We start from the raw sequence: 57,671 nt of genomic DNA, 5'->3' as shown, positions 1-57,671 counted from the left end.
CCTCGGCGATCACGGAGACACCGTCGGCGCGGAAGGCCGGCATCGGATCGAGGGCGGGGTCCTGGCGTCCGGCGCGCTCCTTCAGGTCGGCGAGGGGGATGGTAGCCATCCGCTCCTCGAGGTCCTCGAGAACTCCCGCAAGGATGTCGTCAAGAACAGACATCGCGGCCCTGCCTTCCCACCCGTGGACGCCGGCGCACGCTCCCCGACGTGACCGACCTGCCTCACAGCGTATCCAGCCCGGCTTCCACCAGGACACCGCCCCCTCGCCGCGACGCGCGACGGCTCGCCCTCCGGACACCAGGCGCACCGGGAGCCACGGTGCGCACCCGCCGAGGCGTACGGCAGAATGCGGGACTCCCAGCGCCTGATGAAGGAGCACCATGAGCTATCCCCCGCCCGGTGGGCCGACACCACCCGACAACGACCCGCCCCGATACGACCCGTCTCAGGGCGGCTACGGCGATCAGCCCCCCGGCGGGTATGGCAACCAGCCCCCCGGCGGCTACGGCGACCAGCCCCCCGGCGGCTACGGCTACACGCCTCAGGGCGATGGGCCGTACGGCGAGCCGCCCAAGAACTCGCCCAAGGCGATCTGGGCGCTGGTCACGGGCATCCTGGGCCTCTGCTGCGGCCCGCTCGGCATCGTCGGCATCATCCTCGGCCGTAGCGCCAAGGCGGAGATCGACGCCTCGAACGGCCGTCTCACCGGAGGCGGCCTTGCCCAGGCAGGCCTCATCATCGGCATCATCGCCGTCGTCCTCTGGGTCCTCACCGTGCTCGTGCGATTCGTCTTCTCGGCCGGCAACTAGCCGGTCGACGCGAAGCGCCCCTCACCGCACCTGCGGTGAGGGGCGCTTCGTCGCTCCGGGCACTAGGGAGCCAGCGACGAGCCCCACGGGGTGTTGCGGACCACGGTGAAGACGAAGCCGACCACGATCAGCACCACGCCGACACGCGACGTGATCGCGATCATCGGCGCTCGGGCGTCGCGGAGCCGACGAGGGATCCACAGGGCGAACGCGACGGCGAGGGTCGCGACGAGCAGGACTGCCAGGACGTTGCTCGAGAGAGCGGCACCCACATCCAGGTCGGTGAGGGCGTGGACGGCACGCAGCCCACCGCAACCGGGGCAGGCCCAGCCCGTCACGGCCTGGAACGGGCAGAAGCCGTAGCTCCCGGATGTGTTCGGGTCACGGAAGTGCAGCAGTGCCGCGGCGGCGATCCCGCCCGCCCCGACCAGGGCCGGCGTGCGCAGGGCACGCCACCTGGAGACGCGGGGCGGGACCTCCACCGGCATGGTCACGCCTTCACGACCACCGACGACACGATCATGTCGTGCCAGGTCTGCTTCTTCTTGTCCCACAGGGGCCAGAGGAGGTCGAGGAAGCACAGGCTGGACAGCACGCTGTAGAGCAGCCAGCGCAGCACGCCTGTGCCGGCGCCCTGTGGCTGACCGGTCTTCAGGTCGACGACCTTGATGCCGAGAATCTGCTTGCCGATGCTCTGGCCGCCCTTGCCCTGGCGGGTGCCCTGGTTCCAGATCTGGAACGCGAGACCGACGAGGAAACCGAGGATCAGGATGATCACGCCGGCGGTCATGAGGCCGCTGTTGCTGACCTCGCTGGTCGTCGTGCCGAAGGAGTCGGTCTCGGTCTCCGTCGCCGCACCCATCATGACGGCGCCGATGACCACCGGGATGATCATGATGAGCCACGCGATGATCCCGTCGATGAGGAGCGCACCGACCCGTGACCACCAGCCCGCGTACGGCGCCGGAGGCTGGTAGTCCTGGACCTGCCCATAGCCGCTCCCCCCGTACTGGCCGTACTGCGGCGGCTGCTGACGGTAGCCCTGCGGCGGCGGACCGTAGCCCTGCGGCGGCTGGCCGTAGCCCGGGGGCGGCTGCTGGCCATAGCCGGGCGGGGGCTGCTGGCCGAACGGCGGTGGCTGCTGGCCGTACGGCGCGGGCTGCTGCGGCGGGTACGGCGGTTGGTCGGACACGGGATCTCCCTCGGGGTCACCACCGCTCGAGCGGTGGGATGTGCGTACGGCCGAAGTCTGGCGGAATCAGTGCTCCTTCGCGCCGAGACCCGCCGCAGACATCACCTTGCCGACGAGGGCCGAGCCGAGGACGAGCGCGACGCCGATCCAGAACAGCACCCAGGCGGGGCCCATCAGCAGCGCCACACCGCCGACGGTGAAACCGATCAGGCAGATGACGACCGCAGTCCAAGCGGCCGGGGAGGAACCATGCATCGTGCAAACCTCTCTACGACGGGTCGTGCTCGCAGGCGAGCGTCAGGGGGATGCCGCTCAGCCTAGACGGTCGGGTCCTCGCCCCGGTCGAGTGCCTTCCACGGGTCCTCGTCGGTCTGGGCCCGCTGCTGCCCCACGGAGTCGTAGCGGCGCCCCATCGACGGCCAGCCCCGGCCCCAGCGCACGACCGCGAGCCCGGCCAGCGCGGGGAGGACGAGCGCGACGAGGCACGCCCATCGCCAGGCCGTGCCGGTCGCCCGGTCGGCGAGCCGATCCTGCAGCGCGGCGTCACCTGCCATCGCGGGCGAGTCGGCGAGCGACGTGACCAGCGCGTCGTGGACGGCATCACCGCCGGTCGCCACGACCACGATCGCGCCGACGGACGCGAGCGCCACCAGGAGACCCACGCCGGTCCGGACCCGACCGGCGCTCGCGAGCACGGCGACGCTGCCGGCGAGCGCGACGAGGACGAGCCCGCCGACGACCGGGAGTGCGTCGTTCCCGCTCACCGAGACCGCGTCGCGGGCGAGACCCTGGGTCTCCACCGTGACCTTCGACCAAGGCTGCGACGCGGCGAAGAAGGCCGCCGCCGCTCCCACCACGCCGAGCAGGACGGTCAGGCCGTAACCGCGGCGGTTCACCGCTCCGACCCCAGCAGCACGTCGTCGTCGAAGCAGGTCCGTGCCCCGGTGTGGCAGGCGGGACCGGTCTGCGCCACCGTGACGAGAAGGGTGTCGCCGTCACAGTCCAGCCGGACCTCGCGCACCTCCTGGACGTGGCCCGAGGTGGCGCCCTTGACCCAGTACTCCCGCCGACTGCGGCTCCAGAACGTCGAACGCCCCGAGGTCAGCGTGCGACGCAGCGCCTCGTCGTCCATCCACCCGACCATGAGGACCTCGCGCGTGTCCGCCTCCTGGACGACGGCGGGGACGAGACCGTCGGCGTCCCGCTTGAGGCGAGCGGCGATCGCAGGGTCGAGGCGTGCGGAGTCAGTCACGCCAGCCATTGTCCCAGGCAGCACCAGCGGCGTCGTCGAGGCCGTCGGGCGAGGGCGACGCCTCGATGCCCAGGTGGGCCTGGGCCACCCAGGAGGCGTGCAGGCGGGCGTACGTCCCGTGACCGGCGGCGAGCCGGGCGTGCGGTCCGTCCTCCACGAGGCGTCCCGCATCGAAGACGAGCACCCGGTCGGCCGCCTCGGCGGTCGAGAGACGGTGAGCGATCACCACCGACGTCCGGCCCGCCAGCAGGTGCTCCAGCGCCCGTGACGCCCGCATCTCGGTCTGCGGGTCGACCGCGCTCGTCGCCTCGTCGAGAACCAGCAGATCAGGATCGGCGAGGTAGGCGCGGACGAGCGAGACGAGCTGCCGCTCACCCGCCGACATCGACTCGCCACGCTGCCCGACCTGGGTGTCGAGCCCGTCCGGCAGGGACATGAACCAGTCGTCGATCTGCAACGCGGCGAAGGCCTCGCGCATGCGCTCGGGAGACGCGTCGAGGTCCCCGTAGCGGAGGTTCTCGGCGAGCGACGCGTCGAAGAGAAAGCCCTCCTGCGGCACCATCACCACCCGCTTGCGCAGGGTCGCGAAACCGATGTCTCGCAGGTCGACGCCGTCGAGCGTCACCCGGCCGTCCGACGGGTCGGTCAGGCGCGTGAGGAGCTTCGCGAACGTGCTCTTGCCGGAGCCGGTCTCGCCGACGACGGCCACCCTCTGCTCGGCGGGGATGGTGACGTCGAGGTCGTGGAGCACGTCCGGACCACCCGGGTAGGCGAAGCGCACGCCTTCGAACCCGACCTCGAGGGCACCGCCGGGCAGGACCGACCGCCCCTCGCCCGGGTCACGGATGTCAGCGGGCGTGTCGAGGATCTCGATCACCCGGCGCCAGGACGAGATCGCGTTCTGGGCCTCGGTCAGCACCTGGGTCGCGGTCTGGACGGGACCGACGAACAGCGACACGAGGAACGCGAAGGCGATCACGCCGCCCAGGGTCAGGTCTCCAGCCACGCCGAGCAGCACGCCGACGACGATGACGGCCGCGTTGGCGAGGCCTCCCGCGATCCCCGCCGAGGCGAAGGTGCCGGCGACCAGCCGCTGTGCCCGCACGTTGGCCCGCAGGTTGGTGCCGATGGCCTCGTCGATGCGGCGCTGGGTGCGGCGCTCCACGGCGTACGCGCGGACGACGGATGCGCCGACCACCGGCTCGGCGATCACGCCCAGCATCGTGCCGACCGTGGCACGCGCATGGTCGTACGCCCGCGACATCCGACCCTGGAGCAGCACCAACGTGAGGACCAGCGGGACGAAGCAGGCCCAGACGACGAGCGTGAGCTCCCAGCTGTAGAACGCCATGATCACGGTCGCGACGGCGACCTGGCCGACGCTGGTGACGATCATGATCCCGTTGAACTGGAGGAACAGCGACACCTGGTCGATGTCGGACGTGACACGCGAGACCAGCGCGCCCCGGCGCTCGTGGTTCTGGGTGAGGATCGACAGGTCGTGCACGTGGCGGAACGCCTTGATCCGCAGCTCTGAGAGCCCTCGCTCGCTGGCGGAGAAGAGCCGGACCTTCATCGCCCACGCGCACACGGCGGTGAGAAGGACGACGAGGGCGGCCACGGCGCTCCATCGCAGCACCACACCCTCGTCGGGCCCGCCCTCGGTGGCAAGGCCGCGGTCGATCGCGACCTGGACGACGATCGGGACCACGGCGCCGCCGACCGTGCTCAGCGCGGCGAGGAGCAGGGTGAGGGGAAGCCCTTTGGAGAGGGCGGGCGACAGCGCGAACCCTCGGCGGATGACGTCGAGCCCGCGGACCCGGGGCGCTCCGCCACCGCCGACACCGGTCATGGGCGGTGCGGTCGGCGTGGCCGTCGTCTGCGTGCTCACGGCGCCTCCCGGGTCTGGTCGTAGGCCTGGACGATGTCGGCGTACTCCGGCGAGCGCGCGACCAGCTCGGCGTGGGTGCCGCGGTCGACGAGCCTCCCTCCACGCAGGAAGAGCACCTCGTCGGCGAGGGAGATGGTGGCCTTGCGGTAGGCGACGATGAACACCGTCGGTCCGGCGCCGGAAGCGGTGGAGCGGGCGAGCGCGGACAGGATCCGCTGCTCGACGTCGGGGTCGAGGGCACTGGTGGCATCGTCGAGGACGAGCAGCCTGGGGTCGCGGACGAGGGCGCGGGCGAGCGCGAGCCGCTGGCGCTGACCACCGGACAGCGTGGTGCCGCGCTCCCCCAGCTGCGTGTCGAGGCCGTCCGGGAGCGCGTCGACGAACCCGCTCGCCTGGGTCAGCTCCAGCACCTCGCGCAGACGTGCGTCATCGACGTCCGCGCCGAGGGTGATGTTGTCCCGGACGGTGTCGTCGAAGACGAACGTGTGCTGCGGCACCAGCGCGACCGCCTCGGCGAGCGCGTCGTGGGTCAGTGACGCGATGTCGGTGCCGTCCAGCCGGATCGTGCCCTCCTCCGGGTCGACCAGACGGTCGAGGAGGGACGCGAGGGTGCTCTTGCCCGATCCGGTCAGCCCGACGACCGCGGTGACCGTGCCGGGCTCGAGCGTGAAGCTGAGGTCCTGGAGCACCGGGCGGCCCGGGTCGTACCCGTAGGCCACCGCGTCGACGTCGACGCGGAGCGCACCGTCGCCGGGCAGCCCCTCACGGCCGTACGGCATGTCGCCCGTCGCGCGGAGGACAGCCTGGATACGGTCCCATCCGACGACGGTGCGTGGGAGCTCGCCGAGCACCCACCCGAAGGCGCGGACCGGGAAGCCCACGACCGTGAAGAGGTAGGCGACCTGCACCACGGCGCCCGCCTCGATGTCACCGGCGATCACCCGCTCGACGCCGATCACCACGACGAGCAGGACCGCGAGGTTGGGGAGCATCTCGATCAGGGGGTCGAAGACCGAGCGGATCCGGCCCGAGGCCACGTTGGCGTCGCGGAGCTCTCTCGTGACGGCGGCGAAGCGCGCGGTCTCCTCGTCCTCGCGGCCGAGCGTCTTGACGACCAGGGCTCCGTCGAACGACTCGTGCGCGACGGCGCTGACCCGGCCGCGCAGCTCCTGGGCGCGGGTCACCCGCGGTGACAGCAGGCGCTGGTAGCCGACGTTGATGGTGAACAGCAGGGGGAAGACCACGAGACCGACGACGGTGAGCACGATGTCGGCGGTGAGCATCGCCGCCACCGCGGTGACGAGCATCGCCGCGACGCCGACCGCCATCGGCAGCGGCATCATCACCGCCCAGGTGGCCTCGACGTCGGCGTTGGCGTTGGACAGCAGCTGGCCGGTCGGGTGGCGGGCGTGCCACGACATCGGCAGCGCGAGATAGCGGCGGGTGACCTTGCGGCGGTACGAGGCCATGAGCCGGTAGTAGACGATGCCGCCGACCAGACGGCGCACGATCACGCCCCAGGCCCGGAGCAGGGCGACCGAGATGAAGAGCAGGCTCGCGACGACGGCAGCGCCGGTGGCGAGCTCGCCGTCACGGAACGACGGGACCACCACGTGGTCGGTCGCCCACCCGAGCACCCAGGCGTCGGCCACCGTCATCGCGCCGTAGACGAGAGATCCGACGACCGCGAGCGCAAAGCGACGGCGCTCCTCGGCCACACCTCGCCCGATGATGCCGAAGCCGCGCCGGGTGACGCTGCGGGTCGGCCGGCTCGCCGTACGGGGGGAGACCTGCGCGGAGCTCACCGGACGACGTGCCCGGCGTTGCGAAGCGCACTCTTGACGTCGCCGACCGTCAGGGTGCCGAAGTGGAAAACGCTGGCGGCGAGAAGAGCGTCCGCCCCGGCGTCGACCGCCTCGCAGAAGTGCTCCGGCGTGCCGGCGCCCCCGCTCGCGATCAGCGGCACCCCGGTGACGGTGCGGGCGGCCCGGATCATCTCCAGGTCGAACCCGTCGCGGGTGCCGTCGGCGTCCATCGAGTTGAGGAGCACCTCGCCGATGCCGAGCTCGGTCGCGGCGCGCACCCAGGCGATGGCGTCGCGTCCGGCGGACTGCCGCCCGCCGTGGGTGGTGACCTCGAAGCCGGACGGCTGGTCGGCGGCACGGCGCGCATCGACGCTCAGCACGAGCACCTGGTTGCCGAAACGATGGGCGATCTCGGCGATCAGCTCCGGTCGCTGGAGAGCCGCCGTGTTGACCCCGACCTTGTCGGCGCCGGCTCGCAGGAGCCGGTCGACGTCGTCGACGGTGCGTACGCCGCCGCCGACCGTCAGCGGGATGAAAACCTGCTCGGCCGTCTGCGACACGACGTCGAACGTCGTCGCGCGGGCGTCGGAGGACGCGGTGATGTCGAGGAAGGTGAGCTCGTCGGCGCCCTCGGCGTCGTAGACGCGGGCCATCTCCACCGGGTCGCCGGCATCACGGAGGTCGACGAAGTTGACCCCCTTGACGACGCGGCCGGCGTCGACGTCGAGGCAGGGAATGACACGGATCGCCAGCGTCACCGAGCGCTGCCCGGGTCTGCTTCGGAGACGGCCTGGAGCGCCTCGGGGAGGGTGAAGTTGCCGGCGTACAGCGCCGTCCCGACGATCGCGCCCTCGACGCCGATGCCGGCCAGTCCGGCGAGGGCGCGCAGGTCGTCGAGCGTGGTGATGCCGCCCGAGGCGACCACCGGACGGTCGGTGACCGCGCAGACGTCGCGCAGAAGCTGGAGGTTGGGACCCTGGAGCATCCCGTCCTTGTTGACGTCCGTCACGACGTAGCGGGCGCAGCCCTCCGCGTCGAGCCTCGCGAGCACCTCGTAGAGGTCGCCGCCCTCACGGGTCCATCCGCGGGCCGCGAGCGTGCGGCCGCGGACGTCGAGACCCACGGCCACCCGGTCGCCGTACGTCGCGATCGCCTTGGCGCACCAGTCGGGGTCCTCGAGCGCGGCGGTGCCAATGTTGACCCGGCGGCAGCCGGTGGCCATCGCGCGCTCGAGGGAGGCGTCGTCGCGGATACCGCCCGACATCTCGACCTTCATCTCCACGGAGTCGACGATCCGCGCGAGCAGATCGGCGTTGGAGCCACGGCCGAAGGCGGCATCGAGGTCGACGAGGTGCAGCCACTGCGAGCCGCCCCCCTGCCAGCGCAGAGCCGCCTCGAGGGCGTCGCCGAACGCCTTCTCGGAGCCGGCCACCCCCTGGACGAGCTGGACGGCCCGCCCCTCGATGACGTCGACGGCGGGGAGGAGCTCGAGCGTGGTCACGTCCTTGATCGTACTGACCCGGTCGGACAGGGACGCCCGAGGCCAGCACTCGGGACCACCGGTGTCAGGCGACGGCCACCCGGTTCTGGACCACGGCCGAGAAGAAGTATCCGCCGTCGTTGAACGGCACCTGGTCCGGCTGGGTGCGCCCGGTGACGTCGGTCGCGCGGGCCAGCAGCACGTGTTCCCCCGAGGACCGGGGCCGCCACGGGTGCGACCACTGCGTCCAGCCACTGCCGCGGGCACGGTCGGTACGCGCGCGCTGCCACGTCTCGCCACCGTCGGTGCTCACCTCGACGCGGCGGATCGCTCCCGCACCCGACCACGACCGCCCGGTCAGCACCGTGCGGCGGCCGCTCGCCAGCCCGGTCGGCGGCTCGAACACCGACTTCACCGGGAGGACGGTCAGGGGCGGCGAGTCCGCGGGGTAGTCCGGCCCGGTCATCCGGTACCACTTCGTGTTCCAGGGCGAGGTCAGGGTCGTACGCGACACCTCGAGCTCGCCGAGCCACTTGATGCTGGCGATGCCGACCCAGCCCGGCAGGAGCAGGCGTACGGGGAAGCCGTGGTCGGGCAGCAGCGGCCGCCCGTCCATCGCGTAGACGAGCAGGGCGTCCTCGAGGGCCTTGGCGACGGGGAACGGGCGGCGCACACGCCCGTAGTCGACTCCCCCGCTGACGAACGGCTCGTCGAGCCCGGTGGCCTGGATGTCGACCGCGTCGCGACGGATCCCCAGCCGCCGCAGGACGAGTGACAGCGGCACCCCGGTCCAGCGCACCGTCCCCACCGCTCCGAGGCCCCACGCCGTCCCGCTCACCGGCGTCCCCTGCTGGGTCGCGAACAGGGTCCGACCGTTTCCGGTGCACTCCAGGACGGTGGTGACGGTCCGCGCCGGGAGACGACGGAGGTCGCGGTAGGTCAGCACGTGCGCTCGCTCCGGCGTGCGGGGATCCGCGAGCCCGTCACCGTGGATCCTCAGCTCCCAGGTGCGGGCGTCGATGATCGGCGTGCGCGTGTGGTTGCGGACGAAGAGCCGCTCGGGTGCCGTGAGGTAACGGCGCGGGTCCACCGAGTCCCACCGCATCTCCGCGTTGGTCCCGAGCGGCACGAACCACTCCGGGGGCAGCGGCTTGAGGATCGGTCCTTCGGTCAGAGGGACGAGAGACCCTGGGGCGGGTGCCGCTGCGGCCGCCGATCCTCCGACCGCGCGCGCAGCGACGAGGGCGGCGGCCGCGCCGGCACCGAGCCGGAGGACGTCGCGACGGGCGTAGGACGACGAGGCAGGCGGCATGCCCGTGACGCTAGAGGGCGTCGATGCTCGCGGGCAGGGTTTCGCGCGCTCCGATCACAACGCTCGCGCAGGTCGTCTCGCGCACGCGCTCAGGAGAGCGACCGTACCCAGTTGCGCAGCAGCGCCGCGCCCGCGTCGCCGGACTTCTCCGGGTGGAACTGGGTGGCCGAGAGCGGCCCGTTCTCCGCGGCGGCCACGAACCGGTCTCCCCCGTACGACGCCCAAGTGACCCGCGCCGGCATCGCCGCATGGGTGTCGGTCAGCTCCCAGCGGCGTACGCCGTAGGAGTGGACGAAGTAGAACCGCTCGTCGGCGATCCCGTCGAACAGGACCGAGTCGGCGGGTGCCTCGACGGTGTTCCACCCCATGTGCGGCACGATGTCGGCGTCGATCCGCTCCACGGTGCCAGGCCACTCGCCGCACCCCTCGGTGCGCACCCCGTGCTCGATCCCGGTCTCGAAGAGGATCTGCATCCCCACGCAGATCCCGAGCACCGGGCGTCCTCCGGCGAGCCGTCGACCGATCAGCTGGTCGCCGCGGACCGCCCGCAGACCCTGCATGCAGGCGGCGTACGCCCCGACCCCGGGCACGACGAGGCCGTCCGAGCCGAGGGCGGTGGCGAAGTCGGAGGTCAAGGTCACCTTCGCGCCGGCCCGCTCGAGCGCGCGCACCGCCGACCGCAGGTTGCCCGACCCGTAGTCGAGGACGACGACGTCCGGGCTCACAGGGCACCCTTCGTGCTCGGCACCCCGGTCTCGCGCGGATCGCGCTCGACGGCCTGGCGCAGGGCACGGGCGACGGCCTTGAACTGGGCCTCCGCGATGTGGTGCGGGTCGCGACCGGCCACGAGCCGGACATGCATCGTCAACCCCGCGTGGTGGGCGAGCGACTCGAGGACGTGCTGCGTGAGGGAGCCGCTGTACTGACCGCCGATGACGACCGTCACCTGCGACTCGGGCTCACCGCTGTGCACGAAGTAGGGGCGTCCCGACACGTCGACGACAGCCTGGGCGAGCGCCTCGTCCAGGGGCACGAGCGCGTCGCCGTACCGTCGGATGCCGGCCTTGTCGCCCAGCGCGGCCTTGATCGCCTCGCCGATGCAGATCGCGGTGTCCTCGACCGTGTGGTGGGCGTCGATGTGGAGATCACCCTCCGACCGCACCGTGAGGTCGATCAGCGAGTGGCGCGAGAGCGCGGTGAGCATGTGGTCGTAGAAGCCGACGCCCGTGGAGATGTCGTGCGTCCCGGTACCGTCCAGGTCGGCCTCCACCACGACGTGGGACTCGGAGGTCTTGCGCTCTACCCGGGCGCGGCGGGGTCCGGTGGTCTCGATCGTGGTCATGCGTTCTCCTGACGGATCGACGGGGTCTCGAGGGTGGTGACCAGGGCCTCGCGGAAGGCCGTCATCTCCTCGGGCGTGCCGACGCTGACCCGCAGCCACCCCTCGGGACCGGTCTCGCGGATGAGGACGCCCTGGTCGAGCAGGCCCTGCCACACGGCGTGCCGGTCGCCGAACGTGCCGAACAGCACGAAGTTGGCGTCGGAGTCGACGACCTCGAGGCCCTGCTCGCGCAACCAGCGTGCCGTCTCGTCCCGCGTCTCCCGAAGCTCGGCCACCCGTGCCAGCATCTCGTCGGCGTGACGCAGCACGGCGAGCGCCACAGTCTGGGTGACGGCCGACAGGTGGTACGGGAGGCGGACGATGCGGAGCGCGTCGACGATCGCGGGGTCGGCCGCCAGGTAGCCGACCCGGCCTCCGGCGAACGCGAACGCCTTGCTCATCGTGCGTGTGACGACCAGCCGGGGGTGCTCGCCGAGCAGCGACAGCGCGGTCGGGGTCTCCGGCCGGCGGAACTCCGCGTACGCCTCGTCGACGACGACCAGGCCGGGCGCCGCGTCGCAGACCGCGCGCACCGCCTCGAGGGTCAACGACTCCCCTGTCGGGTTGTTGGGCGACGCGAGCAGGACGACGTCCGGCTGCTCCGCGGTGACCAGAGCGAGCGCGGCCTCGACGTCGAAGGTGAAGTCGTCGGCGCGGCGACCGGTGAGCCAGCGCGTGTGGGTGTTGCGGGCGTACTCGGGATACATCGAGTACGTCGGGGTGAACGACGCGGCAGTCCGCCCAGGGCCGCCGAAGGCCTGCAGGATCTGCTGCATGACCTCGTTGGAGCCGTTGGCCGCCCACACCGCGTCGGCGGTGAGACCGTGCCCGAGGTACGACGCCAACGCCGTCCGCAGCGCCCACGCCTCACGGTCGGGGTAGCGGTTGAGGTCCGTGGCGACCACGCGCAGCGACTCGGCGACGTCGTCGGCCGTGGCCTTGGACGGGCCGTACGGGTTCTCGTTGACGTTCAGCTGCACGGGGACGTCGAGCTGCGGCGCGCCGTACGGCTCGAAGCCTCGGAGATCGGCCCGGATGGGCACCCACTCCGGGACGCTCACGAGCCGCTCCTCCCCTCAGGTGCGTCGAGACGCGCCGACACGGCCGCGCCGTGGGACGGGAGGTCCTCTGCCTCGGCGAGGACCACGACCTCGGGGCCGACCTCACGCAGCGCCGGCTCGTCGTAGGTGACGACCTGCATGGTCTTGCAGAACGAGCGCACCGACAGCCCCGAGGAGCGGCACGCGCAGCCTGCGGTGGGGAGCACGTGGTTGGAGCCGGCCGCGTAGTCGCCGAGCGAGACCGGCGACCAGCTCCCGACGAACACCGCGCCGGCGTTCTCGACCTGCGAGGCGACACCGGCGGCGTCGGCGGTCTGGATCTCCAGGTGCTCGGCGGCGTAGGCGTTGACGACCTCGAGGCCCTGCTGCACGTCGCGGACGAGAACGGTCGCCGACTGCGTGGACGTCAGCGCGGTCTGGATGCGCTGGGCGTGCTTGGCCGCGGGCACCTGGCGGGCCAGCTCCTCGTCGACGGCGTCGGCCAGAGCGGGGCTCGGGGTCACCAGCACGGCCGCCGCGAGGGGGTCGTGCTCGGCCTGGCTGATCAGGTCCGCGGCGACGAAGGCCGGTGTCGCCGTGTCGTCGGCCAGGATCGCGATCTCCGTCGGCCCGGCCTCGGAGTCGATCCCCGTCACGCTCTGCACCAGGCGCTTGGCCGCCACCACGTAGATGTTGCCCGGTCCGGTGACCAGGTCGACCGGCTCGCACGGGCCGGCGCCATAGGCGAACATCGCGATCGCCTGGGCGCCGCCGACGGCGTACACCTCGTCGACACCCAGCAGCGCGCAGGCGGCCAGGACCGTCGGGTGCGGAGCGCCGCCGTACTCGCGCTGCGGCGGCGTCGCCAGGGCCAGCGACCGGACGCCCGCGACCTGGGCCGGGACGGCGTTCATGATGACGCTCGAGACCAGCGGGGCGAGCCCGCCCGGGACGTACAGGCCGACGCGTCCGACCGGCACGATGCGCCGCTCGACACGGGCTCCGGGGCCGAGGTCGGTGACGACGTCGCGATCGAGCTCGGCCTCACAGGTCGCGCGGAGCCGGCGGATCGACTCCTCGAGCGCGGCGCGGACGTCGGGCGCCAACGACGCGAGCGCAGCGTCGGCCTCCTCGGCCGGCACCGCGAGGGACGCGCGTTGCACCTGGTCGAACCGCTCGGTCGCGTCCAGCACCGCCGCCTCACCGCGGTGTCGCACGTCGTCGACGACCGGACGGACGACCTCGACGGCCGCCTCGACGTCGAACGGCGCGCGAGGAAGCAGCGCGCGGTACTGCGCGGAAGTCGTGCCCGCGGGGGTCTCCCGCAGGTCGGTGCGACGGATCATGCCTCAAGTCTACGGAGAGTGACGCGTCGGCCCTGCCCGTGTCCGCCGCGCGGCTAGGCTGACGGCGTGGCACGCGCGATCCCGCTGTTCCCCCTCGGAAGCGTCGTCCTCCCGGGACAGACGGTGTCCCTGCACGTCTTCGAGGACCGCTACCGCGAGCTCGTCACCTATCTGCTCGACCTCCCCGAGCCCGAGCGCCGGTTCGGCATCGTGTCGATCCGCGAGGGCTACGAGGTCGGCGAGAGCGGGGTGCAGTCCATCCACCGGGTGGGTGTGGAGGTGGCACTGACCGACGTGACCGGCTACGACGACGGACGGTACGACGTGACCGTGGACGCGATCGGCCGGATCCGGCTCGACGCGGGTGTCACGGGCGAGAGCTTCATGTGGGGCCACGTCGAGGACCTGGAGGAGCCCGTGGGCGAGGGAGCGGTCGTGGCCGCCGACAAGGCGCACGCCGTGTTCGACGTCTACCGCACCGAGCTCAACCGCTTCCGGCTGGACGCGAGCGTCGACGACCTGCCGGGCGACCCGGTCGACCTCTCCTACCTCCTGGCCTCGAGTGCGGTGCTGACGCTCCCCGACCGCCAGGAGCTGCTCGAGGCGGACGACGCGGCCGAGAGGCTGCGCCGCTACCACCACCTGATGATCACCGAGATCGGTGCCATGAGGGCGGTGCCGAGCCTCCCCGCCGTGGACGTGGCCCGTACCGCCTGGTCGCCCAACTAACGCGGCCAGGTGGCGGCTCGTCCCGTCCGCCCGTCCGCCGGCCCCGTCCGCGACGTGAAGGGTTCGGGTCGCTTTTCAGACGCAGAAACGACCCGAACTCGACACGTCGCGGACGACGGCCTCAGGCGGGCTCGACCAGGCCCGAGGGCTTCGCGGGATCCCAGCGCAGCACCGCACCGACCCCGTCGGTGAGGAGGTCGTCCTCGCCGTAGACGATCGTGATGCCGGCATCCTGCTGCGCCGCGGCCGTGCCGAGCGCGATGTCGCCGCGTCGCGCTCGGGCATCTCCGGACGAGAGCTGACGGATCTCGTCGCGGTGCATGGACAGCTCGAGCGGCTTGTCACCCACCCAGACCATGACATCGGCAAGCGTGCTGACCGGTCCTGCGACCTCGTCGGTGATGAGAAGCTCCTCCACCTGCGCCTTACGCAGGGCGTCGATGACCCGGTCGATGCCCGTCACGGCCATGGCGTTGCGGCCGAGCTCCTGACGGAAGCGGTCGACCGAGGCTGCCCGGCGCCGGACCCGGAACGCCTCGAGCACCTCGTCCACCTTCGCCTCGAACGCACCGTTGATCCCGTTGTGACGAGCGCCGCCCGGCACGTGCTCGGTGAGGTCCTTGGCGGCCGCGCCGAGCGCACCGTGAACCAGCGCGACGGCCCGGACGTCTCCGGTGATGACGAGGAGGTCAGGACGACGCTCGCTCACGATCCGGTCGAGATCCGCGGCGACGGTCTCGGCGTTGCGCTCCCACGAGTCCTCGACGCGGCTCTCGATCCGCTTGTGCGAGAGTCCTCCCCCGCGAATCTTGTTGAGCACGTCGTGGTCGCCGTCCACGCTCTCACGGACCGGTGAACCGCCGACGGCGCCGGAGGTGGAGTCGTACAGGGTGACGTCAGCGCCGGTTCGGTCGATCGCCGCCAGGAGATATCTGACGGTGTCGTCGGCCTCCCGCGCCAGGGCGAAGACGTCCGGCCCCGTGGAGAGGACGGCCTCGTCCTTGCGGGGCGGGAAGAGGAGCAGGCGGTCCATGAGGATGCCTTCGTCCGAGGCGACGATGAGACGCCCGTGCGGACCTGTGGCCCTGGTCGGCTGCAGCACCTGCTCTTCCAGCACCGCTGACATCTCCGGCGTGATCCCTTGCCCGTCGAGCGAGCGGCGGAGCTCGGACCATCGTGCCGCGACGGTCCGGTCCCCGCTCTCGGTGTCGCGACTTGCGTCCATGACCACGGTCGCCAGCATCTCGTCGGACGGAAGCTGCTCAGTCAGCCACTGGAAGTGCATGCGTGCCCCTCTCTGCGGTGGGATCCCGGTCCTGCCTGCAGGGTCACGCACTGAGCGCCCCTGGGCAGGTCATCGGCTTGCCTCCACCCTGCCCCAGCCCGACGTTGCGGACAACCGTGATGCGCCCGCGGCTCGGGGCCCCGGCTGGCCGTCAGACGCCGACGGGAGGCAGCGGCGCGTCGTCGCGGTGCGTGCCGGCGGCCGGCTCCCGCGGGAGGGTCAACCACGCGACGAGGAGCAGCCCGAGGAGCGCGGCGACCGGCCAGACGAAGAGCATCCCGTACGCGTCGAGGGCGACCTGCCCGGAGACCGTGGCACCCGCCGGCCGCGAGCCGACAGTCGGCTCAGGGGGCCCGGCCAGCACGCCTGTCCCCCATGCCACCAGCGCACCGACGACGGCGCCCAGAGCAGTCCGGACGATCACGGCGTTGCCGCCGGCGCGTCCCCAGAGCCAGGTGGCGACGGAGCCCCACAGCGCCGCGATCACCGCGCCGATCCAGGCATAGGTGACTTCGACGCCGAACTGCGCCGTCGACGCCGCCTCGTCTGCGCTCAGCCCGGACTGGTCGCCGATCCGGACGACGGTGTACTGGATGGGGTCGCTGAGCAGGGCCCAGAGGACCCCGGCGACGGCACCGGCAACGACGAAGCCGACCACCGTCGCGAAGCCACCCTTGCGTGTCCTGCGCACACGTTCCTCCTGTGCCCTGCGCCCGCGACGGGCGCGGTGTCCATCCTCCCCCACGGGGTACGGACGCGTCGGCGCGGTCACGAGACGAGGCAGCCGGGACCGAGCAGTGCCTTGAGGTCGGCGATCAACGACGACGACGGGGACACGCGAAGGCGCGGGTCCAGGCGCATGAGCTTGGTGCTCTTGGTCCCCACCAGACGCAGGTGGACCTCGGTGGCGCCGGGGTGGCTCGCGAGGACGTCGCGGAGCTGGTCGAGGGTTGGCGGAGTGCAGCGCGCGGTCGGGATGGAGAGGACGACGGGACCGTCGTCACCCACGCTCAGATCCGCGGCCGTGAGCTCGGTCGCCGCGATCTCGGGCGTGTCCTCCTTGCGCTTGAGGCGTCCCTTGACCACCACCACCGCGTCCTCGACGAGAAGGTGCCCCGACAAGGTGTAGACCGACGGGAAGAGCATCACGTTGACGGCACCCTCGAGGTCCTCGACGGTCACGATGGCCCAGGGATCGCCCTTCTTGGTCAGCTTGCGCTGGATCGAGGTCACCAGGCCGGCCACCGCGATCTGCGCCCCGTCGGGTCGCTCCTCGTCGGCGATCACATCGCCGATCGTGCAGTCGCTGGCCGCACGGAGGACGTGCTCCAGACCGAACAGCGGATGGTCGGAGACGTACAGGCCGAGCATCTCGCGCTCGTGGGCGAGCAGCGTCGTCTTGTCCCACTCGTCGAGGTCGGGGACGACGACGGCCGAACCGGCGAACCCGGCATCGGCGTCGTCCAGGCCGGCGAAGAGCGAGTCCTGCCCGATCGCCTCGTTGCGCTTGATGTCGACGTACTGGTCGACGGCATCCTCGTGGACGGTCACCAGGGCGCGGCGGTGGTGCTTGAGCGAGTCGAAGGATCCGGACTTGATCAGCGACTCGATCACGCGCTTGTTGCAGACGACCGGCGGGACCTTCTCCATGAAGTCGGCGAAGTCGGTGAACGGGGACTTCTCCGTCCGCGCCTCGACGATGGCGTCCACGACGTTGTGCCCCACGTTGCGCACGGCGGACAGACCGAACCGGATGTCGCGGTCGACGGCCGTGAAGTTGGCCTCGGAGTCGTTGACGTCGGGCGGAAGCACCTTGATGCCCATCCGGCGGCACTCGTTGAGGTAGATCGCCGACTTGTCCTTGTCTCCGCGCACGCTGGTGAGGAGGGCGGCCATGTATTCGGCCGGGTAGTGCGCCTTGAGGTAGGCGGTCCAGAACGACACGACTCCGTACGCCGCCGAGTGCGCCTTGTTGAAGGCGTAGTCGGAGAACGGCAGCAGGATGTCCCACAGCGTCTTGACCGCCGCCGCCGAGAAGCCGCGCGCGTTCATGCCGGCGGAGAAGTTCTCGAACTGCTTGTCCAGCTCGGACTTCTTCTTCTTGCCCATCGCGCGGCGGAGCAGGTCGGCCTGTCCGAGCGAGTAGCCCGCCAGCTGCTGCGCGATGGCCATGACCTGCTCTTGGTACACGATCAGGCCGTACGTCTCGCCCAGGATGTCCTCGAGGGCGTCAGCGAGCTCGGGGTGGATCGGCTCGACCTTCTCGCGCCCGTTCTTGCGGCGGGCGTACTTGTTGTGCGAGTCGGCGCCCATCGGGCCGGGACGATAGAGCGCACCGACGGCGGAGATGTCCTCGAAGCTGTCGGGGCGCATGCTCCGCAGCAGGGCTCGCATCGGGCCGCCGTCGAGCTGGAAGACGCCGAGGGTGTCGCCGCGCGACAGCAGCGCGAAGGTCTCCTCGTCGCTCAGCTCGAGGTCCTCGAGGACGACCTCCTCGCCACGGTTGGCGCGGATGTTGTCGAGGGCGTCGTCGAGGACCGTGAGGTTGCGCAACCCCAGGAAGTCCATCTTGATCAGTCCGAGCGCCTCGCACGTCGGGTAGTCGAACTGGGTGATGATCGCGCCGTCCTGCTCGCGCTTCATCACCGGGATGATGTCGAGCAACGGCTCGCTCGACATGATGACGCCGGCGGCGTGGACGCCCCACTGACGCTTGAGGCCCTCGAGGCCGACCGCCGTGTCGACCACGCGCTTGGCGTCGGGGTCGGTGTCATAGAGCGACCGGAACTCGCCGCCCTCGTTGTAGCGGGCGTGCCCGGCGTTGAAGATCTCCTTGAGCGGGACGTCCTTGCCCATGATCACCGGCGGCATCGCCTTGGTGATCCGCTCTCCCATGGAGAACGGGTAGCCCAGCACGCGCGACGCGTCCTTGACGGCCTGCTTGGACTTGATCGTGCCGTAGGTGACGATCTGCGAGACGCGGTCGTCGCCGTACTTGTCGGTGACGTAGCGGATGACCTCGCCGCGCCGACGCTCGTCGAAGTCGACGTCGAAGTCGGGCATCGAGACACGGTCGGGGTTGAGGAACCGCTCGAAGATCAGGCCGTGGACGATCGGGTCCAGATCGGTGATGCGCATCGCGTACGCGACCATCGATCCGGCGCCGGAGCCTCGGCCGGGCCCCACCCGGATGCCGTTCTCCTTGGCCCAGTTGATGAAGTCGGCAACGACGAGGAAGTATCCGGCGAAGCCCATCTTGAGGATGACATCGACCTCGAAGTCGGCGCGGGCCCGCACCTCCTCCGTGATGCCCTGGGGGTAGCGATCAGCCAGCCCGCGGTCGACCTCCTTGAGGAGCCACGTCTCCTCCGATTCGCCCTCGGGGACCGGGAACCGCGGCATGAAAGTGCCGTTGCCCTCGGTGAACTCGACCTCGCACCGCTGCGCGATCAGCAGTGTCGTGTCGCACGCCTCGGCCAGACCGGCGTCCTGCTCCCAGATCTGCCGCATCTCCTGCGGCGACTTGATGTAGTAGCCGTTGCCGTCGAACTTGAACCGCGTCGGGTCGGCCAGCGTCTTGCCGGACTGCACGCACAGCAGCGCCTCGTGCGCCGTGCTGTCCTCCGGGTTGGTGTAGTGCGAGTCGTTGGTGGCGACGAGGCGGAGGTCGAGGTCCTTGGCGAGGCGCAGGAGGTCGTCCCGGACCCGCGTCTCGATCGAGAGGCCGTGGTCCATGAGCTCGACGAAGAAGTTGTCACGGCCGAAGATGTCCATGAACTCAGCGGCGGACTGGCGAGCCCTCGCGTAGTCGCCGATGCGGAGCCACGTCTGCACCTCGCCGGACGGGCACCCGGTCGTCGCGATGAGCCCCTCGGCGTACTCGGCGAGAAGCTCGCGGTCGGCACGGGGCTTGTAGAAGAAGCCCTCGAGCGAGGACCGCGACGACAGCCGGAACAGGTTGTGCATCCCGGTGGTGCTCTCGGCGAGCAGCGTCATGTGCGTGAACGCACCGCCGCCCGAGACGTCGTCACCGCCGCCCTTGTTCCACTGGACGCGCTTGCGCTCCGAGCGGTGGGTGTCGGGGGTGAGGTAGGCCTCCATGCCGATGATCGGCTTGACCCCGGCCGCCTTCGCCTTGGCGTAGAAGTCGTACGCCCCGAACACGTTGCCGTGGTCGGTCATCGCGATGGCGTCCATCCCGAGCTCGGCCGTCCGCGCGAACATCTCGGTCAGCCGGGCCGCCCCGTCGAGCATGGAGTACTCGGTGTGGACGTGCAGGTGCACGAACGAGTCGGCGCTCGACATCGGGGTGGGGCCTCCTGGAAGAACGGGCCGGCGAGGGGGTCGATGACAGCCTACGACCACCGACCGACACCCGGGACGAGGCTCGCGGGGTGGTCTCGATCGGTGGTCGGCAGGTGTCAGTCGGCGTTGCGGATGACCTCGAGCGCACGCTCCAGGTCGTCGGGGTACGGCGAGGTGAACGTCACCCAGTCACGGGTCCGAGGATGCTCGAAGCCGAGCCTGTGGGCGTGCAGCCACTGGCGTTCGAGCCCCACCCGCTTGGTCAACGTCGGGTCCGAGCCGTAGAGCGGATCGCCGACGCACGGATGCTTCAGCGCGGCCATGTGGACTCGGATCTGGTGCGTACGACCGGTCTCGAGCTTGATCTCGAGGAGGCTCGCGAAGCGGTGCGCCTCGAGCGTCTCGTAGTGCGTCACGCTGGCCCGTCCGTCGGCCATCACGGCGAACTTCCAGTCGTGCTTCGGGTGGCGGGCGATCGGGGCGTCGACCGTGCCCTCGAGCGGGTCCGGGTGCCCCTGCACCATCGCGTGGTAGGTCTTGTCGACCTCGCGCTCGCGGAAGGCGCGCTTGAGGACGGTGTAGGCGTGCTCCGACTTCGCGACGACCATCAGCCCGCTGGTCCCGACGTCGAGCCGCTGGACGATGCCCTGTCGCTCCGGGGCACCCGAGGTGCTGATCCGGAAGCCGGCGCCGGCCAGGTGACCCACGACGGTCGGCCCGGTCCACCCGACGCTGGGGTGGGCGGCGACCCCCGCCGGCTTGTCGACGACGACGATCTCGTCGTCGTCGTGGACGATGCGGAGGTCGTCGACGATCTCGGGGACAACCTCGGCGACGTCGCGCTGCCGCGGGATCTCGACCTCAAGGAACGCCCCGGCCTCAACGCGGTCCGACTTGGACGCCGGCTTGTGGTCCACCGTGACCAGGCCGTCGGCGACGAGCTCGGCGACACGGCTGCGCGAGAGGCCCAGGAGGCGGGCCAGCGCGGCGTCGAGCCGCTCGCCCGCGAGCCCGTCCGGGACGAAGTAGGCACGCTGCTCCGCGGCTGCGGCGGGGCCGGTCATGGCGCTTCCGGCTCGGAGCCGGCCTTCTTGGCTGCCCGGGTGCCGTCGAGACCGACACCGCGGACGGTCTGCAGGACGATGATGACCGCCGCGATGTTGATCATCACGTCGGCGATGTTGAAGACCGGCCAGTTGGGTGGCCAGTCGGGGAACTGCAGGAAGTCGACGACGTGGCCCTCGAGCGGCGAGGGCTCTCGGAAGATCCGGTCGGTCAGGTTGCCCAGGGCGCCTGCCAGGAGGAGACCCAGTCCGACGGCCCACAAGGGGTCGCGCAGCTGTCGGGCCATCCGGATCACGACCACGCACACCGTGATGGCGATGAGCGTGAGCACGATCGTGAACCCGGTCGCCATCCCGAAGGCGGCGCCCGGGTTGCGCAGGAAGGTGAGGTGGAGCACGTGCGGCACGAGGACGACGGGGTCGGCGTCCTCGAGGCGTGCGACGGCGATGATCTTGGTGATGAGGTCGGTGAGGTAGCCGACCAGCGCGACTACCGCGAACAGCACGATCCGTCGGGACCGTGCTGGGGGGTGGTCGGCGTCGTGATCGGGGGTCAGCGACGTTCCTCGCGTTGCTTGCATGTCATGCACAGTGTGGCACGGGGGAACGCCATCAGCCGCATCTTCCCGATCGGCTGACCGCAGATCTCGCAGTTGCCGTAGGTGCCGGCCTCGATCCGGGCGAGGGCCTTCTCCACCTGGAGGAGAAGCTCGCGGTGGTTCGCGGCGAGCGACATCTCCGCGTCGCGCTCGAGGGACGTGGAGCCCACGTCGGCCTGGTCGTTGCCCGCCCCGTCTACTCCCCCGCTGAGGAGGTCGGCGAGTCCACGCTCGGCCACCTGGATCTCGTCCAGGAGTCGGGTCCGGTCGGCCTCCAGCGCGGCGCGGACCTCCGAAATCTCGTCGGCGGACCAGGGAGCCTCGTCGGCCTTGACAGCCAAGGAGCCGGTCGTCGTCGGGTTCGTCACAGTTCTCGGTGCTCCTGTCGTACGGGGTCGCTTCGCGGCGCCCTTGGCTGGTGTCTTCTTCGCGGTCGCCTTCTTGGCCGGCGCCGCCTTCTTCGCGGTCGCCTTCTTGGCCGGCGCCGTCTTCTTGGCCGGCGCCGCCTTCTTCGCGGTCGCCTTCTTGACCGGTGCCGCCTTCGTGGCGGTCGCCTTCTTGACCGGCGCCGCCTTCGTGGCGGTCGCCTTCTTGACCGGCGCCGCCTTCTTCGCGGTCGCCTTCTTAGCCGCCGGCGACTTCTTGGCGGTCGCCTTCTTGGCCGCCGGCGCCTTCTTCAGGGTCGCCTTCTTGGCCGGCGCCGCCTTCGTGGCGGTCGTCGTCGTGGCCGGCGCCTTCTTCGAGGGCGTCGCCTTGCTCGCCACCTTGCGTGCGGCACCCTTCACGGCTGCCACGCCGCGCGACGCGGCACTGCGCTTGCTGGTCTTGGTCGTGCTCGCCATCTCTGGCCCCCTCGATGTGCACGAAATGCCACACATCGAGGCCATCCGCTCGGGATCGCCTCGATGTGACGTGGTGCCCGAACAATAGGCGGGCGTTCGGCCGTTCACAAGCCGATTTGCCTGTGTCGCCCGCTCTGCCCGACTCCTGGCGCGCTGCACTAGACTGGTGTCCGCCGCAGGCATCGACGAGGACGCGCGGCGTACGTCTCCTGAGCACGAGCGATCCGGGGTTGGTGCGAGCCCGGAGCCCAGCCGTACGCCGTATCACCCCGGAGCCGCCGGAAGAACGGCGCACACCGTGCGCTCACTAGACCCGCGCAGCGGCAGACCAGAGAGGGTGGGCGGATCGTCGTCCACCAAGGAGGGTGGTACCGCGGGGCCGAGCGCCTCGTCCCTTCGCCGAGCCGAAGCTTTCGTGACTTGTCGGAGGAAGACCGTGACCGCCGCGTACCCCGCTGTTCCCGCCCACGTGGACCTACCCGCCATGGAGCGCGACATGATCGCGCTCTGGGAGCGGGAAGGCACCTTCGAGACCTCGCTCGAACAGCGCGACGGCGCCCCGCGCTGGACGTTCTACGAGGGGCCTCCGACCGCCAACGGCACGCCGGGCGTTCACCACGTCGAGGCACGGGTCTTCAAGGACGTGTTCCCGCGGTTCCGCACGATGCAGGGCTACCTGGTCGAGCGCAAGGGCGGCTGGGACTGCCACGGCCTCCCCGTCGAGATCGCCGTCGAGAAGGAGCTCGGCTTCAACGGCAAGCCCGACATCGAAGCCTTCGGTGTCGCCGAGTTCAACGCGAAGTGCCGCGAGGCGGTGCTGCGCAACGTCGGCCTGTTCGAGCAGATGACCGAGCGGATGGGCTACTGGGTCGACACCGACAACCCGTACCGCACGATGGACACGCCGTACGTCGAGAGCGTCTGGTGGGCTCTGCAGCAGATCTTCGACAAAGGGCTGCTCGCGGAGGACTACCGCGTGGCGCCGTACTGTCCGCGATGCGGCACCGGCCTGAGCGACCATGAGGTCGCCCAGGGGTACGAGTCGGTCGTCGACCCGTCGGTCTACGTGCGCTTCCCTCTGACCTCTGGTCCCCTGGCCGGCGAGGCCTCGTTGCTGGTCTGGACGACCACGCCGTGGACGTTGGTGTCCAACGCCCTGGTCGCGGCCAAGGCCGACATCACGTACGTGGCGGTCAGCAACGGGCACGAGACGCTCGTCGTCGCGGAGCCCTTGGTCGAGACGGCCCTCGGCGAAGGATGGACCGTCGATGCGCGCTTCGAGGGCGCCGAGCTCGAGGGGTGGACGTACGCGCGTCCGTTCGACCTCGTCGACTGGCCCGACGACAACGCGCACTACGTGGTGACCGAGGACTACGTCACCACCGACGACGGCTCGGGCCTGGTCCACCAGGCGCCAGCGTTCGGCGCGGACGACTTCGCGTCCGGGAAGCGCAACGGCGTGGCGATGGTCAACCCGATCGACCCCACCGGCCACTTCGAGGACGGGCTGGACCTGGTTGGCGGCGCGTTCTTCAAGAAGGCCGACGCGATCCTGGTCGAGGACCTCGAGCGTCGAGGCCTGCTCTTCCGCCACCTCCCCTACGAGCACAGCTACCCGCACTGCTGGCGCTGCCACACGCCTCTGATGTACTACGCCTCCCCCGCCTGGTACGTCCGCACCACGGCAGCCAAGGACGCACTGCTGCGCGAGAACGAGAGCACGAACTGGTTCCCGCAGACGATCAAGTGGGGCCGCTACGGCGACTGGCTGCAGAACAACGTCGACTGGTCCCTGTCGCGCAACCGCTACTGGGGCACCCCGCTGCCGATCTGGCGCAACGACGCCGATCCCGGCCGGCTGGTGTGCGTCGGGTCGCTCGCGGAGCTGTCGGAGCTCACCGGGCGCGACCTGTCCGACCTCGACCCGCACCGCCCGTACATCGACGACGTCACCTTCACGGTCGAGGGCGAGGAGGGCACCTACCGTCGAGTGCCGGAGGTCATCGACGCGTGGTTCGACTCCGGGTCGATGCCGTTCGCGCAGTGGGGCTACCCGCACCTGCCCGGCTCGGTGGAGAAGTTCCGCCAGGCCTTCCCCGCCCAGTACATCTGCGAGGCGATCGACCAGACGCGGGGATGGTTCTACTCGCTGATGGCCGTCTCGACCCTCGTCTTCGACCAGAACTCGTACGAGAACGTCGTCTGCCTGGGGCACATCCTCGCCGAGGACGGCCGCAAGATGTCCAAGCACCTGGGCAACATCCTGCTCCCCGTCCCCTTGATGGACGAGCACGGCGCCGACGCCGTCCGCTGGTTCATGGCCTGCTCCGGCTCGCCGTGGCAGGCCCGCCGTGTGGGGCACTCGGCGCTGCAGGAGATCGTGCGCAAGGTCCTGCTGACCTACTGGAACACCGTCGCCTTCCACGTCCTGTACGCGCGCACCGCCCACTGGTCGCCTGCCGACGGCGCACCGCCCGTCGCGGAGCGCCCGATCCTCGACCGCTGGCTGGTCTCGCGGACACAGGGCCTGGTCTCCGAGGTCACGACCTGCCTGGAGCGGTTCGACACCCAGCGCGCCGGCGCCCTCCTCTCGCAGTTCGTCGACGACCTGTCCAACTGGTACGTCCGCCGCTCCCGGCGCCGGTTCTGGAGCGGTGATCCTGCGGCGCTCGCGACCTTGCACGACACGCTCGACGTGCTCACGCGTCTGATGGCGCCGTTGGTCCCGTTCGTCACCGAGCGGGTCTGGCAGGACCTCGTCCGTGCGTCCGACCCCGATGCGCCGCCGTCGGTGCACCTGGCGTCGTGGCCCGTGGCCGACGAGTCGCTGGCGGTCAAGGGTCTGGACGAGCAGGTCGCGCTCGCGCGGCGGGTCACCGAGCTGGGACGTGCCGCACGCGCCGAGGCCAAGGTCCGGACGCGGCAGCCGCTTCGCCGTGCGCTGGTCCCCTCACGTGCGTGGGAGCAGCTCGGCGACGAGCTTCGGGCGGAGGTGTGCGACGAGCTCAACGTCGGCTCCCTGGAGTCTTTGGCGGCTGCGTCGGGTGACCTCGTGGAGCACTCGGCCAAGGGCAACTTCCGCAGCCTCGGCAAGCGGTTCGGCAAGCAGACGCCGAAGGTGGCCGGCGCTGTCGCAGAGGCCGACGCCGCCGAGCTCGCCGCAGCCGTCGCGGACGGCGGGTCGTACGCCCTGCAGGTGGACGGCGAGACGATCGAGGTGACGGCCGACGACGTCATCGTGTCGGAACGTCCTCGAGAGGGCTGGGCCGTCGTCAACGACCAGGGCGAGACCGTCGCGCTCGACCTGGACCTCGACGAGGACCTCCTCCGGGCCGGCACCGCACGCGAGGTCGTCCGCATGCTCCAGGAGGCGCGCAAGAACGCCGGTCTCGACCTCACCGACCGGATCCGCGTGACGTGGGCGGCCGAGGGAGAAACCGCGGAGGCGGTCCGGGCCCATGAGTCCACGATCGCGGACGAGGTCCTCGCGGTCGAGATCGCGCAAGGTCCGGCAGTCGTGGACGGACACGTGGCGACCGACGAGGACCTGGGGGTGACCGTCTCGCTGCGCAAGGCCTGAGCAGGTCGCCGACGTGCGAAGGCCCCCTCCGACCATCGGGTCGGAGGGGCCTTCGAACGTGCGGTGAAGAGCCGGTGGCTCAGGAGCGCTCGTCGTCGCCGAACAGCGACTTGAGACGGCGCGGCGCGTGCTCCGGGGTGGGGGACCCGTGCACCGCCGCAGGCGTCGGGCTGCTGGTCGGCAGCGACGCCGCGACCGGCTGCTCGCCCTCGAGGTGCGAGAGCTGCGCCTGGAAGTAGCTCTTGAGGCGGCTGCGGTACTCGCGCTCGAAGGTGCGGAGCCGCTCGAGCTCGCGGTTGAGGTCGTCGCGCTCCTTCTCGATGTTGCCGAAGGCCTGCTGGCGGCGCTCGGCGGTCTCGGCGTCGAGCTTCTGGGCGCGCATCCTCGCCTCGCTCTCGAGCCGCTCCGCCTTGCCCCGAGCCTCGTTCTCGACCCGGTCGGCCTTGGTCCGGGCCTCACCCAGGATCCGGTCGGCCTCGTTCTTGGCGGCGTCGACGAGCTCGTCGGCGTTGTGCGTCGCGATCTCGAGGAGGCGGGCAGCGGCGCTGGAGGCGTCACCCACCGACGAGGAGGCCGGCGACTGCGCCTGGACCGGCATCGGAGCCGGCGGCGGCGGAGCCATCGGCGCCGGAGCCGGGGCGGGCGCGCGGAAGCTGTCGAACGACGAGGTCGACGAGCCGGAGCCGGACGAGGCGGAAGCGAGCTTGCTCCTCAGGTCTTCGTTCTCCAGGGTCAGACGCTCGAGCTCGGCCTCAACCTCGTCGAGGAACTGGTCGACCTCGCCCATGTCGTAGCCCTCACGAAGGCGGACCGGGGTAAATCGCTTGTTCCGCACGTCCTCTGGCGTCAACGGCATGGTTTCACCTCGGGGTCATGTTTCATCGGACAGTCCTGACAACGGTACTTGGTCGGGGAAGCCATCCCTGCGGCACCCCGTGGGGAACCACCTTAGTGCGACTCCCCCGCGGGAAAGAAGGCTCATGCTCAGCGGAAGAAGATCTGAGCGTTGATGATCTGGAGAAGGTAGAGGCCGATCAGCAGCACCATCGGCGACAGGTCGAGCGCCATCCCGCCGAAGCGGATCGGCGGGATCACGCGGCGCACCGCCCGCATCGGCGGATCGGTGACCGAGTAGATCGCCTCGCAGAACACGAGCACGATGCCCTTGGGCTGCCACGAGCGTGACAGCACCTGGACCCAGTCGATGACGAAGCGGGCCAGCAGGAGCAGGATGCACGCCCACAGAACGAAGTTGATGACCTCACCGACGACGACCATGAACGACAGTGTGTCCTACGTCAGCTCTGGTTGAAGAACCCGCCCTGCGCGAGGCGCTGGCGATCCTCCGCAGTGACCGTCACATTGGGCGGCGAAAGAAGGAACACCTTGCTCGTGATCCGCTCGATCGACCCGTAGACGGCGAAGATGAGTCCGGCCGCGAAGTCGACGAGACGCTTGGCGTCGTTGTCGTCCATCTCGCTGAGGTTCATGATGACCGGGGTGCCCTCGCGGAAGTGCTCGCCGATGATCCGGGCCTCGTTGTAGGTCCGCGGGTGCAGCGTCGTGATCCTCGTGAACTCTGCCGGCGCGGGCACGACCGTCGGGGTCGACGCCGGTCGGCGCCGGTCGTCGATCCGGGCGACAGGCCGCGGCTCCGCCTCGCGCACGGCCGGGCCCGCCGGTCGGACGGGCCGACGCGCGGCCTCCGGCTCCGACTCGTAGTCGTCGTACTCGTCGTACTCGCCGGACTGCTCGACGAGGCCGAGGTACTCACCCATCTTGCGCATCGCGCCAGCCATCGCCTGACCTCCCTGAAAACCACGCTGCTTGCTCGAACTCATGAAACGGCGGTGTGCTCACCGTCGCCCTCAACCTACCGGAGCGGAGGGCGCTCTCCGAGCACCGAACGCCCGATCCGTACGTGTGTCGCGCCGTGCTTGACAGCCACCTCCAGGTCACCGCTCATGCCCGCGGAGATCGCCGTCGCACGCGGGTACGCCGCCGCGACGCTGGCCGCCACCTCCGCGAGCCGCGCGAACGCGTCGTCGGGGTCGGCGTCGAGGGGGGCCACGGCCATCACGCCTTCGAGCCGCAGCGCCTCTGCCGCGTCGACCTGTGCGGCGAGCCCCAGGACGTCGCCGGGGGCGGCGCCGGCCCTCCCGGCGGGGTCGTCGTCGCGGCCCTCGAGGTTGACCTGGACGAGCACGCCGAGGGTACGGCCCGCCTGACGCGCTCCACGGTCGAGCGCATCGACGAGCCTGGGCCGGTCCACCGAGTGGACGACGTCGGCGTAGCGGGCCACCGCGGCAGCCTTGTTGGTCTGCAGGGCGCCCACGAAGTGCCACCGGAGGGCGGCGGCAGGATCGCCCGCCTCCTCCCGCTTGCGGGCCGCCTCCGGGTGGCGGTTCTCGCCGACGTCGGTGACCCCCAGGTCGGCGAGGAGCGCGACGTCGGAGGCAGGGTAGGTCTTGGTGACCACGATCAGGGTGATCTCGTCCGGTGCGCGACCGGCCGTGGCGGCCGCTGTCTCGATGCGGTCGCGGACCGTACGGAGGCTGCGGGCGAGCTCGTCACGGCGTGCGTCGTTGGTGTCGGTCACGCGCTCAGCCTCGCACGCGGACGAGCGCGGCGAGCCGGCCGGAGCGCTCACCCTGGCGCCGGTAGGAGAAGAAGTCCTTCTCCCCCTCGATCGTGCACATCGGGTGGTGGTCGGCGAGGTCGACGACGTCGACGTCCGCGGCACGGAGCTGGCCGGCGACACCGGCCGCCAGGTCCAGAGCAGGTGTGCCGCTCCGGGTCTGTGCCCACGTGCCGGTGACCTGGCGTGCGACCTCGTCACGCATCGCCTCCGGGACCTCGTAGCAGTGCCCGCACGCACGAGGTCCCAGCCACGCCGTGATCCGCTCGGCGCCCAGGGCACGCATCGCCTCGACCGCGGCACCGGCGACGTCGAGGACGACGCCCTTGCGCCCGGCGTGGACGACAGCGGCGACCGCGTTCTCGTCGTCGACGAGCACGACAGGAAGACAGTCGGCCACCCGGACGACGAGCACCGCGCCCGGCACAGCTGTCACCAGCGCGTCGGCAGCGGCGCGCGGGGCGGTCGGGTCGTCGTCGGCCGTCACGACACGGACACCACGGCCGTGCACCTGGCGTACGAGATGCGTCCGGTCAGGGTCCCCACCGAAGGCCTCGACGGCGTCTCGAAGGTTGCGCGCGACTGTGGCCTCGTCGTCGCCGTTGCTCGCCCCCAGGTTCAGCGAGGCCCAGGGACCCGTGCTGTGACCGTCGTGACGGTCGGTGAACGCGAGGTCGGCGCGCGAGAGGGTCTCGTGGAAGGCGAACACTTACTTCAGGAAGTCGGGGATGTCGAGGTCGTCCTCGAAGGGATCGACAGCCTGACGCTTCGGGGTCGACGGCCGAGCCCCGTTGCCTGAGCCGGTCGCCGGACCCGTGACAGGGGACGGGCCGCGCGAGGCACGGGACTCGGTGGTCGGGGTGGTGCTGTCGCCGGCCTGGCTGCGCACCCCCACGGGGACACGGTCGCCGCGGCTGGCCGTCTCCGCCGGCGCTGCCGGTGCGGCGGGCGGCTCCTTGGTCACGGGCCGGGCCGGCGCTGTGTCGCGGCGCAGGGCAGGACGTGACGCGTCGCGTCGTTTGGGCGTGCCTCCGTCGAAGCCTGCGGCGATGACGGTGACACGCACCTCGTCGCCGAGGGCGTCGTCGATCACGGCACCGAAGATGATGTTGGCCTCGGCGTGAGCTGCCTCGCTGACGAGCGCCGCGGCCTCGTTGATCTCGAAGAGGCCGAGGTCGGACCCGCCGGCGATCGAGAGCAGCACGCCGTGCGCACCGTCGATCGACGCCTCGAGCAGAGGGCTGGAGACGGCCATCTCCGCGGCCGCCACCGCGCGGTCGTCTCCCCGAGCGGACCCTATTCCCATCAACGCTGAGCCGGCATCAGACATCACGGACTTGACGTCGGCGAAGTCGAGGTTGATCAGGCCCGGCGTCGTGATCAGGTCGGTGATGCCCGAGACGCCCTGGAGGAGGACCTGGTCGGCCTGCTTGAACGCGTCGAGCATGGTGACGTTGCGGTCGCTGATCGACAGCAGCCGGTCGTTCGGGATGACGATCAGCGTGTCGACCTCCTCCCGCAGCCCTTCGATGCCGTCATCGGCCTGGTTGGCGCGGCGTCGACCCTCGAAGGAGAACGGGCGGGTGACGACGCCGATCGTGAGGGCGCCCAGCGAGCGGGCGATGCGGGCGACCACCGGCGCACCGCCGGTGCCCGTGCCGCCTCCCTCACCTGCGGTGACGAACACCATGTCGGCGCCCTTGAGCACCTCTTCGATGTCGTCCGCGTGGTCGTCGGCCGCCTGTCGCCCGGTGTCGGGGTTGGCGCCGGCGCCGAGGCCGCGGGTGAGCTCGCGACCGATGTCGAGCTTGACGTCGGCGTCGCTCATCAGCAACGCCTGGGCGTCGGTGTTGATCGCGATGAACTCGACTCCCTTGAGGCCGGCCTCGATCATCCGGTTGACCGCGTTGACGCCACCTCCGCCGATGCCGACGACCTTGATCACGGCCAGGTAGTTCTGAGCTGCCACGATGGTGCCCCTCACGTGCTTGTGTGTCCGAGTCTTCACGAGGCACCGCAGTCCGGTGTCGGCGCCACAGGCTCCGAGCGGTGAGCCCAGAACCCTAACCCTCAAGTTCAGGGTTATAGTTATGTCAACCTCGTGTCTGTGCATGAACCTACGTGCTCGACCGCGCCGCTCTGCGCCGACACGCCGCCGGTCCCGCCGCTCCTCGTCGAGATGTCACCCACAGAGCGTGCTCGGAGGTCGGTCACGGCCGGATGGTCGGCCGTTCAGGTGCACGGACGTCGTACGCGCTGGCCTTCTGGGGCAGCAGCGCCGAGAGGACCTGGGCCTTCAGACCGGCATGGTCGGCGCTCCCCCAGGCGACCTCGGCACCGTCCCGCAGCTCGAGCGTGATCCCGTCCCGACTGCTCACCCGGACCTCACGGACCCTCCGGGCGAGGTCTCGGTCCATCGCGCGGACGGCGTCGGCCGCCTCCTTCAGCGCCTCCGCCCTGGGCCCCGACCCCGAGGCGAGGACGACCCGCGGCAACCGGCGCGGCGTCTTGCCGGCAGGAGGATAGACGACTCCGTCGCGATCGAGCAGGCGTACGTCGTCGCCGGACAGGCGTGCCACAGGAGTCCGCTCGGTGACCTCGACGACGACCGAGCGCGGCCACCGGCGGCTGACGTCGACGGTCGCCACCTGCGGGATCTGCTCGACACGTTCGCGCACGGCCTCCACGTCGAGGCGCGCGAGGGGACGGCCCTCCACGACGTCGGCGCGTGCGCGGACCACGCTCGGCGACACGGTGGTCGCCCCACGGACCTGGACGGAGTGGGCACCCAGGACGGACGTCTCGAGGGTGACCCACGCGCCGGCGCCGATCACGGCGAGCGCGGCCGCCACGAGGAGGTACGGACGCAGCCGCCCGAGCCGCGCCCGCCAGCGCCGCCCTGCGAACCGGTCCGTGACGGTCACGAGCCCACTGCCCTCTCCCGCAGACGCGCGACGAGCCGGGGTCCGACCGTCGTGATGTCACCGGCGCCGAGCAGGAGGACGAGGTCACCCTCCGCCGCGAGGTCGGCCAGCTGGGCGTCCAGCGTCTCGAGGTCGGCGCCCGCGTGGACGTCCTCCGGCGGGAGGGACACCGCGTCCCGAACGAGGGCCGAGGTCACGTCGGGGTCGGCGTCCTCGCGGGCGAGATAGACGTCGGTCACGACGACGACGTCGGCCGCGCTGAGCGCCTCCCCCATCGCCGTGCCGAAGATTCGGGTCCGGCTGACGAGGTGGGGCTGGAACGCCACGACGACCCGCCCGTCACCCGCCAGTGCCCGCGCCGCCTGGAGGTCACCGGCGATCTCGACCGGGTGGTGGGCGTAGGAGTCGTACACCGTCACGCCGGCACCCTCGCCGATCCGCTCCATCCGCCGGCTCGCGCCGGTGTAGGCCGCGAGACCGGCTGCGGCGTCGGCGAACGACGCGCCGCACTCGAGCGCGGCGCCGAGCGCTCCGAGAGCGTCGACGACGTAGTGCTCCCCCGGGACCTGCAACCTGACCCGCCCGAGCGACTCCCCCCGGCGGACCACGGTGAACGAGGTGCCTCCACCCTCCGTCACCAGGTCGGTGCCGCGCAGCTCCGCCGACTCGCCGAGACCGGCGCGCAGGACCCGCAGCCCACGTCCCTCGGCACGGGCCTCCAGCGCCGCAGCACCGGGATCGTCGACGCAGAGCACGAGGAACCCGTCAGGCGAGACGCGGTCGACGAACCGCGCGAAGGCCTGCTCGTACGCCTCCGGCGTACCCCAGACGTCGAGGTGGTCGGCGTCGACGTTGGTGACCACGGCGGCGTACGGCTCGTAGACGAGGAAGGCGCCGTCGCTCTCGTCGGCCTCCGCGACGAACCAGCGACCCGTGCCGGCGTGCGCGTTGGTCCCGAGCGAGGCGACCGGCGCCCCGATCGCGTACGAGGGGTCGAGCCCGGCATGCACCAGCGCGCTCGCCAGCATCGACGTCGTCGTCGTCTTGCCGTGGGTGCCGGCCACCGCCACCACGTCGTGCCCGACCATCACCGACTGCAGACCCGCGGACCGTGGATACAGCCGCAGGCCGCGTGCCAAGGCCGCCACGATCTCCGGGTTGTCGGCGCGGACCGCGGTCGTCGCGATGACAGTGTCGGCCTCACCGAGGTTGTCGGCCGCCTGTCCCACCGTCACTGTCGCCCCGTCCCGCTCGAGCGCCCTGAGAAGGTCCGAGTCGGCCGCATCGCTGCCCTGCACGGTGATGCCCCGCTCGAGCATGATGCGGGCGATCGCCGACAGGCCGGCGCCGCCGATGCCGACGAGGTGGACCACGCCGAGCCGTTCGGCCGCGTCGATCTGCTCCGGGACCTCGATCTTCATCCCTGCGCCGCCTCACCGGCAGCCTCGAGCACGATCCTGGCCAGCACCTCGTCGGCGTCACGGGGCATCAGGTGCGACGCCGCCGTGGACATCCGCGTCAGCCGGTCGGGATCGCGCAGCAGCGACACGACCGCGGTCGCCACCCACTCGGGCGTCAGCGCCGCGTCGTCGACGAGGATGCCGCCGCCGGCGCCGACGACCGGGTGTGCGTTGAGCGCCTGCTCGCCGTTGCCGATCGGCAGCGGGACGAAGATCGCGGGCAGTCCCACGGCTGCCACCTCGGCGACCGTATTGGCCCCCGACCGGCAGACGATCGCGTCAGCAGCGGCGTAGGCCAGGTCGATGCGGTCGATGAACGGGAGGGTGACGTACGGCGGCTCGCCCGGTCCACGCTCGACCTGCGCCTCCTCGACACGGCCTGCGGCGTGCAAGACCTGCACGCCGGCAGCGGCGAGCTCGTCGGCGGCGCCCGACACGGCCTCGTTGATGCGCCGTGCGCCCTGCGATCCGCCCGTCACGAGCAACGTCGGGAGCTCGGGATCGAGCCCGAACGCACGGCGGGCCTCGGCGCGCTCGGCGCCCCGGTCCAGACGCGCGATCTGCTCGCGCATCGGCAGGCCGATGTAGCGCGAGCTCGGCAGGGGCGTCTCGGGGAAGCTGGTGAAGACACGCGAGGTGAACCGCGCTCCGAGCTTGTTGGCGACGCCGGGGAGGGCGTTCTGCTCGTGGACGACGATCGGCACCTTGCGCTTGCGGGCGACGAGGTAGGCAGGGACCGACACGTAGCCGCCGAACCCGACGACGACGTCCGGACGCACCCGGTCGAAGACCTCACCGGTCGCCTTGACGGTCCCGGCGAGCCGGCCGGGAACCCGGAGCAGGTCGGCTCCCACGCTGCGTGGGAGCGGCACCGCCGGGACCAGCTCGAGGGGGTAGCCCGCCTGCGGGACCAGCGTCACCTCCAGCCCTCTGGGGGTCCCCAGTGCCGTGATCTCCGCCTCGGGGGTGAGCCTGCGGACCGCAGCAGCGGTGGCCAGCAGGGGTGAGGTGTGGCCGGCGGTGCCTCCGCCGGCCAGCAGGACGCGTGGCGCCACCGATCATCCTTCCTCGCGGACGATGCGTCCGACAGGTCGTGGGGCAGGTTTGATGGAGTCGTGCAGCGGCACCGTACCGCTCGCGCCGCGCCCCCGGGCACGGCGGCGTCGGTGCGCCCGCAGCGCCGTCTGCGCACCAGGCTCGTTGCGCGCGAAGTTGGCGAGCATCCCGAGCGCGACCACGGTCGGGACGAGTGCGGAACCACCGTAGGAGATGAGCGGCAGAGGGATGCCGATGACCGGCAGCATGCCGAGCACCATCCCGATGTTGACGATCGTCTGGACCATCAGCCAGACGGTGATCCCGGCGGCCGCGAGGCGGCAGAACGGGTCGCGCGCCCGTCGCGCGATGCGGAAGCCGACGTAGGCCAGAAGGCCGAAGAGCAGCAGCACGCTGAGGGCTCCCACCAAGCCGAGCTCCTCGCCGATCACGGCGAACACGAAGTCGGTGTGGGCTCCCGGCAGCGAGCCCCACTTCTGCCGGCTATATCCGAGCCCTACCCCAAACCACTGGCCGGTCGCGAGCCCCATCAGTCCGTGGGCGGCCTGGTAGCCGCTGTTCTGGGCGTCGGCGAAGGGATCGGTGAACGAGGTGATGCGCTGCAGACGCTCTGCGCTGGAGCGCACGAACACCAGGACCACGGCACCGATGCCGAGGAGCGAGACCAGGAAGAGGCGTCCCGGAAGTCCGGCGACGAAGAGCAGGCCCAGAATGATCGCGAAGAGCACGAGCGCCGTACCGAGGTCGCGCTGCAGCACGACGAGCATCGCGACGAACCCCGTCACCGGCAGCATCGGCAGGAGGACGTGCTTCGGCTGGTGCAGCAGGCGCTGCTTGCGGGCGAAGAGGTCGGCCGTCCACAGCACGATCGCGAGCTTCGCGACCTCCGACGGCTGGATGAGGAACGGGCCTCCGAAGTCGAGCCAGTTCTGGTTGCCACGCACCTCCTCGCCCAGCGGGGTGAAGGTCAGGCCGAGCAGCACCAGGGCCAGCAGCAGCAACGGGTAGACGCACCATCGCATCGCGCGCAGCGGCATCTTCCACGCCACCAGGCCCAGCACGAGGGCCGCCACGAGGAAACCTCCCTGGCGGGCGGCGATGGCGTAGGGACTTCCGTTGTTGAGCTGGGAGGTGACCGAGCTGGCGCTGAGCACCATCACCATGCCGAAGCCGATGAGCAGGCCGGCGACCGCCAGCACGAGGTAGTAGGAGGTCAGGGGCTTCTCGAGGGTGTCGCGCAACGTCGCGACCCACGTGTGCCTGCCCGACCTCGCCACCGGTCGCCTCCCGCTCGTGTGCTCGTCGGGCGGCGGCGGTCTCACCGTCGCGTCGCCGCGTGCCTGGCCACGGCTGCGGCGAAGGAGTCGCCTCGCTCCGCGTAGCTCGTGAACTGGTCCAAGGACGCGCACCCCGGGGCGAGCAGCACCGTGTCGCCCGGCCGGGCGAACCGCACTGCCGCGTCCACGACGCGATCCATGAGCACATCCTTGCCCGCATCGACCTCGACGACCGGCACCTCCGGCGCGTGTCGCCGCAACGCGTCCCGGATCACGGCGCGGTCGGCGCCGATCAGCACCGCCGCCCGCAGCCGAGAGCCCGTGCGCTCGACGAGACCGTCGAACGTCGTGCCCTTGGCCTGTCCGCCGGCCACCCAGACGACCGAGGGGTACGCGAGGAGCGACCCGATCGCCGCGTGCGGGTTGGTGGCCTTGGAGTCGTCGACGAACGTGACGCCGTCGACCTCCGCGATCTGCTGGATCCGGTGGGCTCCGGGCTGGTAGGCCCGCAGCCCGTCGCGCACGGCGACGGGCGGCACCCCGTGGGCACGGGCGAGCGCGGCGGCCGCCAGTGCGTTGGCGACCACGTGAGGCGCGGGCGGCTCTCCCGCGGGACCGGCGAGGTCACCCAGCGTGGCAAGCTCTGCGGCGCTGGTCGTGCGCTCGGGGACGAAGGCGCGGTCGGCGAGCACGTCGTCGACCATGCCGACCATCCCGACCGACGGCACGCCGAGGGTGAACCCGATCGCGCGCGCGCCTTCCTGCACGTCGGCGTCGCGCACCAGACGCTCGGTGGCCGGGTCGTCGACGTTGTAGACGCACGCCCGCTCCACGTGCTCGTAGATCCTGCCCTTGTCACGGGCGTAGTCGGCCGGGCCACCGTGCCAGTCGAGGTGGTCGTCGGCGACGTTGAGCACGGCCGACGCCTCGCAGGCCAGGGATCGGGCGAAGTGCAGCTGGAAGCTCGACAGCTCCACGGCCAGCACGTCGTAGCCTGCGGGGTCCATCACCGCCTCGGTCACCGGGACCCCGATGTTGCCCACGGCGGGCGCACGGAGCCCGGCGGCAGCGAGGATCGACTCGAGCATCTGGACGGTGGTGGTCTTGCCGTTGGTGCCGGTGACCGCGAGCCAGGGTGCCGCGCCCGGTTCGCGCAACCGCCACGCGAGCTCGGGCTCCGACCAGACCGCGACGTCGCGGTCCTGCGCCTCGGCGACGATCGGCGTGCGAGGTGGCAGTCCCGGGAACGGAACGAGGAGAGCGGCCCCGGCGGGCAGCGTCGCGGTCGCACCCGGACCCAGCCGCACCTCGGCCCCGAGCACCTCGAGGATGCCCGCCCGCTCGCGCAGGAGGTCGCCCTCGCCGTCGTCGAGGATGGTGACGCGCGCACCGACCTGCACCAGGGCGTCCGCGGCGGCGTAGCCGCTGGCGCCCAGGCCGGCGACGACGGCGTGCACCCCCTCCCACGAGTCGTGCCGTCCGAGGTGGTCCACAGAGGGCTCGGCGGTCACAGTCCGCTGACCCACTCGGAGTAGAAGATGCCCAGGCCGAGCGCTACGAAGAGCCCGCTGATGATCCAGAACCGGACGACGATGGTGATCTCGGCCCACCCCATCAGCTCGAAGTGGTGCTGCAGCGGCGCCATCCTGAACAGCCGCTTGCCCCCCGACATCTTGAACCACCCGACCTGGAGGATCACCGACAGCGTGATGATGACGAACAGGCCGCCGAGGACGAGGAGGAGGACCTCCGTACGGGTCATGATCGCGAAGCCGGCCATCGCGCCGCCCAGCGACAGCGACCCGGTGTCGCCCATGAAGATCTTGGCCGGTGAGGCGTTCCACCACAGGAAACCGAAGCAGGCGCCGGTGAGGGCGGCCGCGACCACGGCGAGGTCGAGCGGGTCTCGGACGTCGTAGCACTTGGGGCCGGGGTTGAAGGCGCACGACTGGTTGCTCTGCCAGAGGTTGATCAGCATGTAGGCGCCGAAGACCATCACGGACGCTCCGGTCGCGAGACCGTCGAGACCGTCGGTGAGGTTGACCGCGTTGCTGGTGCCCCAGATCATCACGAGCACCCAGATGACGATCAGCGCGGCGGGGACGGTCCACCCGGGGATGTCACGGATGAACGAGATGCCCTCGGAGATCGGGGTCCGACCGTTCGCGTCGGGGAAGCTGAGCGCGAGCAGGGCGAAGCTGAGCGCGACGAGCGCCTGCCCCGCCAGCTTTGCCTTGGACCGAAGACCGAGGCTGCGCTGCTTGATCACCTTGATGTAGTCGTCCAGGAACCCGACCAGCCCGAGCCCGACGAAGAGGTAGAGCAGCAGGACCGCTGAGGCCGACGGCACGCTCCCCGTGATCAGCTTGGCCAGCGCGTAGGCCAGGACGACCGAGATGATGATCACCAGGCCGCCCATGGTCGGCGTCCCGCGCTTGGTGTGGTGCGAGGTAGGACCGTCGTCGCGGATCAGCTGCCCGTAGCCCTTGCGGACGAGCAGACGGATCGCCAGCGGCGTGCCGAGCAACGTGCCGATCAGCCCGAAACCGCTGGCGATCAGAATGGCCCTCATCGACCGTCGTTCCCTTCGTCGTCGCGTCCTCCGCCGTCCTCGGGCTCGGTGCCCGCGACTCGTTCGTGCTGCGCCGGTGGCGAGAGCAGCGCGTCAGCCACCCGCTCCAGACCACTCGCGCGAGAGGCCTTCACCAGCACGATGTCACCCGGGCCGGCGTACGTCCGCAGCCACGCGACGGCGTCGTTGACGTCGTCGACGGCGACGGACGGAGCGCCGGCGGCGAGCACCGCCTCGTGGATCGGGCGTGCGCCCGACCCGACGGCGACCACGTGGGTGACACCGAGGTCCGCGGCGAGACTACCAACGTCGGAGTGGGCACGGTGAGACGCATCGCCGAGCTCGAGCATCTCTCCGAGGACGGCCACCACTCTCCCCTCTCCCCGCATCGCTGCCACCGCGCGCAGGGCGGCTGCCGTGGACTCCGGGTTGGCGTTGTAGGCGTCGTTGACGACCACGAGGCCGTCGTCGCGCACGAGGCGCTCCATCCGCCACGCCGAGCGCGTCGTGGCCGCACCGAGGGCGTCGCTCACGGTCGGAAGGTCCATGCCGACCGCGAGTGCCACCGCGGCCGCCGCAGCAGCGTTGGAGGCCTGGTGAGCACCGAGCAGCGGGACGTGGACCCCGACGCTCTCGTCGCCGGCGACCAGCCGGAAGCGAGGCTCGCCGTCGGGTCCGACAGCGAGGTCGCGCACCGCCACGTCGGCGCCGTCGGACATGCCGTAGGTCACCACCCGCGCCCTCGTGCGTGTCGACATCGCCGCGACGGTCGCGTCGTCGGCGTTGAGCACCGCCACACCCTGCGGAGGGAGCGCTTCCACGAGCTCGCCCTTCGTGCGCGCGATCGTCTCCACCGACCCGAACTCACCCAGGTGGGCCGACCCGACGCTGAGGACGGCGCCGACGTCCGGGCGGGCGATCGCACACAGCTCGGCGATGTTGCCCAGCGCTCGCGCCCCCATCTCGACGACGAGGAACCGGGTGTCGGGGTCGGCGCGCAGCACGGTGAGCGGCACCCCCAGCTCGTTGTTGTAGTTGCCTGCGGTGGCCACGGTCGTCCCCGCACGGGTGAGGACCTGGGCCAGCAGGTCCTTCACACTGGTCTTGCCCTGCGACCCGGTCACCCCTACGACCGTGCAGCCGTCCAGCCGGTCGCGCACGTCGGCCGCGAGCGTGCCGAGCGCTCGGGTCACGTCGTCGACGACCACGCAGGGGCCGTCGACCCGGCGCTCGCCGAGGACTGCGGCGGCACCCGCCCGCAGCGCCGCGGGCGCGTATTCATGACCGTCGACGTGCTCGCCCCGGACGGCGACGAAGAGCCCACCGGACGCGACGTCGCGCGAGTCGAGCGTGGCGGGGCCGGTGACGACCACGTCGTCGGAGTCGTAGGCCGTACCGCCGACGAGGTCGGCGACGCGGGCGAGCGAGGTCGCGATCACCCGTCTCTCCTCTCCCGGTCACGCAGCGCCTCGGCGACGACCTCGCGGTCGTCGAACCGGTGCACGACGTCGCCCACGACCTGTCCGCTCTCGTCGCCCTTGCCCGCCACGACGACCGTGTCGCCGGGCCGGGCGTCGGCGACGGCGTGCGCGATGGCCGCCCGTCGGTCGCCGATCTCGACCAGCGTCGCGGTGGCCCCGCGGAGGATGGCGTCCTGCGCCCCGGCCAGGATCGCGGCCCGGACCGCGGCCGGCTCTTCCGTGCGCGGGTTGTCGTCGGTGACCACCACCACGTCGGCGAGCTCAGCAGCGACGGCGCCCATCAGCGGACGCTTGCCGGGGTCGCGGTCGCCGCCGGCACCGACCACGACCAGCAGCCGCCCGGGGCCCAGCCCACGCAGAGACGCCAGCACCGCTCGGAGGGCGTCCGGCTTGTGCGCGTAGTCGACCAGGGCGACGAAGTCCTGACCCACGTCGACGGGCTCCATCCTGCCCGGCACGCCGGTGCAGGCGGCGATCCCGGCCAGCGCGTCGTCGACCGCACGGCCGGTCGCGGTGACGGCTGCAAGGACGGCGAGCGCGTTGGCGACGTTGAAGCGGCCCGGCAGGCCGACGACGAGCGTCCTCTCCTGACCGTCCGGTCCGACGACCTCTGCGGTCGAACCGGAGGGGGTGCTCTCCAACGACGCGACGCGCCAGTCGGCCTCCTCGCGCCCGTCCACCGAGACCGTGGTCACCGGGAGGGCGGTCTCCGCGGCCAGCCGACGGCCGTACGGGTCGTCCACGTCGACGACGGCGTGGCCGGCGTGCTCGGGAGTGAACAAAGACGCCTTGGCCGCGAAGTAGTCCTCGACGTCGGCGTGGAAGTCGAGGTGGTCGCGGCCCAGGTTGAGAAAGACCGCGACGTCGTAGACGACACCGTCGACGCGGTGCAGCGCGAGGGCGTGGCTGGAGACCTCCATCACGACCGCGTCGGCCCCGTGGTCGCGCATCACCGCGAAGAGCGCGTGCAGCGCCGGGGCCTCGGGAGTCGTCAGCGCCGAGCTGACCGGACGGTCCTCCAGGAAGGCGCCGGTCGTGCCGATCACACCCACACGGTCGCCGCACGCCCGCAGCGCAGATGCCATCAGGAAGGCACTGGTCGTCTTGCCCTGCGTGCCGGTGACCCCGATCGTCGTCACACTTTCGGCAGGCCAGCCGTAGACGTGCGCAGCGACGCGACCGAGCACCTCTCGGGGGTCGTCGACGCGGAGGACGGGCACGTCCACGCCGGCCTCGGAGAGAAGGTCGGCACCTGGCCCGTCGGTGAGCACGGCCACGGCGCCGGACGCCACGGCGTCCGCGGCGAAGCGCGCCCCGTGGGTTCGCATGCCCGGGAGCGCGGCGTAGAGGTCGCCGTCCCGCACGTCGCGCGACGACAGGGTGACGCCGGTGACGACGCCTCCCGTACCGCCGACGAGGGTGGCGCCGACAACCTCGGCGAGATCATCGAGAGCGACCGGGACCACCGAGGGCGGTCGCGTGTCGAGAGGGGTGAGAGGCTCAGAAGACATCGCAGCCGAGCGTATCGAGTCTCACCACTTGACCGGCGTCCTGGGCGCACGCGACCCGCTCGGCGCGATGCCGTAGCGCTGCAGGGACTGCTGCATGATGTCTCGGAAGACCGGGCCTGCCGTGCCGCTGCCCGATCCTCCCCCCTGCGGGTTGTCGAGCACGACGTAGGTGAGGAAGCGCGGCTTCTCCGCCGGCGCGAACCCGATGAACGACACGGTGTTCTCGCCGCGCACGTACCGCCCGGTGTCGGGATTCACCCGCCAGGCGGTGCCGGTCTTCCCGGCGACCCGGTAGCCGGGGATCGACACGTTGGGCGCCGACCCCCGCGGCGAGGTGACCGCCTCCATCATCGTCGTGACCATCGACGCGGCCTCGGGCGAGACGACCTCACGGGCCTCGGGTGCCTTCCGCGGGACCGTGGTGCCGTCGGCGCGACGGACCTCGGTGACCAGGGTCGGGCTGGTGTAGCGGCCGCCGTTGGCGATCGCTGCGACCGCGGCGGTCTGCTGCATCGCCGTCACCGAGATCCCCTGGCCGAACGAGATGGTCGCGTGCTGCGCCCTCGACCACCGCTCCGCCGGGGTGAGGATGCCTCGCGACTCCGAGGACAGCCCGACGCCCGTGGGCCGACCGAACCCGAACTTCGTCAGGTAGTCGTGCATCGTCGCGTCGTCCATCTGCTGGGCCAGGGCGATCGTGCCGAGGTTGGACGACTTCGCCACCACACCCGCGGCGGTGAGCCGCAGGCGTCCGTGGTCCCACCAGTCGCTGATCGTGAACCCGTCGAGACGCAGCTCGCTGGGCACCCGGACCTTGGTCTGCGGCGTCACGAGACCGGCGTCGGCGAGCGCGGCCATCGTGACGACCTTCTGCACCGAGCCCGGCTCGTAGACGTTCTGCACGGCGCGGTTGTTCATCGACGCCGGCGTGACGGTCGAGCGGTCCTCGGCGTCGAACGTCGGGAGCTGCGACAGCTGCAGCACCTGCATCGTCTCGAGGTCGACCGTGATCGCGACGCCCCAGTCGGAGTCGCTCGCGCGCACGGCCGCGGCGAGACGCTTGTCGGCGTACCACTGGAGGTCGCGGTCGATCGTGGTCACCACGTCGGCGCCAGGCACCGCCTCCTTCATCGTCTGACGCGCCAGCGGGATGCGTACCCCCTTGGGGGAGGTCTCGTAGGTCGCCTTCCCGTCGCTGCCCGTCAGGTCGTCGTCGAACGCCTTCTCCAGCCCGCTGGTGCCCTCGCCCGTCTCACCCGAGACCAGGCCGATCAGCGTGGCGCCGAGAGTGCCGCCGGGGTACGTCCGGACCGCGTCGCGCTCCGTCGTCACACCGTTGAGGAGGCCGGCGTCGGCGAGCTTGGCCATCGCGCTGCTGGCCTGGTAGGCCGGGACCTTGCGGGCGACGTAGACGAACTGCGTCCCCTCGCGACGCAGCTTCGTCACCGTGTCGAAGTAGTCGACGCCCAGCTCCGCGGCGAGGATGCTCGCAATCTCGGTGGCCGGCTTGGCGGTGAACCTCGGGTTGGCGATGATCGACTGCGCGTCGAGCGAGGTGGCCAGAGGTTCACCGTCGCGGTCGAGGATCCGCCCACGGTCGGCGTGCAGCACCGTCGGCTGCACCGTCTCCTTCAGAGCACGCTCGGCGTACGCGTTCGCGTCGACACCCTGGATCTGGAAGAGGCGGCCGGCGAAGATCACGAGGAGGGTCGCGACGACCACGAAGCAGAAGCGCGCACGGTTGCGGACCGCCGGACTCACTCGCGGGCTCCCACGGCGGCCGGCGACGGCCCTCCGACCCCGGAAGGGCTTTCGCCCCGGGCGGCGGGCTCCGGGTCGCCGACGACCTTCCCGTCGGAGAGTCGCAGGAAGACGGGAGTCGTGTTGGGCACCATGCCGAGCTCTGCGGCTCGCTCCGCGAGTGCCGCCGGGGTCGCACGCTCCTCGACCTCGAGGGACAGCTGGGCGTGCCTGCTCTGCAGCGTCTCCGCCTCCTTCTCCAGCTCGGCGAGCTGGAAGGCGCCGTTCTGCATCGAGGTGTTGAGGAGCAGCAGACCGACGAGCCCACCGGCGAGCAGGGTGACCACGAGGAGCACGAAGGGCGCGCGCGGCGAACGGGGGCGAGCGGCCGGGACGACGCGCAGGGGACTGCGCGTCGGCTGCGGACGACCCGGCGCCCGGCGCGGAGCGCTGTGGACGACACTCATGCTGCCTCCTTCACTCGCTCGACGACGCGAAGCCTGACGGGCTTCGCGCGGGGGTTCTGCTCGATCTCGGCCTCCGACGCCGTCTCGGCGCCGCGGGTGACGAGTCGGAACCGGGGCTCGAGGGCCTCGGGGACGACGGGGAGTCCTGGCGGGACGTCCAGCCGGGTGACCTTCGCGAACGCCTGCTTGACGATCCGGTCCTCGAGGGAGTGGTAGGCCATGGACACGACTCGACCACCGAGGCCGACCGCGTCCAGCGCGGCCGGGACAGCACGCCGGAGCACGCCGAGCTCGTCGTTCACCTCGATGCGCAGTGCCTGGAAGGTCCGCTTGGCGGGGTTTCCGCCGGTGCGCATCGCCGCCGCGGGGAGGGCCTCGCGGACCAGCGCCACCAGTTCGTCGCTCGTGCGCAGGGGTGCTTCGGCCCGCCTCCGTACGATCGCGTCGGCGATCCGCCCCGCGTGCTTCTCCTCGCCGTAGGTCCGCAGGATGCGGGCCAGGTCGTCCCGGCTGTAGGTCTCGAGGACCTCCGCCGCGGTCGTCCCCTCACTCCCCATGCGCATGTCGAGCGGAGCAGGGCGGGAGTACGAGAAGCCGCGCTCGTCGAGGTCGAGCTGCATCGAGGAGACGCCCAGGTCGAACAGGACGGCATCGACGTGGGAGCGCCCGGCCTCGGCGATCGCCTCCTCGAGCTGGTCGTACACGCCCTCGAAGAAGGTCACCCGGTCTCCGAAGGGAGCGAGGCGCTCGCGAGAGCGCCGGAGGGCCTCGGGATCACGGTCGATCCCGATCAGCTGCACGCCGGCGAAGCGCGACAGCACCGCCTCCGCGTGCCCGCCCAGGCCCAGCGTCGCGTCGACCAGGACCGCGTCGCTTCCGGCCAGGGCGGGCGCGAGGAGCTCGACCGTCCGATCCAGCAGCACCGGTACGTGCTTCGTCTCACCCATGCGTCCCGGCCCCGGGACGTCCGACCACCATCTCGACCCCTCGTTCCGTGTGGTTCAGCGTTGTGTGCGCCTCGATCCGCTACCCGTGCGGTCTGATCGCGGGTGGTTCGTCCGGCCAGGTCCCTGGCCGCTTGCCCTGGGAAGTCACCTCTTGGCACCGGGGAAGTGGAGCCAGGAGGTGGAGCAAGCGGCCCAGAGGCCTCGACGGACGAGCCTCAGAGCAGTCCCTCGATCACCTCCTCCGAGAGGGTCGCGAAGCTCTCCTCCTGCTCGTCGGAGTACTCCGCCCAGCGTGCGGCGTCCCAGATCTCGACCCGCTCCATCGCCCCGACGACCACGCAGTCGCGGTCGAGCCGGGCGTAGTCACGCAGAGGTCCCGGGACGGTGATGCGGCCTTGCTTGTCGGGAACCTCGTCCGAGGCGCCCGAGAACAGGACGCGGACGAAGTCGCGAGTGGCCTTGTTGGTGAACGGCGTCTTGCTGATCCGGTCGCTGAACTCCTGGAAGCTCGCCTGCGGCCAGACGTAGATGCAGCGGTCCTGCCCCTTCGTCAGCACGAGACCCTCCGTGAGCCGGTCGCGGAACTTGGCGGGGAGGAACAGGCGACCCTTGTCGTCGAGTCGAGGCGTGTATGTGCCGAAGAACATCGCACCGCACACTCCCTCGTCTCGCGCCGCCGAACCGGACACCCGAGGACCCGAAAGTCGATGACCGGCTGTTGCTCCACTTTGCGCCACCATACTCCACAACGCACCACGAATGCCGATCTTGCACGTCGGCGCGCCCTCCTCACGCCGTCGCGCACGAGAGGGCAGGTCAGGCGTCGATGCCTCGCGATCGCTGGGATCCCAGGCACTCCCCTGGCCGTGGCGCAGAGGATGGGGAAGAGTGGAGGAGAAGTGGAGGACGAGAGCGCGCGCTCCGCGTTCCGAGGTGGCCCGTTGGGACGCGCGGGTAGTCTCGGAACCTCCGGGGGGTGATCGCGTCATCTCCCGACCGAGCCCCGCTGGAGCCCCAGGAGACTGCCGTGACGACGACACCTCGCCGAGAGCCGGCCGCCCCTCCCGGGCCGGACCAGACCGACGAGCTCGTCGTCGCCGCGCAGCGTCTGGTGGACAACGTCGGGACGGTGATCGTCGGCAAGGCCGACGTCGTCCGCACCGCCGTCATCGTGCTCCTCGCCGGCGGACATCTCCTCCTCGAGGACGTCCCCGGAGTCGGCAAGACGATGCTCAGCAAGGCGCTCGCGCGATCGATCGACGGGTCGATGCGGCGGATCCAGTTCACTCCCGACCTGCTCCCCAGCGACGTCACCGGCTCGTCGGTCTGGGATCCGGCGACTCGCACCTTCGAGTTCCGGCAGGGCGCGGTGTTCGGCAACGTGGTCGTCGGAGACGAGATCAACCGCGCGTCCCCCAAGACGCAGTCGGCGCTCCTGGAGTGCATGGAGGAGCGTCAGGTCACCGTCGACGGCACCTCGTACCCGCTCGACGACCCGTTCATGGTCGTCGCCACCCAGAACCCGCTGGAGATGGAGGGCACATACCCGCTGCCCGAGGCGCAGCGTGACCGGTTCATGGCCCGCGTGGCGATGGGCTACCCGTCCGCCGATGCCGAGGCGGCGATGCTGCGCGAGCACGGCAGCACCGACCCTCTCGCCGACCTCGTCCCGGTGACCGACGTCAAGCAGGTGGCCGACCTCGTCGCCACCGTGCGCACCGTCCACGTCGCGCCCGCCATCGAGAAGTACGCCGTCGCGCTCACGACCGCGACCCGCTCCTCGCCCCGCCTGCGGCTCGGCGCCTCCCCGCGCGCCACGCTGCACCTCGTGCGTGCGGCTCGCGCACGCGCTGCGCTGGAGCGGCGTCCGTACGTCCTGCCCGACGACGTCTCGACCCTGGCCGTCCCGGTGCTCGCTCACCGTCTGCTCCTGTCCCCCGACGCCGTCGTCGCGGGTTGGCAGGCTGCCGACGTCGTCCGCGAGGTCCTGTCCGACGTCCGCGTGCCCGACCCTGGGCGATGACGTGCGCTCGACGCTCGGTGCTCTGACGTCGCGCGGCCGCGCGTTCCTGGCCGCGGGGGCCACCGTGGTGCTCGGGGGCATGTTCCTGGGACTCGACCTCCTGGTCCGCATCGGCGCCCTCGCGCTCGCGCTGCCGCTGCTGGCGGTCATCGCGGTCGCTCACAGCCGGAGCACGGTGGGCGCCAGCCGCGAGGTGTCGCCGGCGCGGGTGCCTGCGGGCACGGACGTCGACGTGTCGCTCGACCTTTCCGGCCGTGGTCGAGGCACGTCGGGCACCCTCCTGCTGGAGGACCGGCTGCCCGACGCCCTGGGGGGCGACCGCCGCTTCGCCGTCGACACGGTCGGAGCGCGGTGGCAGTGCCCGGCCCGTTATCGACTGGTTCCTCGGCGGCGCGGCTTCTATTCCCTGGGTCCCCTGTCGGTCCGGGTCGGAGACCCCTTCGGCTTCCTGTCCGTCCGCAAGACCTTCCACACCACGACGCCCCTCGTCGTCACCCCCACCATCCACCCGCTCGGCCGGCTGTGGGCGGGCGGCGTGGGAACCGAGCAGGGAGAGCACCGGGTCCGGCTCGGCTCGAACGGACGCCCCGACGACGCCTCCGTACGCGAGTACCGCATCGGTGACGACCTCCGCCGCATCCACTGGCGCACGACGGCGCGGACCGGCGAGCTGATGGTCCGCCGCGAGGAGGAGGGTCGCCACGCCGACGTCACCGTCTACCTCGACACCCGCCGCCACGTCCACCGCCCTGGCTCGGACGGCTCCTTCGAGTGGGCGGTGTCGGCAGCCGCCTCGGTCGTCGCCCACTTCGCCGGCAACGGGTGGGACGTCCGTCTGATCACCGACACCACCGACTCCCACGACTCCGCACGTGACGAGCTCGGCCTGATCCTCGACGACCTGGCCGCCGTACGCATGTCGGCCCGGCGCGGGAGCGACCTGGTGCCCGCCGACGTGATGGCGTCGCGAGGAACGGTCGTGGCCATCGTCGGCGGAGCAGACCCGGACTCGCTGGAGCACGTCAACCGGTGCTCGCTCGGCGCCGGACGGCGACTGGCCCTGGTGCTCGACGGCGACGGCTGGCTGCGCGGGGCGCACGGTGGTTCGGGCACCGCGGCCGACCTCGCCTCCTCGGCACGCGCGCAGGGTTGGGCCGCCACGGCGGTCGGCGGCGGCGACACGGTGGGCGAGGCGTGGCACGCCCTTGCGGCCCAGTCCACGAAGGATGCGGTGCGATGAACGCGTCGGTGGCGCACACGTTCTGGGTCGGGCTGTGGGTGTGGCTGCTTGCGGTCGCGACGGGAGCCGCGTTCTCGCCGCTGGTGGCCGACAGCCGCTTCCTGCTCGAGGGCGCGCTCGGCGCCGCGGCCGTGGTCCTCGTCGGCGTCGTCGTCCGCGCGGCAGGCGGACGCCGACCCGTCGTCGTCGCCGCGCAGGCCGCGGTGACGCTCGGGTGGCTCACCGCGGCGTACGGGGCAGGCACCGGGATCGCCGGGGTGATTCCTACCCCCGACACGCTCGAACGTGCCGGTGCCCTGGCCGAGGCGACCTATCAGCACGCTCAGCGATACGCGGCGCCGGTCCCCGACACCGCGGCGCTCACCGCGACCCTCGCCGCCCTCGTCATCGTCCTGACGCTGGTGATCGACGTCCTCGCCGCCGAGCTGCGATGGACGCCGGCCCTCGGGCTCGTCATCCTCGCCGTCGTCATGGTGCCGGCGACCCTCCTCGAGGGTCGCTCGCCGCTCCTCGTGTTCGTCCTGGGCGCTGCGGCGTACGCCGGCCTGCTCGCCGTCACGCGCAACGACGACGGCCGTGCCTGGGGACCGCGCGTCACCGCGGTCGGCTCCCAGCCGCGGGACCCCGTCGACTCCGCGGTCGGGCACGTGCGCGCGTCGATTCCCGCGGTCGGGATCGCGATCGGCGCGATCGCCGTCGCCCTGGTCGTCCCCCTGGTCACGCCGACCGCCGGTGAGAGCTTCCTCGACGGGGCCGGCTCGGGTGCCGGATCCGGCATCGGCACGGGCCTCGACAACCCGGTGCTCGACATGCGCCGCAACCTCCGCGGACAGAGTCGCGACGTCCTCCTGACGATGACCGAGGAGAAGGACGCGCCCCGGCCGCGATACGTCCGGCTCGCCTCGATGCAGTCGGTCGGCGACCAGGGGTGGACCCTCGGTGACCGCGTCGGTGCCGGCCAGCAGCTCGACGACGACCTCCCGTCGGTGCCGGGTCTCAATCCCGGCGTGCCGACGACGACAGCGCGCTACCGGACCGCGGTCTCACCCGGGTTCGAGACGCGCTGGCTCCCCCATGTCTATGCTCCGACCGCCGTGAGGCTCGAGGACTCCTCCGGTGTCGAGATCAACCGGAGCATGCTCGACATCAGTCGCCTCCCACGTCTCGGGTCCTTCGCCGGAGCGTCCTACGACGTCGAGGTCATGGTCGCGCGTCCGACTCAGGCCGACCTGCGCACCGCTCCTGCCTCGACGCTGACGATGTCGTCCTACGTCGATCTCCCCTCCTCCACGCCGGATGTCGTGAACGAACGCGCGGAGGAGGTCACCGCCGGCGCGTCCAACGCGTTCGACCGGGCCCTCGCTCTCCAGCGGTGGTTCCGTCAGGACGGTGGCTTCAAGTACTCGCTCGCCCAGCGCCCCGGATCGGGGATGGAGACGATCGAGGCCTTCCTCACCGACGATCGGGTCGGCTACTGCGAGCAGTTCGCCACCGCGATGGCAATGATGGCCCGGTCGTTGGGGATCCCCTCACGCGTCTCCGTCGGCTTCCTCTCCGGTGAGCCCGCCCGTCAGAAGGACACGTGGGTCTTCCGGGGAACCGCCATGCACGCGTGGCCCGAGCTGTACTTCGCGGGCGTCGGCTGGATCGGCTTCGAGCCGACACCTGGCGGCAGCGGCTACACACCTCCGACGTTCGCCGAAGGCTCGGCCGACCCGCAGGCGGCTCCGGACCCGTCAGCAGACCCGACGGCGCTGCCGACCGGCGCCGCGTCCCCGGCTCCGGGCAGCGCTGAGGCAGACGCCGCGGGGGACGCCGCCGACGGCGGAGGGTCGTGGGTGCCCGTGGCCCTCGTGGTGCTCGGGCTCCTCACGGTCGCGCTCGCCGTCCCCGCGGCCGTCCGCACCGCCCGGCGACGCCGTCGGCGCGCGGCCCACGACGATCCGGCGGCGGCAGCCGAGGACGCCTGGGCAGAGGTCCGCGACACCGCGACCGACCACGGGATCGGTTGGACCGAAGGCGTCTCACCGCGAACGTCGATCGCGCCGCTGCGGGCACGGCTGGACGACGACCCGGTGGCGCGAGAGGCGATCGACACGCTCGTCGACGCGGTCGAGCGCAGTCGCTACGCGCCTGTCTACGAGCCGGCAGACCTCACCGCGGCGGTCGACCACCTAGTCGGTGCGACGGCGGCCGGCGTCACGCGCCGGCAGCGACTGGGTGCCGCGGTGCTCCCCCGGTCGGTCCTCGTGCCGGCCGAGCGGCGTGTCGGGGTCCGGGAAGAGGACGAGGTTCTTTCGCTGCGGGAGTAGCCCGCGGGGCGAGAGTCGGAAGGTCGGTCCCGAGCGGGCACGCCCGCTCAGGAGGCCGCAGCCGTCAGGAGCCGGAGTCGTCGCGCCGGCGGCGCCAGCGCTCCTCCATGCGGTGCATGAAGGAGTCCGAGGTGCTTCCGCTGCCCTGCTTCGGACGCGGCGGCGCGGTCTGGGTGGACTCGTCAGGTCCTTCGACGTCACGCGAACGCCACGTCGTGAGGAAGAAGTAGGCGCCCGCGACCATGAGGGCGAACCCGGCAACTCCGACGGGCGTCGAGGCGGCGATCACGCCGATCATCAGCATCGCGACCCCGGCGACGAAGCCGATCGACGCCAGGACGATGATCCGGCGAGCGCGGGCTCGGAGCTTCGAACCGCGCAAGGTCGAAGCGAGTCGCGGGTCTTCGGCAGCAAGCGCCTGCTCAAGTTGCTCGAGCAGTCGCTGCTCTTCCTCTGAGAGCGGCACTTCGGGCCTCCCCTGAACTCGACCGGCGGTTGCCGCCGGACCTTGGGTGTCCAGTCTAGGCAGGCGTCATCGGCTGCGCCACAGCACGGGCTATTGTTTGTGCGCAGGGGGGCAACGGCTCCCGTCTGCCATCCCGGAAGGACGCCGATGCGCCGGTCCACCACCCTTGTCTGCTCTGCCGCCCTGGCCTTCTCAGGACTCGCTCTCGGCGCTGGGTCGCCGGCGAGCGCGGCCCCGGCCGCCGTGGTGCCGGCCGTGGTGTCACCGGCCGCCGCCGGCCAGTCCACGGTCGCGGCCGCGCCGGCAGCCCTCCGCGCAGCCAAGCCCTCCCGCAAGGACCGGTTCTACCGGGCGACGACGCGTCCGGGCGACCGCGACCGGTCGGTGACCTCGATCAAGCACGTCCGCGAGCTCCAGTACCGCCTGCGTTGGGCCGGCGTCTACGGAGGCTCGGTCAACGGCGTCTACACCGCCCGCACCGCGAAGGCCGTCAAGAAGTTCCAGAAGCGCCACGGGCTCAAGCGCTCGGGCGTGGCGAACACCGCGACCTGGAAGCGCCTCATCCAGAAGACGGTGCGTGGCAAGTCCAAGATCCCCAAGCGGTGCAAGTCGTCGGGCTGGAACGCCTGCTACGACCGCCGTCGGCACCAGGTCGTGCTCTACCGCAACGGCACGCTGTGGAACAGCTGGCTGGTGCGTGGCGGCGCCGCCTCGTCGAAGACCCGCACCGGCAAGTTCACCGTGTTCTCCCGTAGCAAGAACCACGTCAGCTCGATCTACGAAGCCAAGATGCCGTACGCGCAGTTCTTCTCGGGCGGTCAGGCCTTCCACGCCTCCTACCTGATGATGGACCCCTTCGTCGGGCACAGCCACGGCTGCGTGAACCTCTACATCCCCGACGCCAAGCAGCTGTGGGCGCTGACCTCCAACAAGAAGCTCAAGGTGACCGTCTACGGCGCCTGGAGCTGAGGGCGCCGGCGAGCGCTGGCCCCCACAACCAGTACGGTCGCCCGATGACTGCGACACATCCGAGGGTCCAGCAGGTGATCCAGGCCCTTGCCGATCGTGGGGTCGTCGACGAGGTCGTGCGGATGCTGCCCGACTCCGTACGTACGGCGCAGGAGGCGGCCGACGCACTCGGCGTCGACGTCGCCGCGATCGCCAACAGTCTCGTCTTCGACGCCGGGGGCGAGGTGGTGCTTGTCCTGACCAGCGGCGCGCACCGCGTCGACACCGAGGCCCTGGCTGCCGCCCACGGACTGCCGACGCTCGAGCGTGCCCGGCCCGAGGCGGTTCGGGCCGCGACCGGCCAGGTGATCGGCGGGGTGGCGCCGGTCGGCCACCCCGCACCGCTTCGGACCTTCGTCGACCTCGCCCTGAGGGAGCACGAGGTGGTCTGGGCGGCGGCCGGCCATCCGCGCGCGGTGTTCGCAACCTCGTTCGACCAGCTCGTCGCGATCACGGGCGGCACTCCCACCGAGGTCGCCTGACCCGGCAGCGCCGATCACCCGGAGACATGGAGCTGCCCGCCCGGCTCGACCCCCGACGCGAGCCGGACGAGCAGCGTCGCCACCATCGTCTCGCGCGTGAGCGCCGATCCACATGAGCATTCGTACTCAGATCGTGACCTGAGTGAGGACCGCGACGTGCAGGTCGGCGCGTCGGCGTCGCTCGGTAGCCTGACCCGGTGGCTGACGTGGTGGTGGTCGGGGGCGGGTTCGCGGGCATCTCTGCTGCGGTCCGCCTGGCCAAGATGCGGCACCGCGTGGTCCTGCTCGAGGCCGACGACCGTCTCGGTGGGCAGCTCCGGCCGTACGAGGCGGGAGGCTGGTCCTTCGACCACGGGTGGTCGGAGCTGACGCTGCCCGCGACGGTGCGTGACCTCTTCAAGAAGTCCGGCCGGCCGCTCGAGCGCGTCCTCGACCTCGAGCCTCTTGCCGTCGCCCGGAGGCATGTGTTCGACCGTGACCTCGTCCTCGACCTTCCCTCCGGCAGCCGGGGAGCCCAGACCGACGCGATCGACGCCGTGCTCGGCCGTGGCACGGGCGAGCGGTGGACCCGGTGGCTCGACGGGTTCGACGACGCGTGGGAGGTGCTGCGCCATGTCGCGCTCGGGCGGCCGCTGACCGGACGCGACGACTTCGACCGTGAGCAGTGGCGGACGCTGCGGATGCGCCTGTCCCTCGAGCGCGCGGCTCGACGCGGTCTTCGCGATCCTCACCTCCGCGCGCTCGTGCTCGACCGCCACCGGCTCGACGGGCAGCAGCCCCGCTCGATGCCCGCCTTCCTCGGGGTGTACGACCTGGTCGAGCGTTCCTTCGGCCGTTGGCGGATCGCCGGCGGCTCGACGGCCCTCCTCGCGGCGCTCGAGCGACGGCTGGAGGAGCGGCGGGTGGAGATCAGGCTCGGCGTGCGTGCCCACGACGTGACAGGGACCGACGTCGTCGACGGTGTCCTCACCGACGACGGCAGGGTCGGCGCGGACGTCGTCGTGTGGGCAGCCCCGACCGGACCGGGCGGGCGGTCGGAGACCGACGCCCTCCCCCGCGTGCCGTCGGCGGTCACCTACCTCGGCCTTGGCCCGTACGCCCCCCGGCTGGCTCAGCAGACGGTCGTCCACGGCACCCCCGTCCGGGTCACGCCCAGCGCCACGCACACGGGCGACGGGCAGGCATGGACGGTCGAGCACCTCGCCGCCGAAGACCCCGTGCTGACCTTGCGCCGGGTCGGGATCGACGTCGGCGACCACGTCGTCCACCGGGAGGACGTGAGCCCGGTCGACGTGGCGCGCCGCCACGGGGCGCGCCACGGCTGGCAGTGGTCGGGGTGGCGTACGGCGTTCACGCTCCCCGGGGTCGGGCCGGAGCGACGCGGCCTCCTCCGGGTCGGCGTCAACGCCCACCCAGGCCCGTCGACCGAGCTGGTCGCACTCGGGACCGCCGCGGCGGCCGAGACCCTCCGACCATGAGGCCGACCGCTCAGCGGCGCCCGTGGGTGCCGGTGTGGCTCCACTCCTGACGGAGACCGGTGACGAGCGAGCCGAGATAGTGGGGACGCTCGATGCCGTCGTCCTCGACGCCACAGGTCGCCACCCCCAGACCGACGCTCACCAGGCCGCTGGTCCACCACGCGACGACGAGGAGGCCCCCGTGGACGCCTCCGTGGAAGTACAGGTAGGCGCAGCCGACGAACACGACGGCCCCGATCAGACCGCCGAGCACCAGCATCCCCCGCTTGCGGTGCTGCTCCCGAGTCACAGCTTCAGGATCGCACCGCTGGGGTCCACGCGCCGGACGCAGGCGATGGCCGCGCGTGTCGCAGGTCACATCACGGGGACCGGAGCGAGGCTCTCGTAGATGCGCCGGGTCGCCGTCGAGCGGTTGAGCGTGTAGAAGTGCAGGCCCGGCGCCCCGCCCTCGAGGAGCGCGTCGCACAGCTCGGTCGCGACCAGCGTCCCCTCCGCGCGCAGGCCGTCGGGATCGTCGGCCCACGGCTCCAGCCGTGAGACCACCGACGGCGGCACGTCGTGACCCGACAGCTCGGCCATGCGGGAGATCTGCTTGAGGTTCGTGATCGGCATGATGCCCGGCACCACGGGGATCTCGCATCCTCGGGCGCGGACGCGCTCCACGAGCGCGAAGTAGTCCTCGGCGAGGAAGAAGAAGTCGGTGACCACGAACTCCGCCCCGGCGCGGGCCTTGGCCACCACGACGTCGGCGTCCGCCTCCAGGCTGGAGGACTCGCGGTGGCCCTTCGGGTACGCCGCCGCACCGACGCAGAAGGTCCCCAACCCCGCGACCAGGGCGACCAGCTCGTCGCCGTGGTCGAGGCCGCCCGGGTGCGGCGTCCAGGGCGCACCGGGACCTCCGACCGGGTCACCGCGCAGCGCGAGGATGTTGCGCACACCCGCGGCCGCGTACTGGCCGAGCACCGTACGAAGGTCGTCGCGCGACTGGCCGACGCAGGTCAGGTGCCCCATCGGGCGGAGCGTGGTCTCGGTGGCGATGCGCTCGGTGATGCGCACGGTGCGGTCACGGGTGGACCCGCCGGCGCCATACGTCACCGAGACGAACGTCGGGTGCAAGGGCTCCAGCTCGCGGATCGCCGTCCACAGCGCGCGCTCGCCGGCGTCGTTCTTCGGCGGGAAGAACTCGAACGAGAAGCTCGGCGCCGAGGCGGCGATGTCCTCGCTGAGACGGCGGGCGGTCGACATGACCTCACTTTAACCGGGCGTACGGCCGCAGGCGGCGTTCCGGCCGAGTCGTGGACGTCGGCGTGGACGTCGGTAGGGTGGAGATCGTGTCCGACTCCCCCGACCTCTCGACCCGGGTCGGTGAGGAGCTCCAGGCCTTCGCGGCCGCCCAGCGCGAGCGACTCGCCCCCCTCGGGCCCCGCCTGATCCCCTTCCTCGCCGCCGCGTCGGAGGCCGCGGCAGGCGGCAAGCGTCTCCGCGCGGCGTTCTGCCACGCGGGGTGGGTCGTCGGCGGCGGGACCGGCGACGACGCGGCAGTCGCTCGCGCGTCCGCCGCCCTCGAGTGGCTCCAGGCGAGCGCGCTCGTGCACGACGACGTGATCGACGCCTCGCTGACTCGGCGTGGCAACCCGTCCGCGTACGCCGCCTTCGCGATCGCCCACCGAGAGGCCGGCTGGTCAGGAGACCCCGACGCGTACGGCACCGGGGCGGCGCTCCTGCTCGGCGACCTCCTGCTCTCCTGGTCGGACGAGATGTTCCGTACGTCCGGGTTCGCACCCGCCGTCGTCGCACGCGCCACCCCGTACCTCGATGCCTGCAAGACCGAGGTGGTCTCGGGCCAGTTCCTCGACCTCGTCGGCCAGGCGATCGGCGAGAGCTCGGTCGAGGAGGCGCTGCGAGTGGTGCGCTACAAGGCTGCGAAGTACACCGTGGAACGCCCCCTCCACCTCGGTGCGGCCCTGGCGGGGGCCGGTCAGGACACGATCGACGCGCTCAGCGAGTACGCCGTCCCGCTCGGCGAGGCGTTCCAGCTGCGCGACGACGTGCTCGGCGTGTTCGGCGACCCGGCGGTCACCGGCAAGCCGGCCGGCGACGACCTCCGCGAGGGCAAGCAGACGGTGCTCGTCGCGCACGCCTACGAGCGGGCGACGAGCGAGCAGCGCGCGGCTCTCGACGGAGGGCTCGGTGATCCGTCTCTCACCCCGGAGGCGGTCGACCGCCTCCGCGACGTGATGCGTGACACCGGTGCCCTGGCTCGGCTCGAGGAGGACATCGTCGCCCTCGAGGACCGGGCGTCAGCCGCGCTCACGCATCCGCGGCTGGCGCCGTACGCCGGGTTGCTCTCGGATCTCGCGACCCGCGCGGTGCGTCGCTCTGCCTGAGCCGGTCGGGCGCTTCGCTCAGAAGCCGAGCGCCTGCGCGCGCCGGCGGACCTCACGGCCGCGGCCCTCGCGCAGCGCGTCGACCGGGCGACCCGGCAGCGTGTCGTCGGCGGTGAAGAGCCAGACCGCCGCCTCCTCGTCGGTGAAGCGTGCATCCCCCAGGAGCACCAGCGTGCCGCGAAGCCCTTCGAGCGGGGCGCCGTCGACCAGGAGCAGCGCGGGGACACGCTGCTTCGACGACGACGCCGTGCGCACGGCGAGCAGGTCCCGCTCGCGCACCTTCTGGCGTACGCGGCTCACCGTCGTCTCCAGCGCCGTCGCAGCTTCGTCCAGCGTGAGCCACTCGTCAACGAGCTCGTCGAGCTGTTCGCCCGTCGTCGGGACGGATCCGGTCTCGTCAGCCATGGGTCAAGACTCGCACGACCCGACGGAGTCGCCTCCGCCGGTCGGGGCAGGCGCTCACCTACACTGAGGCGGGGCCGTTCCCCGCGTTGGCCTGCCCGGACCACGATCCGGCCCGCACGCCGTGAGGAGGTGACCGTGACGACACTCGACGACGATCTGCTCGTAGGACGAGTGCTCGACGGTCGCTACCACCTGCGCAAGATCCTCGCCCGCGGCGGCATGGGCACCGTCCTGCTCGCCACCGACACGCGCCTCGACCGTACCGTCGCGGTGAAGGTGATGCAGTCCGGTCCCGACGCCGACGGCTTCACCACGCGCCTCCAGGGCGAGGCACGGGCCGCAGCCCGCCTCAGCCACCCCAACGTCGTCGCGGTGTTCGACCAGGGGGCCGACTTGGGGCTCCTGTACCTCGTCATGGAGTACGTCGCCGGCCACACTCTCCGCGACGTGATCAGCCGCGAGGCCCCGCTGCCCCCTCGCCGCGTGCTCACTCTCGTCGAGCCGCTGCTGCTCGCGCTCTCGGCGGCGCACGACGCACGGATGATCCACCGCGACGTGAAGCCCGAGAACGTCCTCATCACCCCCGACGGACAGCTCAAGGTCGCCGACTTCGGCCTCGCCCGGGCGATCAGCTCCGACTCCCAGGCGACGGGCGGCGTCCTGGTCGGGTCCGTCTCGTACCTCGCCCCCGAGCTCGTCCTCAACGAGGCCGCCGACGCCCGCTGCGACGTCTACGCGGTCGGCGCGATGATGTTCGAGATGCTGACCGGCTCCAAGCCGCACACCGGTGAGACCCCGCTCCAGGTCGCCTACCAGCACGTCCACGCCGACGTCCCCGCGCCGTCGACCCTGGTGGCCGGCATCCCGCCGTACGTCGATGCGCTGGTCGCCCGCGCGACAGCGCGCGACCGCGACCAGCGCTCCGCCGACGCCCGGGTCCTCCTCCACCAGGTGCGCAGAGTCCGGTCCGCGCTGGAGGCCGACGTCGCCGACGACGTCGAGCTCACCCAGGACCTGCGTCTGCACAAGATCGTGATGGCTCCGAGCGACGAGATCCCGCACCACCCGACGGAGGCGATGACGGCCCTCGCGCCCGCCGACGCCGCCCACGACCACTGGGGGCCGCGCGACCCCTCCGCGGACGCGCCGACGACGGTGGCGTCGTACGCCGACGGTGACCACGGCGGCTACGAGGCGACCCGGACCGTCACCCGCGACGCGTCCGGCATCCCCTCAGCGCCCGGGTCTCCCCCGTCGACGCCCCGCGGCGGACCACGGAGCCGGCGCGGGCGACTCCTGCTCGTCGGAGTCCTCCTCGTCGCGCTCCTCGCGGCGGGCGCCGGCTGGTGGTACGGCGTGGCGCGCTACGACTCCGCACCCGACCTCGTCGGGCTGCCGCTCGCCGAGGCGCGCGCCGAGGGAGAGCGCGCGGGCTACGTGGTCGAGACAGGCGGTGACTCCTACAGCGAGACGGTCGCCCGCGGGTCGGTCGTTTCCACCGACCCCGGTCCCGGCGGACGAATCCTTCCCGACGGCACGCTGACGCTCACCGTGTCCAAGGGCAAAGAGCGCTACCCCCTCCCCGACCTCGAAGGCATGTCCGAGAGCGAGGCGGAGCAGGCGCTGGCCGACATCAAGGCCGTCGTCGGTCAGGTCGACCGCAAGTACGACGACTCCGTCGAGCTCGGTGACGTGATCGCCGTCTCGTTGCCGGTCGGACGGATGATCCGGCCCGACACCGAGGTCGACCTGGTGGTGAGCAAGGGACGGCGCCCGGTCAAGGTGACCGACTACACCGGCAAGCCGGTCGACCGGGCTCAGCAGGAGCTTGAGAAGGCGGGCTTCGAGGTCGAGGTCACGCGGGTCAACGACGACGAGGTCC

General features: G+C 71.5%; 54 protein-coding genes (2 of these 54 running past the window's edge). 11 read left to right on the top strand and 43 right to left on the bottom strand.

What is annotated here, in order from left to right:
• Positions 1-163: the start of an indole-3-glycerol phosphate synthase TrpC gene (trpC, locus tag KV102_RS17695; protein ID WP_220344418.1), read on the bottom strand. The gene continues 644 nt to the left of window position 1, outside the view; only the first 163 of its 807 coding nucleotides appear in the window; the start codon lies at positions 161-163; its stop codon lies beyond the left edge, outside the window.
• 220 nt (positions 164-383) lie between these two features.
• Here trpC and KV102_RS17690 point away from each other — a divergent pair, with 220 nt between their 5' ends.
• On the top strand, positions 384-812 hold the full coding sequence (locus tag KV102_RS17690; RefSeq protein ID WP_220344417.1) for a DUF4190 domain-containing protein: 429 nt from the start codon (positions 384-386) through the stop codon (positions 810-812).
• Positions 813-874: 62 nt separating this feature from the next.
• Here KV102_RS17690 and KV102_RS17685 read toward each other — a convergent pair whose 3' ends face one another.
• From KV102_RS17685 to hisD, 14 genes are all read right to left on the bottom strand, one after another.
• Complete coding sequence (locus tag KV102_RS17685) at positions 875-1,300, bottom strand: DUF2752 domain-containing protein (RefSeq protein WP_220344416.1); 426 nt, start codon at positions 1,298-1,300, stop codon at positions 875-877.
• A 2-nt stretch (positions 1,301-1,302) separates the two neighbouring features.
• Positions 1,303-2,004: an RDD family protein gene (locus KV102_RS19685; RefSeq protein ID WP_220347063.1), complete on the bottom strand. Its 702-nt coding sequence runs from the start codon at positions 2,002-2,004 to the stop codon at positions 1,303-1,305.
• A gap of 66 nt (positions 2,005-2,070) precedes the next feature.
• Positions 2,071-2,259: an HGxxPAAW family protein gene (locus KV102_RS17675; RefSeq protein WP_220344414.1), complete on the bottom strand. Its 189-nt coding sequence runs from the start codon at positions 2,257-2,259 to the stop codon at positions 2,071-2,073.
• Positions 2,260-2,321: 62 nt separating this feature from the next.
• Entirely contained in the window at positions 2,322-2,900 is a 579-nt protein-coding gene (locus KV102_RS17670; protein WP_220347062.1) for a Trp biosynthesis-associated membrane protein, read from the bottom strand.
• Entirely contained in the window at positions 2,897-3,265 is a 369-nt protein-coding gene (gene hisI, locus KV102_RS17665) for a phosphoribosyl-AMP cyclohydrolase (RefSeq protein ID WP_220344412.1), read from the bottom strand. Before hisI ends, KV102_RS17670 begins: the two co-directional genes overlap by 4 nt.
• On the bottom strand, positions 3,249-5,147 hold the full coding sequence (locus KV102_RS17660) for an ABC transporter ATP-binding protein (RefSeq protein WP_308290365.1): 1,899 nt from the start codon (positions 5,145-5,147) through the stop codon (positions 3,249-3,251). The genes hisI and KV102_RS17660 overlap by 17 nt, the downstream gene beginning before the upstream one ends.
• Entirely contained in the window at positions 5,144-6,952 is a 1,809-nt protein-coding gene (locus tag KV102_RS19680) for an ABC transporter ATP-binding protein (RefSeq protein ID WP_220347061.1), read from the bottom strand. Before KV102_RS19680 ends, KV102_RS17660 begins: the two co-directional genes overlap by 4 nt.
• On the bottom strand, positions 6,949-7,710 hold the full coding sequence (gene hisF / locus KV102_RS17650) for an imidazole glycerol phosphate synthase subunit HisF (protein ID WP_220344410.1): 762 nt from the start codon (positions 7,708-7,710) through the stop codon (positions 6,949-6,951). The genes KV102_RS19680 and hisF overlap by 4 nt, the downstream gene beginning before the upstream one ends.
• Positions 7,707-8,453 (bottom strand): bifunctional 1-(5-phosphoribosyl)-5-((5-phosphoribosylamino)methylideneamino)imidazole-4-carboxamide isomerase/phosphoribosylanthranilate isomerase PriA, encoded by a 747-nt coding sequence (gene priA, locus KV102_RS17645; protein WP_220347060.1) that lies wholly within the window; start codon positions 8,451-8,453, stop codon positions 7,707-7,709. The genes hisF and priA overlap by 4 nt, the downstream gene beginning before the upstream one ends.
• Before the next feature lie 64 nt (positions 8,454-8,517).
• Positions 8,518-9,744, bottom strand: coding sequence for a sulfite oxidase (locus tag KV102_RS17640; protein WP_220347059.1), 1,227 nt, complete (start codon positions 9,742-9,744; stop codon positions 8,518-8,520).
• Between the two features lie 89 nt (positions 9,745-9,833).
• Positions 9,834-10,469 (bottom strand): imidazole glycerol phosphate synthase subunit HisH, encoded by a 636-nt coding sequence (gene hisH / locus KV102_RS17635; RefSeq protein WP_220347058.1) that lies wholly within the window; start codon positions 10,467-10,469, stop codon positions 9,834-9,836.
• Positions 10,466-11,086 carry an imidazoleglycerol-phosphate dehydratase HisB gene (gene hisB / locus KV102_RS17630; protein WP_220347057.1) on the bottom strand — a complete coding sequence of 207 codons (621 nt, stop codon included), beginning with the start codon at positions 11,084-11,086 and terminating at the stop codon, positions 10,466-10,468. Before hisB ends, hisH begins: the two co-directional genes overlap by 4 nt.
• On the bottom strand, positions 11,083-12,186 hold the full coding sequence (locus KV102_RS17625; protein WP_308290364.1) for a histidinol-phosphate transaminase: 1,104 nt from the start codon (positions 12,184-12,186) through the stop codon (positions 11,083-11,085). The genes hisB and KV102_RS17625 overlap by 4 nt, the downstream gene beginning before the upstream one ends.
• Positions 12,183-13,511 (bottom strand): histidinol dehydrogenase, encoded by a 1,329-nt coding sequence (gene hisD, locus KV102_RS17620; RefSeq protein ID WP_220347056.1) that lies wholly within the window; start codon positions 13,509-13,511, stop codon positions 12,183-12,185. Before hisD ends, KV102_RS17625 begins: the two co-directional genes overlap by 4 nt.
• 66 nt (positions 13,512-13,577) lie before the next feature.
• On the opposite strand from hisD, the gene KV102_RS17615 reads away from it, so the two are divergent.
• The gene (locus tag KV102_RS17615; RefSeq protein WP_220347055.1) at positions 13,578-14,240 is read left to right on the top strand and encodes an LON peptidase substrate-binding domain-containing protein; all 663 of its coding nucleotides are present in this window, start codon (positions 13,578-13,580) and stop codon (positions 14,238-14,240) included.
• Between the two features lie 121 nt (positions 14,241-14,361).
• Here the strand turns inward: KV102_RS17615 and KV102_RS17610 are convergent, their stop codons facing one another.
• The 6 genes from KV102_RS17610 to KV102_RS19675 form a co-directional block, all read right to left on the bottom strand.
• Positions 14,362-15,525, bottom strand: coding sequence for a Vms1/Ankzf1 family peptidyl-tRNA hydrolase (locus tag KV102_RS17610; RefSeq protein ID WP_220344403.1), 1,164 nt, complete (start codon positions 15,523-15,525; stop codon positions 14,362-14,364).
• 151 nt (positions 15,526-15,676) lie between these two features.
• Positions 15,677-16,216 (bottom strand): hypothetical protein, encoded by a 540-nt coding sequence (locus KV102_RS17605; RefSeq protein WP_220344402.1) that lies wholly within the window; start codon positions 16,214-16,216, stop codon positions 15,677-15,679.
• Between the two features lie 77 nt (positions 16,217-16,293).
• Entirely contained in the window at positions 16,294-19,830 is a 3,537-nt protein-coding gene (gene dnaE / locus KV102_RS17600) for a DNA polymerase III subunit alpha (RefSeq protein WP_220344401.1), read from the bottom strand.
• 116 nt (positions 19,831-19,946) lie between these two features.
• Positions 19,947-20,894: an RluA family pseudouridine synthase gene (locus KV102_RS17595; RefSeq protein ID WP_220344400.1), complete on the bottom strand. Its 948-nt coding sequence runs from the start codon at positions 20,892-20,894 to the stop codon at positions 19,947-19,949.
• On the bottom strand, positions 20,891-21,475 hold the full coding sequence (gene lspA, locus KV102_RS17590) for a signal peptidase II (protein WP_220344399.1): 585 nt from the start codon (positions 21,473-21,475) through the stop codon (positions 20,891-20,893). The genes KV102_RS17595 and lspA overlap by 4 nt, the downstream gene beginning before the upstream one ends.
• A complete protein-coding gene (locus KV102_RS19675) occupies positions 21,448-22,335 on the bottom strand; it encodes a TraR/DksA C4-type zinc finger protein (RefSeq protein WP_220347054.1) in 888 nt (295 codons plus the stop codon). The genes lspA and KV102_RS19675 overlap by 28 nt, the downstream gene beginning before the upstream one ends.
• A 484-nt stretch (positions 22,336-22,819) precedes the next feature.
• On the opposite strand from KV102_RS19675, the gene ileS reads away from it, so the two are divergent.
• Complete coding sequence (gene ileS, locus KV102_RS17580) at positions 22,820-25,915, top strand: isoleucine--tRNA ligase (RefSeq protein WP_220347196.1); 3,096 nt, start codon at positions 22,820-22,822, stop codon at positions 25,913-25,915.
• Positions 25,916-25,994: 79 nt separating this feature from the next.
• On the opposite strand, the gene KV102_RS17575 is transcribed toward ileS, so the two are convergent.
• The 18 genes from KV102_RS17575 to mraZ all read right to left on the bottom strand — a co-directional run bounded on the left by KV102_RS17575 (position 25,995) and on the right by mraZ (position 44,635).
• Positions 25,995-26,771 (bottom strand): DivIVA domain-containing protein, encoded by a 777-nt coding sequence (locus KV102_RS17575; protein ID WP_220344397.1) that lies wholly within the window; start codon positions 26,769-26,771, stop codon positions 25,995-25,997.
• Positions 26,772-26,899: 128 nt separating this feature from the next.
• Positions 26,900-27,193, bottom strand: coding sequence for a YggT family protein (locus KV102_RS17570; RefSeq protein ID WP_220344396.1), 294 nt, complete (start codon positions 27,191-27,193; stop codon positions 26,900-26,902).
• Between the two features lie 20 nt (positions 27,194-27,213).
• A complete protein-coding gene (locus KV102_RS17565) occupies positions 27,214-27,714 on the bottom strand; it encodes a cell division protein SepF (RefSeq protein ID WP_220344395.1) in 501 nt (166 codons plus the stop codon).
• 74 nt (positions 27,715-27,788) lie between these two features.
• Complete coding sequence (locus tag KV102_RS17560) at positions 27,789-28,514, bottom strand: YggS family pyridoxal phosphate-dependent enzyme (protein WP_220347053.1); 726 nt, start codon at positions 28,512-28,514, stop codon at positions 27,789-27,791.
• Positions 28,515-28,518: 4 nt separating this feature from the next.
• Positions 28,519-29,262 carry a peptidoglycan editing factor PgeF gene (gene pgeF / locus KV102_RS17555; RefSeq protein WP_220344393.1) on the bottom strand — a complete coding sequence of 248 codons (744 nt, stop codon included), beginning with the start codon at positions 29,260-29,262 and terminating at the stop codon, positions 28,519-28,521.
• Positions 29,263-30,525, bottom strand: a complete 1,263-nt coding sequence (ftsZ, locus tag KV102_RS17550) for a cell division protein FtsZ (protein WP_220344739.1) — start codon at positions 30,523-30,525, stop codon at positions 29,263-29,265. It abuts the gene before it with no gap.
• Positions 30,526-30,763: 238 nt separating this feature from the next.
• On the bottom strand, positions 30,764-31,477 hold the full coding sequence (locus tag KV102_RS17545; protein WP_220344392.1) for a cell division protein FtsQ/DivIB: 714 nt from the start codon (positions 31,475-31,477) through the stop codon (positions 30,764-30,766).
• Complete coding sequence (gene murC / locus KV102_RS17540; RefSeq protein WP_220344391.1) at positions 31,474-32,898, bottom strand: UDP-N-acetylmuramate--L-alanine ligase; 1,425 nt, start codon at positions 32,896-32,898, stop codon at positions 31,474-31,476. The genes KV102_RS17545 and murC overlap by 4 nt, the downstream gene beginning before the upstream one ends.
• Positions 32,895-33,992 carry an undecaprenyldiphospho-muramoylpentapeptide beta-N-acetylglucosaminyltransferase gene (gene murG / locus KV102_RS17535; RefSeq protein WP_220347052.1) on the bottom strand — a complete coding sequence of 366 codons (1,098 nt, stop codon included), beginning with the start codon at positions 33,990-33,992 and terminating at the stop codon, positions 32,895-32,897. Before murG ends, murC begins: the two co-directional genes overlap by 4 nt.
• Before the next feature lie 3 nt (positions 33,993-33,995).
• Entirely contained in the window at positions 33,996-35,270 is a 1,275-nt protein-coding gene (gene ftsW, locus KV102_RS17530) for a putative lipid II flippase FtsW (protein WP_308290362.1), read from the bottom strand.
• A gap of 41 nt (positions 35,271-35,311) precedes the next feature.
• The gene (gene murD, locus KV102_RS17525) at positions 35,312-36,796 is read right to left on the bottom strand and encodes a UDP-N-acetylmuramoyl-L-alanine--D-glutamate ligase (protein ID WP_374197370.1); all 1,485 of its coding nucleotides are present in this window, start codon (positions 36,794-36,796) and stop codon (positions 35,312-35,314) included.
• Positions 36,778-37,842 carry a phospho-N-acetylmuramoyl-pentapeptide-transferase gene (gene mraY, locus KV102_RS17520; RefSeq protein WP_220344388.1) on the bottom strand — a complete coding sequence of 355 codons (1,065 nt, stop codon included), beginning with the start codon at positions 37,840-37,842 and terminating at the stop codon, positions 36,778-36,780. Before mraY ends, murD begins: the two co-directional genes overlap by 19 nt.
• Positions 37,839-39,281 carry a UDP-N-acetylmuramoyl-tripeptide--D-alanyl-D-alanine ligase gene (murF, locus tag KV102_RS17515; RefSeq protein ID WP_220347050.1) on the bottom strand — a complete coding sequence of 481 codons (1,443 nt, stop codon included), beginning with the start codon at positions 39,279-39,281 and terminating at the stop codon, positions 37,839-37,841. The genes mraY and murF overlap by 4 nt, the downstream gene beginning before the upstream one ends.
• Positions 39,278-40,834, bottom strand: coding sequence for a UDP-N-acetylmuramoyl-L-alanyl-D-glutamate--2,6-diaminopimelate ligase (locus KV102_RS17510; protein WP_220347049.1), 1,557 nt, complete (start codon positions 40,832-40,834; stop codon positions 39,278-39,280). The genes murF and KV102_RS17510 overlap by 4 nt, the downstream gene beginning before the upstream one ends.
• 21 nt (positions 40,835-40,855) lie before the next feature.
• The gene (locus tag KV102_RS17505) at positions 40,856-42,595 is read right to left on the bottom strand and encodes a penicillin-binding protein 2 (protein WP_220344385.1); all 1,740 of its coding nucleotides are present in this window, start codon (positions 42,593-42,595) and stop codon (positions 40,856-40,858) included.
• Positions 42,592-43,041, bottom strand: coding sequence for a hypothetical protein (locus KV102_RS17500; RefSeq protein WP_220344384.1), 450 nt, complete (start codon positions 43,039-43,041; stop codon positions 42,592-42,594). Before KV102_RS17500 ends, KV102_RS17505 begins: the two co-directional genes overlap by 4 nt.
• Positions 43,038-43,988 carry a 16S rRNA (cytosine(1402)-N(4))-methyltransferase RsmH gene (gene rsmH, locus KV102_RS17495; RefSeq protein ID WP_220347048.1) on the bottom strand — a complete coding sequence of 317 codons (951 nt, stop codon included), beginning with the start codon at positions 43,986-43,988 and terminating at the stop codon, positions 43,038-43,040. Before rsmH ends, KV102_RS17500 begins: the two co-directional genes overlap by 4 nt.
• A gap of 215 nt (positions 43,989-44,203) precedes the next feature.
• A complete protein-coding gene (gene mraZ / locus KV102_RS17490; protein WP_220344382.1) occupies positions 44,204-44,635 on the bottom strand; it encodes a division/cell wall cluster transcriptional repressor MraZ in 432 nt (143 codons plus the stop codon).
• 380 nt (positions 44,636-45,015) lie between these two features.
• Here mraZ and KV102_RS17485 point away from each other — a divergent pair, with 380 nt between their 5' ends.
• The 3 genes from KV102_RS17485 to KV102_RS17475 are packed head-to-tail and all read left to right on the top strand — an operon-like array spanning position 45,016 to position 49,563.
• Positions 45,016-46,011: a MoxR family ATPase gene (locus KV102_RS17485; protein WP_220347047.1), complete on the top strand. Its 996-nt coding sequence runs from the start codon at positions 45,016-45,018 to the stop codon at positions 46,009-46,011.
• 1 nt (position 46,012) lies between these two features.
• Positions 46,013-47,251 carry a DUF58 domain-containing protein gene (locus KV102_RS17480; RefSeq protein ID WP_220347046.1) on the top strand — a complete coding sequence of 413 codons (1,239 nt, stop codon included), beginning with the start codon at positions 46,013-46,015 and terminating at the stop codon, positions 47,249-47,251.
• The gene (locus KV102_RS17475; protein ID WP_220347045.1) at positions 47,248-49,563 is read left to right on the top strand and encodes a DUF3488 and transglutaminase-like domain-containing protein; all 2,316 of its coding nucleotides are present in this window, start codon (positions 47,248-47,250) and stop codon (positions 49,561-49,563) included. Before KV102_RS17480 ends, KV102_RS17475 begins: the two co-directional genes overlap by 4 nt.
• A 64-nt stretch (positions 49,564-49,627) precedes the next feature.
• Here KV102_RS17475 and KV102_RS17470 read toward each other — a convergent pair whose 3' ends face one another.
• Positions 49,628-50,029, bottom strand: coding sequence for a DUF3040 domain-containing protein (locus tag KV102_RS17470; protein ID WP_220344378.1), 402 nt, complete (start codon positions 50,027-50,029; stop codon positions 49,628-49,630).
• Positions 50,030-50,176: 147 nt separating this feature from the next.
• Between KV102_RS17470 and KV102_RS17465 the strand changes: the two genes are divergently transcribed.
• From KV102_RS17465 to KV102_RS17455, 3 genes are all read left to right on the top strand, one after another.
• On the top strand, positions 50,177-50,998 hold the full coding sequence (locus KV102_RS17465) for a L,D-transpeptidase family protein (protein ID WP_220347044.1): 822 nt from the start codon (positions 50,177-50,179) through the stop codon (positions 50,996-50,998).
• Positions 50,999-51,042: 44 nt separating this feature from the next.
• Positions 51,043-51,519: a YbaK/EbsC family protein gene (locus KV102_RS17460; RefSeq protein ID WP_220344376.1), complete on the top strand. Its 477-nt coding sequence runs from the start codon at positions 51,043-51,045 to the stop codon at positions 51,517-51,519.
• Between the two features lie 197 nt (positions 51,520-51,716).
• A complete protein-coding gene (locus KV102_RS17455) occupies positions 51,717-52,997 on the top strand; it encodes an FAD-dependent oxidoreductase (protein ID WP_220347043.1) in 1,281 nt (426 codons plus the stop codon).
• A gap of 10 nt (positions 52,998-53,007) precedes the next feature.
• Here the strand turns inward: KV102_RS17455 and KV102_RS17450 are convergent, their stop codons facing one another.
• Together KV102_RS17450 and metF are read right to left on the bottom strand one after the other, a co-directional pair.
• Positions 53,008-53,286: a hypothetical protein gene (locus KV102_RS17450; protein ID WP_220344374.1), complete on the bottom strand. Its 279-nt coding sequence runs from the start codon at positions 53,284-53,286 to the stop codon at positions 53,008-53,010.
• A 65-nt stretch (positions 53,287-53,351) separates the two neighbouring features.
• The gene (gene metF / locus KV102_RS17445; RefSeq protein WP_220347042.1) at positions 53,352-54,242 is read right to left on the bottom strand and encodes a methylenetetrahydrofolate reductase [NAD(P)H]; all 891 of its coding nucleotides are present in this window, start codon (positions 54,240-54,242) and stop codon (positions 53,352-53,354) included.
• An 86-nt stretch (positions 54,243-54,328) separates the two neighbouring features.
• Here metF and KV102_RS17440 point away from each other — a divergent pair, with 86 nt between their 5' ends.
• Positions 54,329-55,384, top strand: coding sequence for a polyprenyl synthetase family protein (locus tag KV102_RS17440; RefSeq protein WP_220344372.1), 1,056 nt, complete (start codon positions 54,329-54,331; stop codon positions 55,382-55,384).
• Positions 55,385-55,402: 18 nt separating this feature from the next.
• On the opposite strand, the gene KV102_RS17435 is transcribed toward KV102_RS17440, so the two are convergent.
• The gene (locus tag KV102_RS17435) at positions 55,403-55,789 is read right to left on the bottom strand and encodes an Rv2175c family DNA-binding protein (protein WP_220344371.1); all 387 of its coding nucleotides are present in this window, start codon (positions 55,787-55,789) and stop codon (positions 55,403-55,405) included.
• A gap of 135 nt (positions 55,790-55,924) precedes the next feature.
• On the opposite strand from KV102_RS17435, the gene pknB reads away from it, so the two are divergent.
• Positions 55,925-57,671, top strand: the 5' portion of a protein-coding gene (gene pknB, locus KV102_RS17430; protein ID WP_308290361.1) for a Stk1 family PASTA domain-containing Ser/Thr kinase. The gene runs 278 nt beyond the window's last position; only the first 1,747 of its 2,025 coding nucleotides appear in the window; it begins with the start codon at positions 55,925-55,927; the stop codon falls past the right edge of the window.

The organism is Mumia sp. zg.B53 (assembly GCF_019550935.1).
Taxonomy (GTDB): domain Bacteria; phylum Actinomycetota; class Actinomycetes; order Propionibacteriales; family Nocardioidaceae; genus Mumia.
Note: the sequence above shows the minus strand (reverse complement) of the source record. Positions and strands in the feature narration are given on the sequence as shown.

Excerpts from the sequence above, each read along its gene's own strand:
- KV102_RS17435 (WP_220344371.1), bottom strand. The coding sequence starts at position 55,789 with ATGGCTGACGAGACCGGATCCGTCCCGACGACGGGCGAACAGCTCGAC.
- KV102_RS17500 (WP_220344384.1), bottom strand. The coding sequence starts at position 43,041 with ATGAGTGTCGTCCACAGCGCTCCGCGCCGGGCGCCGGGTCGTCCGCAG.
- KV102_RS17640 (WP_220347059.1), bottom strand. The coding sequence starts at position 9,744 with ATGCCGCCTGCCTCGTCGTCCTACGCCCGTCGCGACGTCCTCCGGCTC.
- KV102_RS17510 (WP_220347049.1), bottom strand. The coding sequence starts at position 40,834 with ATGTCTTCTGAGCCTCTCACCCCTCTCGACACGCGACCGCCCTCGGTG.
- KV102_RS17460 (WP_220344376.1), top strand. The coding sequence starts at position 51,043 with ATGACTGCGACACATCCGAGGGTCCAGCAGGTGATCCAGGCCCTTGCC.
- rsmH (WP_220347048.1), bottom strand. The coding sequence starts at position 43,988 with ATGGGTGAGACGAAGCACGTACCGGTGCTGCTGGATCGGACGGTCGAG.
- lspA (WP_220344399.1), bottom strand. The coding sequence starts at position 21,475 with ATGCAAGCAACGCGAGGAACGTCGCTGACCCCCGATCACGACGCCGAC.
- KV102_RS17685 (WP_220344416.1), bottom strand. The coding sequence starts at position 1,300 with ATGCCGGTGGAGGTCCCGCCCCGCGTCTCCAGGTGGCGTGCCCTGCGC.
- KV102_RS17675 (WP_220344414.1), bottom strand. The coding sequence starts at position 2,259 with ATGCATGGTTCCTCCCCGGCCGCTTGGACTGCGGTCGTCATCTGCCTG.
- KV102_RS17570 (WP_220344396.1), bottom strand. The coding sequence starts at position 27,193 with ATGGTCGTCGTCGGTGAGGTCATCAACTTCGTTCTGTGGGCGTGCATC.
- KV102_RS17575 (WP_220344397.1), bottom strand. The coding sequence starts at position 26,771 with ATGCCGTTGACGCCAGAGGACGTGCGGAACAAGCGATTTACCCCGGTC.
- ileS (WP_220347196.1), top strand. The coding sequence starts at position 22,820 with ATGGAGCGCGACATGATCGCGCTCTGGGAGCGGGAAGGCACCTTCGAG.
- hisB (WP_220347057.1), bottom strand. The coding sequence starts at position 11,086 with ATGACCACGATCGAGACCACCGGACCCCGCCGCGCCCGGGTAGAGCGC.
- KV102_RS17610 (WP_220344403.1), bottom strand. The coding sequence starts at position 15,525 with ATGCACTTCCAGTGGCTGACTGAGCAGCTTCCGTCCGACGAGATGCTG.
- metF (WP_220347042.1), bottom strand. The coding sequence starts at position 54,242 with ATGTCGACCGCCCGCCGTCTCAGCGAGGACATCGCCGCCTCGGCGCCG.
- KV102_RS17690 (WP_220344417.1), top strand. The coding sequence starts at position 384 with ATGAGCTATCCCCCGCCCGGTGGGCCGACACCACCCGACAACGACCCG.
- mraZ (WP_220344382.1), bottom strand. The coding sequence starts at position 44,635 with ATGTTCTTCGGCACATACACGCCTCGACTCGACGACAAGGGTCGCCTG.
- dnaE (WP_220344401.1), bottom strand. The coding sequence starts at position 19,830 with ATGTCGAGCGCCGACTCGTTCGTGCACCTGCACGTCCACACCGAGTAC.
- KV102_RS17475 (WP_220347045.1), top strand. The coding sequence starts at position 47,248 with ATGAACGCGTCGGTGGCGCACACGTTCTGGGTCGGGCTGTGGGTGTGG.
- KV102_RS17565 (WP_220344395.1), bottom strand. The coding sequence starts at position 27,714 with ATGGCTGGCGCGATGCGCAAGATGGGTGAGTACCTCGGCCTCGTCGAG.
- hisI (WP_220344412.1), bottom strand. The coding sequence starts at position 3,265 with ATGGCTGGCGTGACTGACTCCGCACGCCTCGACCCTGCGATCGCCGCT.
- mraY (WP_220344388.1), bottom strand. The coding sequence starts at position 37,842 with ATGAGGGCCATTCTGATCGCCAGCGGTTTCGGGCTGATCGGCACGTTG.
- murC (WP_220344391.1), bottom strand. The coding sequence starts at position 32,898 with ATGAAGATCGAGGTCCCGGAGCAGATCGACGCGGCCGAACGGCTCGGC.
- KV102_RS19675 (WP_220347054.1), bottom strand. The coding sequence starts at position 22,335 with ATGGCGAGCACGACCAAGACCAGCAAGCGCAGTGCCGCGTCGCGCGGC.
- KV102_RS17595 (WP_220344400.1), bottom strand. The coding sequence starts at position 20,894 with ATGACCGGCCCCGCCGCAGCCGCGGAGCAGCGTGCCTACTTCGTCCCG.
- hisD (WP_220347056.1), bottom strand. The coding sequence starts at position 13,511 with ATGATCCGTCGCACCGACCTGCGGGAGACCCCCGCGGGCACGACTTCC.
- KV102_RS17465 (WP_220347044.1), top strand. The coding sequence starts at position 50,177 with ATGCGCCGGTCCACCACCCTTGTCTGCTCTGCCGCCCTGGCCTTCTCA.